Annotated in this window: 57 protein-coding genes, 1 pseudogene and 1 riboswitch (2 of these 59 cut by a window edge); of the genes and pseudogenes, 43 read left to right on the top strand and 15 right to left on the bottom strand. The window is 58.8% G+C overall.

Features of this window, described 5'->3' with window-relative positions:
- Both F8B91_RS07265 and F8B91_RS07260 read left to right on the top strand, forming a co-directional pair.
- A protein-coding gene (locus F8B91_RS07265; RefSeq protein WP_196503013.1) for an SRPBCC family protein crosses the window boundary here: on the top strand, positions 1-92 show its 3' portion. It extends 457 nt beyond the left edge of the window; the window shows 92 of its 549 coding nt (coding positions 458-549); the start codon falls outside the window, past its left edge; its stop codon occupies positions 90-92.
- Between the two features lie 11 nt (positions 93-103).
- Entirely contained in the window at positions 104-556 is a 453-nt protein-coding gene (locus tag F8B91_RS07260; RefSeq protein ID WP_196503011.1) for an SRPBCC family protein, read from the top strand.
- Positions 557-564: 8 nt separating this feature from the next.
- Here the strand turns inward: F8B91_RS07260 and F8B91_RS07255 are convergent, their stop codons facing one another.
- From F8B91_RS07255 to F8B91_RS07235, 5 genes are all read right to left on the bottom strand, one after another.
- Complete coding sequence (locus F8B91_RS07255) at positions 565-1491, bottom strand: lysophospholipid acyltransferase family protein (protein ID WP_196503009.1); 927 nt, start codon at positions 1489-1491, stop codon at positions 565-567.
- Between the two features lie 66 nt (positions 1492-1557).
- Positions 1558-2328, bottom strand: a complete 771-nt coding sequence (locus F8B91_RS07250) for an SDR family NAD(P)-dependent oxidoreductase (RefSeq protein ID WP_196503007.1) — start codon at positions 2326-2328, stop codon at positions 1558-1560.
- A 14-nt stretch (positions 2329-2342) separates the two neighbouring features.
- Positions 2343-2798, bottom strand: coding sequence for a cupin domain-containing protein (locus F8B91_RS07245; RefSeq protein ID WP_196503005.1), 456 nt, complete (start codon positions 2796-2798; stop codon positions 2343-2345).
- The gene (locus F8B91_RS07240; protein WP_196503003.1) at positions 2788-3177 is read right to left on the bottom strand and encodes a GFA family protein; all 390 of its coding nucleotides are present in this window, start codon (positions 3175-3177) and stop codon (positions 2788-2790) included. The genes F8B91_RS07245 and F8B91_RS07240 overlap by 11 nt, the downstream gene beginning before the upstream one ends.
- Before the next feature lie 134 nt (positions 3178-3311).
- The gene (locus F8B91_RS07235; protein ID WP_196503001.1) at positions 3312-3506 is read right to left on the bottom strand and encodes a DUF2934 domain-containing protein; all 195 of its coding nucleotides are present in this window, start codon (positions 3504-3506) and stop codon (positions 3312-3314) included.
- Between the two features lie 318 nt (positions 3507-3824).
- Between F8B91_RS07235 and rpsF the strand changes: the two genes are divergently transcribed.
- The 3 genes from rpsF to rplI are packed head-to-tail and all read left to right on the top strand — an operon-like array spanning position 3825 to position 5090.
- The gene (rpsF, locus tag F8B91_RS07230) at positions 3825-4202 is read left to right on the top strand and encodes a 30S ribosomal protein S6 (RefSeq protein ID WP_196502999.1); all 378 of its coding nucleotides are present in this window, start codon (positions 3825-3827) and stop codon (positions 4200-4202) included.
- Positions 4202-4444, top strand: coding sequence for a 30S ribosomal protein S18 (gene rpsR, locus F8B91_RS07225; RefSeq protein ID WP_196502997.1), 243 nt, complete (start codon positions 4202-4204; stop codon positions 4442-4444). The genes rpsF and rpsR overlap by 1 nt, the downstream gene beginning before the upstream one ends.
- Before the next feature lie 13 nt (positions 4445-4457).
- Positions 4458-5090, top strand: coding sequence for a 50S ribosomal protein L9 (gene rplI, locus F8B91_RS07220; protein ID WP_196502996.1), 633 nt, complete (start codon positions 4458-4460; stop codon positions 5088-5090).
- Between the two features lie 66 nt (positions 5091-5156).
- On the opposite strand, the gene F8B91_RS07215 is transcribed toward rplI, so the two are convergent.
- Together F8B91_RS07215 and F8B91_RS07210 are read right to left on the bottom strand one after the other, a co-directional pair.
- The gene (locus F8B91_RS07215) at positions 5157-5621 is read right to left on the bottom strand and encodes a host attachment protein (protein WP_196502995.1); all 465 of its coding nucleotides are present in this window, start codon (positions 5619-5621) and stop codon (positions 5157-5159) included.
- Between the two features lie 110 nt (positions 5622-5731).
- Entirely contained in the window at positions 5732-5935 is a 204-nt protein-coding gene (locus F8B91_RS07210) for a hypothetical protein (protein ID WP_196503983.1), read from the bottom strand.
- Between the two features lie 191 nt (positions 5936-6126).
- Between F8B91_RS07210 and F8B91_RS07205 the strand changes: the two genes are divergently transcribed.
- From F8B91_RS07205 to F8B91_RS07190, 4 genes are all read left to right on the top strand, one after another.
- The gene (locus F8B91_RS07205) at positions 6127-7620 is read left to right on the top strand and encodes a replicative DNA helicase (protein ID WP_196502994.1); all 1494 of its coding nucleotides are present in this window, start codon (positions 6127-6129) and stop codon (positions 7618-7620) included.
- A gap of 62 nt (positions 7621-7682) precedes the next feature.
- A complete protein-coding gene (locus F8B91_RS07200) occupies positions 7683-8549 on the top strand; it encodes an alpha/beta hydrolase (RefSeq protein WP_196502993.1) in 867 nt (288 codons plus the stop codon).
- Positions 8550-8632: 83 nt separating this feature from the next.
- Complete coding sequence (locus tag F8B91_RS07195) at positions 8633-9520, top strand: alpha/beta hydrolase (RefSeq protein WP_196502992.1); 888 nt, start codon at positions 8633-8635, stop codon at positions 9518-9520.
- Positions 9521-9662: 142 nt separating this feature from the next.
- Positions 9663-10289: an OmpW/AlkL family protein gene (locus F8B91_RS07190; RefSeq protein ID WP_196502991.1), complete on the top strand. Its 627-nt coding sequence runs from the start codon at positions 9663-9665 to the stop codon at positions 10287-10289.
- A 12-nt stretch (positions 10290-10301) separates the two neighbouring features.
- Here the strand turns inward: F8B91_RS07190 and F8B91_RS07185 are convergent, their stop codons facing one another.
- Both F8B91_RS07185 and gph read right to left on the bottom strand, forming a co-directional pair.
- Positions 10302-11333 (bottom strand): lysine-2,3-aminomutase-like protein, encoded by a 1032-nt coding sequence (locus F8B91_RS07185; RefSeq protein ID WP_196502990.1) that lies wholly within the window; start codon positions 11331-11333, stop codon positions 10302-10304.
- The gene (gph, locus tag F8B91_RS07180; RefSeq protein WP_196502989.1) at positions 11326-11991 is read right to left on the bottom strand and encodes a phosphoglycolate phosphatase; all 666 of its coding nucleotides are present in this window, start codon (positions 11989-11991) and stop codon (positions 11326-11328) included. The genes F8B91_RS07185 and gph overlap by 8 nt, the downstream gene beginning before the upstream one ends.
- 81 nt (positions 11992-12072) lie before the next feature.
- On the opposite strand from gph, the gene F8B91_RS07175 reads away from it, so the two are divergent.
- Genes F8B91_RS07175 through gor form a run of 3 tightly spaced genes read left to right on the top strand, consistent with a single transcriptional unit; the run spans position 12073 to position 15610 of the window.
- Entirely contained in the window at positions 12073-13548 is a 1476-nt protein-coding gene (locus tag F8B91_RS07175) for an NAD-dependent succinate-semialdehyde dehydrogenase (RefSeq protein ID WP_196502988.1), read from the top strand.
- Positions 13545-14249 (top strand): ribose-5-phosphate isomerase RpiA, encoded by a 705-nt coding sequence (rpiA, locus tag F8B91_RS07170; protein WP_196502987.1) that lies wholly within the window; start codon positions 13545-13547, stop codon positions 14247-14249. Before F8B91_RS07175 ends, rpiA begins: the two co-directional genes overlap by 4 nt.
- A complete protein-coding gene (gor, locus tag F8B91_RS07165) occupies positions 14246-15610 on the top strand; it encodes a glutathione-disulfide reductase (protein WP_196502986.1) in 1365 nt (454 codons plus the stop codon). Before rpiA ends, gor begins: the two co-directional genes overlap by 4 nt.
- Here gor and sthA read toward each other — a convergent pair.
- Positions 15607-17013: a Si-specific NAD(P)(+) transhydrogenase gene (gene sthA, locus F8B91_RS07160; RefSeq protein ID WP_196502985.1), complete on the bottom strand. Its 1407-nt coding sequence runs from the start codon at positions 17011-17013 to the stop codon at positions 15607-15609. The genes gor and sthA overlap by 4 nt on opposite strands.
- A gap of 103 nt (positions 17014-17116) precedes the next feature.
- Between sthA and F8B91_RS07155 the strand changes: the two genes are divergently transcribed.
- The 6 genes from F8B91_RS07155 to mutL are packed head-to-tail and all read left to right on the top strand — an operon-like array spanning position 17117 to position 24103.
- Complete coding sequence (locus F8B91_RS07155; RefSeq protein WP_196502984.1) at positions 17117-17635, top strand: sigma-70 family RNA polymerase sigma factor; 519 nt, start codon at positions 17117-17119, stop codon at positions 17633-17635.
- The gene (locus F8B91_RS07150) at positions 17632-18399 is read left to right on the top strand and encodes an anti-sigma factor family protein (protein ID WP_196502983.1); all 768 of its coding nucleotides are present in this window, start codon (positions 17632-17634) and stop codon (positions 18397-18399) included. Before F8B91_RS07155 ends, F8B91_RS07150 begins: the two co-directional genes overlap by 4 nt.
- A 41-nt stretch (positions 18400-18440) precedes the next feature.
- A complete protein-coding gene (gene ileS / locus F8B91_RS07145; RefSeq protein WP_196502982.1) occupies positions 18441-21317 on the top strand; it encodes an isoleucine--tRNA ligase in 2877 nt (958 codons plus the stop codon).
- On the top strand, positions 21287-21811 hold the full coding sequence (lspA, locus tag F8B91_RS07140) for a signal peptidase II (RefSeq protein WP_196502981.1): 525 nt from the start codon (positions 21287-21289) through the stop codon (positions 21809-21811). The genes ileS and lspA overlap by 31 nt, the downstream gene beginning before the upstream one ends.
- Positions 21812-21865: 54 nt before the next feature.
- Positions 21866-22357, top strand: a complete 492-nt coding sequence (locus F8B91_RS07135) for a hypothetical protein (RefSeq protein ID WP_196502980.1) — start codon at positions 21866-21868, stop codon at positions 22355-22357.
- Between the two features lie 33 nt (positions 22358-22390).
- Entirely contained in the window at positions 22391-24103 is a 1713-nt protein-coding gene (gene mutL, locus F8B91_RS07130) for a DNA mismatch repair endonuclease MutL (RefSeq protein WP_196502979.1), read from the top strand.
- On the opposite strand, the gene rsmD is transcribed toward mutL, so the two are convergent.
- The gene (gene rsmD / locus F8B91_RS07125) at positions 24100-24693 is read right to left on the bottom strand and encodes a 16S rRNA (guanine(966)-N(2))-methyltransferase RsmD (protein WP_432432026.1); all 594 of its coding nucleotides are present in this window, start codon (positions 24691-24693) and stop codon (positions 24100-24102) included. The two genes, mutL and rsmD, sit on opposite strands and share 4 nt — an antisense overlap.
- Here rsmD and F8B91_RS07120 point away from each other — a divergent pair.
- Positions 24692-25150: a nucleoside deaminase gene (locus F8B91_RS07120; RefSeq protein ID WP_432432025.1), complete on the top strand. Its 459-nt coding sequence runs from the start codon at positions 24692-24694 to the stop codon at positions 25148-25150. The genes rsmD and F8B91_RS07120 overlap by 2 nt on opposite strands.
- Here F8B91_RS07120 and F8B91_RS07115 read toward each other — a convergent pair.
- Positions 25125-25979: a patatin-like phospholipase family protein gene (locus F8B91_RS07115; RefSeq protein WP_196502978.1), complete on the bottom strand. Its 855-nt coding sequence runs from the start codon at positions 25977-25979 to the stop codon at positions 25125-25127. The genes F8B91_RS07120 and F8B91_RS07115 overlap by 26 nt on opposite strands.
- Positions 25976-27235 (bottom strand): phosphoribosylamine--glycine ligase, encoded by a 1260-nt coding sequence (gene purD / locus F8B91_RS07110; RefSeq protein ID WP_196503922.1) that lies wholly within the window; start codon positions 27233-27235, stop codon positions 25976-25978. The genes F8B91_RS07115 and purD overlap by 4 nt, the downstream gene beginning before the upstream one ends.
- 63 nt (positions 27236-27298) lie before the next feature.
- On the opposite strand from purD, the gene xseA reads away from it, so the two are divergent.
- The 12 genes and pseudogenes from xseA to rarD all read left to right on the top strand — a co-directional run bounded on the left by xseA (position 27299) and on the right by rarD (position 40511).
- Positions 27299-28693, top strand: a complete 1395-nt coding sequence (xseA, locus tag F8B91_RS07105) for an exodeoxyribonuclease VII large subunit (protein ID WP_348641725.1) — start codon at positions 27299-27301, stop codon at positions 28691-28693.
- 32 nt (positions 28694-28725) lie between these two features.
- Positions 28726-28926: pseudogene (locus F8B91_RS16910) on the top strand (DUF2093 domain-containing protein); the annotation flags it as partial.
- 127 nt (positions 28927-29053) lie between these two features.
- A complete protein-coding gene (locus F8B91_RS07095; protein WP_196502975.1) occupies positions 29054-30454 on the top strand; it encodes a class II 3-deoxy-7-phosphoheptulonate synthase in 1401 nt (466 codons plus the stop codon).
- Between the two features lie 74 nt (positions 30455-30528).
- Positions 30529-30674, top strand: a riboswitch (FMN riboswitch).
- 83 nt (positions 30675-30757) lie between these two features.
- Positions 30758-31726 carry a bifunctional diaminohydroxyphosphoribosylaminopyrimidine deaminase/5-amino-6-(5-phosphoribosylamino)uracil reductase RibD gene (gene ribD, locus F8B91_RS07090; RefSeq protein WP_348641724.1) on the top strand — a complete coding sequence of 323 codons (969 nt, stop codon included), beginning with the start codon at positions 30758-30760 and terminating at the stop codon, positions 31724-31726.
- The gene (locus F8B91_RS07085) at positions 31707-32318 is read left to right on the top strand and encodes a riboflavin synthase (protein ID WP_196502974.1); all 612 of its coding nucleotides are present in this window, start codon (positions 31707-31709) and stop codon (positions 32316-32318) included. The genes ribD and F8B91_RS07085 overlap by 20 nt, the downstream gene beginning before the upstream one ends.
- A complete protein-coding gene (ribB, locus tag F8B91_RS07080) occupies positions 32294-33523 on the top strand; it encodes a 3,4-dihydroxy-2-butanone-4-phosphate synthase (RefSeq protein ID WP_196502973.1) in 1230 nt (409 codons plus the stop codon). The genes F8B91_RS07085 and ribB overlap by 25 nt, the downstream gene beginning before the upstream one ends.
- Positions 33514-33990, top strand: a complete 477-nt coding sequence (gene ribH / locus F8B91_RS07075) for a 6,7-dimethyl-8-ribityllumazine synthase (RefSeq protein ID WP_246714988.1) — start codon at positions 33514-33516, stop codon at positions 33988-33990. Before ribB ends, ribH begins: the two co-directional genes overlap by 10 nt.
- 51 nt (positions 33991-34041) lie before the next feature.
- Positions 34042-34752, top strand: coding sequence for a glutathione S-transferase N-terminal domain-containing protein (locus F8B91_RS07070; RefSeq protein ID WP_196502972.1), 711 nt, complete (start codon positions 34042-34044; stop codon positions 34750-34752).
- 110 nt (positions 34753-34862) lie between these two features.
- Positions 34863-36323, top strand: a complete 1461-nt coding sequence (locus F8B91_RS07065; RefSeq protein WP_196502971.1) for a DUF6600 domain-containing protein — start codon at positions 34863-34865, stop codon at positions 36321-36323.
- 206 nt (positions 36324-36529) lie between these two features.
- Entirely contained in the window at positions 36530-37897 is a 1368-nt protein-coding gene (gene cysS / locus F8B91_RS07060) for a cysteine--tRNA ligase (protein ID WP_196502970.1), read from the top strand.
- Positions 37894-39465, top strand: coding sequence for a citramalate synthase (cimA, locus tag F8B91_RS07055; RefSeq protein ID WP_196502969.1), 1572 nt, complete (start codon positions 37894-37896; stop codon positions 39463-39465). The genes cysS and cimA overlap by 4 nt, the downstream gene beginning before the upstream one ends.
- Positions 39466-39578: 113 nt before the next feature.
- Entirely contained in the window at positions 39579-40511 is a 933-nt protein-coding gene (rarD, locus tag F8B91_RS07050) for an EamA family transporter RarD (RefSeq protein WP_196502968.1), read from the top strand.
- Here rarD and F8B91_RS07045 read toward each other — a convergent pair.
- Complete coding sequence (locus tag F8B91_RS07045) at positions 40495-41109, bottom strand: TIGR00730 family Rossman fold protein (protein WP_196502967.1); 615 nt, start codon at positions 41107-41109, stop codon at positions 40495-40497. The two genes, rarD and F8B91_RS07045, sit on opposite strands and share 17 nt — an antisense overlap.
- 94 nt (positions 41110-41203) lie before the next feature.
- Here F8B91_RS07045 and F8B91_RS07040 point away from each other — a divergent pair, with 94 nt between their 5' ends.
- The 12 genes from F8B91_RS07040 (at position 41204) to F8B91_RS06985 (ending at position 55464) form a co-directional block, all read left to right on the top strand.
- Complete coding sequence (locus F8B91_RS07040; RefSeq protein WP_196502966.1) at positions 41204-41395, top strand: hypothetical protein; 192 nt, start codon at positions 41204-41206, stop codon at positions 41393-41395.
- A gap of 6 nt (positions 41396-41401) precedes the next feature.
- Positions 41402-43240 carry an ABCB family ABC transporter ATP-binding protein/permease gene (locus tag F8B91_RS07035; RefSeq protein WP_196502965.1) on the top strand — a complete coding sequence of 613 codons (1839 nt, stop codon included), beginning with the start codon at positions 41402-41404 and terminating at the stop codon, positions 43238-43240.
- Positions 43241-43568: 328 nt separating this feature from the next.
- Positions 43569-44273 (top strand): phosphatidylserine decarboxylase, encoded by a 705-nt coding sequence (locus F8B91_RS07030; RefSeq protein WP_196502964.1) that lies wholly within the window; start codon positions 43569-43571, stop codon positions 44271-44273.
- 3 nt (positions 44274-44276) lie between these two features.
- Positions 44277-45101, top strand: a complete 825-nt coding sequence (locus F8B91_RS07025) for a CDP-alcohol phosphatidyltransferase family protein (protein WP_196502963.1) — start codon at positions 44277-44279, stop codon at positions 45099-45101.
- 12 nt (positions 45102-45113) lie between these two features.
- The gene (locus F8B91_RS07020; RefSeq protein ID WP_196502962.1) at positions 45114-47651 is read left to right on the top strand and encodes a hypothetical protein; all 2538 of its coding nucleotides are present in this window, start codon (positions 45114-45116) and stop codon (positions 47649-47651) included.
- A gap of 185 nt (positions 47652-47836) precedes the next feature.
- Positions 47837-49222, top strand: coding sequence for an aspartate aminotransferase family protein (locus tag F8B91_RS07015; protein ID WP_196502961.1), 1386 nt, complete (start codon positions 47837-47839; stop codon positions 49220-49222).
- 105 nt (positions 49223-49327) lie between these two features.
- The gene (locus F8B91_RS07010) at positions 49328-50413 is read left to right on the top strand and encodes an ABC transporter substrate-binding protein (RefSeq protein ID WP_196502960.1); all 1086 of its coding nucleotides are present in this window, start codon (positions 49328-49330) and stop codon (positions 50411-50413) included.
- A gap of 100 nt (positions 50414-50513) precedes the next feature.
- Positions 50514-51386 carry an ABC transporter permease gene (locus F8B91_RS07005; RefSeq protein ID WP_246714986.1) on the top strand — a complete coding sequence of 291 codons (873 nt, stop codon included), beginning with the start codon at positions 50514-50516 and terminating at the stop codon, positions 51384-51386.
- Positions 51386-52234, top strand: coding sequence for an ABC transporter permease (locus tag F8B91_RS07000; RefSeq protein WP_196502959.1), 849 nt, complete (start codon positions 51386-51388; stop codon positions 52232-52234). The genes F8B91_RS07005 and F8B91_RS07000 overlap by 1 nt, the downstream gene beginning before the upstream one ends.
- A gap of 7 nt (positions 52235-52241) precedes the next feature.
- Complete coding sequence (locus F8B91_RS06995; protein ID WP_196502958.1) at positions 52242-53327, top strand: ABC transporter ATP-binding protein; 1086 nt, start codon at positions 52242-52244, stop codon at positions 53325-53327.
- A complete protein-coding gene (speB, locus tag F8B91_RS06990) occupies positions 53327-54322 on the top strand; it encodes an agmatinase (RefSeq protein ID WP_196502957.1) in 996 nt (331 codons plus the stop codon). The genes F8B91_RS06995 and speB overlap by 1 nt, the downstream gene beginning before the upstream one ends.
- Before the next feature lie 212 nt (positions 54323-54534).
- Positions 54535-55464 carry a DMT family transporter gene (locus F8B91_RS06985; protein WP_196502956.1) on the top strand — a complete coding sequence of 310 codons (930 nt, stop codon included), beginning with the start codon at positions 54535-54537 and terminating at the stop codon, positions 55462-55464.
- On the opposite strand, the gene ggt is transcribed toward F8B91_RS06985, so the two are convergent.
- Positions 55461-56756, bottom strand: partial view of a gamma-glutamyltransferase gene (gene ggt / locus F8B91_RS06980; protein WP_196502955.1) — the 3' portion only. The gene runs 459 nt beyond the window's last position; 1296 of the gene's 1755 nt are visible here — the last part of the coding sequence; its start codon lies off the right edge, out of view; the stop codon is at positions 55461-55463. The two genes, F8B91_RS06985 and ggt, sit on opposite strands and share 4 nt — an antisense overlap.

Raw genomic sequence — 56756 nt, 5'->3', positions numbered from 1 at the left:
CGGTGGCCAATGGCACCAAGGGCAGCCCATTCTGGGACCGCATGAACGAAATCCGGCCAGTCTACGACAGTGCCTTTCCGGCAGACGCGTAAGGGAGGCCGCCATGACAGATAAGAGCTACACCAAAACCTTCAGGCTTGCCCAATCAGCGGAGATGGTCTTTGCAGCCATCACTAATCCGCGCGGCTGGTGGGGCGAAGGCATCACTGGAGAAACCGCGAAGCTGGGCGGAGAATTCAATTATCGCCACATGCCCTTCCACGACACGACCCAAAAAATCACGGCATTGGAGCCCAACACCCGTGTGGTCTGGGCCATCGTGAAAAGTGCCATTCATTTCGTCGAGAACAAGAATGAATGGCTGGGCACTGAGATGATTTTCGATATCTCGCCTTCCAAGGGCAAGACCGAACTGAAAGTCACGCACCGCGGTCTTGATCGCAAACTGGAATGCTTTGACGCGTGCTCCGGCGGCTGGGATCTCTATCTGGAAAGCTTGAAAGATTTCATTGAAACCGGAACAGGCCAACCCGACCCCGTGTCAAAAGCGGCCTAAGTTTTCCTTCAGTCAAACTTCACGTGAGCGGGCCAGATGAATTCCAATTCGGGATCTGGTCCGTTTTCGCCAGCCAGCGCATAGGTGGCGCGGCGCAAGGTTTTCATCACCGCTTTGCGGCCTTCATCATGGGGCAGGGAGGCGCCTGAAATCGCAGTGCCGATGCTTGCTTTGATCGAACCGCCCATGCGCCGCGCGGATTCGCGGAACAGCAGCGCGATGCGCAGCGGATAATTCATATGGCTGGCCATCTGGAAGGCGCGTGAATTCTGCCCATGAAAGAAGATCGGCAAAACGTTCAGGCCATGCACTTTTGTCAGCCGCGCTACGAAATCATGCCACACACTGTCGGTGGCCGGGCCGGTAAAGGGTTTCGGCGCAGTGGAAACGCCACCCGCAGGGAAGATCACCACGCAATGCCCGCGCTCCAGCCAATCCACCGTGCGGCGGCGCGTCATTGCGGATGTGGCGCGCGCTTCTGGCGTTCCGCCAAAATCCACCGGCAGCAGATAATCCCGCGTTTCCGGCGGCTGGCACAGTAGGCTGTGCACCATGATTTTCACATCGGGCCGCAGCTTCGTGGCCAGCGCCATGATGGCCAAACCGTCGATCACACCGAAAGGATGATTGGCAATGATCAACAGCGGGCCTTGCTTCGGCGCCGCCATCAGCTGCGCCTCATCATGCGCGACGCGCACATCCATCAGGCGCAGGGCCGCGTGGAAAATGTTTTCGCCAACCTTTGGAGCGCGGCTCCACTCCTGGTACATTCGCTCAAGTCTCGGCTGGCCGGTGAGGCGTTCAATGCCGCGGATCACCATGCGCTTCAAAAGCGAGTCATCCGGGCGCGAATAGGAAAAGCGAACCTCACCCGGCGTGGGGCTGAAAATATCGAGGCTTTGCGGAAGGTCCAGCTGCCCGGCGAAATCTGTCATGGTGAATCGTTGCCCTTCCGTGATCAAACGGAATTGCAATGTTCATATGACGATTGGTTGAAGGCGTTACACCGAGGTGTAGCCGCCATCTATGGCAAGATCCTGACCATTGATCATGTCGGAGGCTGAGGAAGCGAGGAAAAGGATCAGATCCGCCACCTCGGTGGTGCGCGCGAAGCGCCCGGCCGGAATCTTGGCCTTCATCGGATCACCCTTGGCCGGATCCCCCCAGGCCATCTCGCCCATCGGTGTCATGGTCACGATCGGGCAAACGGTATTGGCCTGGATGTTATGCCCAGCCCATTCCACCATCATCACCTTGGTCAGCATGTTGAGCCCGCCTTTCGAGGCGCCATAGGACCCATGGTCGACCAAAGCCGTCAGGCCGGACTGCGAAGAGATGTTGATGATCTTGCCCATCTTCTGCTTGATCATCTGCGGTGCCAGCGCGCGGGCCAACATGAAGGGCGCCCGCAAATTGACGTCATTCACCCATGCCCAATCCTTATCCTCGGTGTCGATGATCGATTTGATCGCGGTGACACCGGCATTGTTGACCAGAATGTCGATGGTGCCGAACGCCGCCAGCGCCTCGGCGGCAGCCTTCTTCGGCCCTTCCAGCGTGGAAAGATCGGCTTCAATGGCCACGCATTTGCGGCCCAGTTTCTCCACCTCCGCCTTGATCGTGGCGAGGCCTTCCTTGTCACGCCCCACCGCAGCAATGTCCGCACCGCCATCCGCCAGCACCTTGGCGGCTTCGAAGCCGATGCCCTTTGTAGCGCCGGTCACCATTGCGCGCCGGCCTTCCAGTGAGAAGCGTTTCGTCCATTCAGGCATAGTGTTTCCTTTGGTTATTCTCTGTGGATCGGATCGATCCATTTAACATTTTCGGGCCGCTCGACGGGTTCGATATCGAGATTGACCACGACAGCCTCGCCATCCGAGCGCACCAGCACGCATTCCAGTGTTTCATCAGCGCTGGCATTGATCTCCTGATGCGGCACAAAAGGTGGAATGTAGATGAAATCACCGGGCGAGGCCTCGGCGGTGAATTCCAGCTTCTCGCCCCAGCGCATCCGCGCTTTGCCCTTGACCACATAGATCACGCTTTCCAGTGGCCCATGATGATGCGCGCCGGTCTTGGCATTGGCATGAATATGCACGGTGCCGGCCCACAGCTTCTGCGCACCGACACGGGCAAAGTTGATCGCCGCGCGCCTGTCCATGCCGGGCGTTTGTGCGGTATTGATGTCGGTGGAATCCGCAGGCACCACACGCACGCCATCATGTTTCCAGTCAGTCGGCATCGTGCAATTCTCCAGGCATGCCCACGTGAAGCTCCAGTCCGGCTGGCAGCGCCGACCAGGGCGCGCGGTCCTTCGTCATGATGGCATGATTGGGCTTGAAGAAGTTCGGATCATCGAGAGAACCTGCATAGACTGTATGCTGGCTGCTCTTGCCGTACTCACCGCCGAAAATCAGGCTGCCGCAGACCTGGCAAAAATTGCGCGTCGCGGTACGGCCATTTTTCAACTGCGTATGAATGGCTTTGGTTGGTCCTGCCGGTTTGAACGCTGCAGCGTCATAACCCATAAACGGAATGGCACCCGCGCCGGAAGCTTTGCGGCAATCTGCACAACAGCAAAACCCCGCATAGAGGGGAGCACCCTGCAGTTGGTAACGCACCGCACCACACAGGCATCCGCCAAATTGTATTTTCTGATCACCAGTCACAGTGCAGCACGCTAGCGCAAGTCACCAGAAAAGCAAAAACCCCGGCATTGCGGCCGGGGTTGCACATTGCGAAAAGTGCGTAAGCTTTACTTCTTCGCAGACTTCTTCGGGGCAGCCTTTGCCTTTGGCGTGGCGGCCTTGGCAGAGGTTGCAGGAATGGTCAGGGATTCAACAGCGCGCAGCCAGTGGCTTTCGGCGCGGCCATCGGGGCGGCCCTCATCTTCCCAGAACTTGTGGGCAAGGGCGGCGATTTGTTCGGTGGAAATGGCTTGCATGGACATGATTTCTCTCATCTAGACCTTATTTATGTCGTGCATTTAACATAAATTTGTGCAATGCACAATAATGTTGCAATGCACAATCTGCATGGCCTGGTTGCATCCCACGCCGGGGCTTGCCTTTAGATCTGCTTTCCGCCATACGCCGCTCATTCGAAACCATGAAGCTGGTGGCTGAACGGAAGCGGCAGGCAACTGCCGAGGGGGTTACATCCCGTCTTCCCGTGTCTCTGCTCATTCGAAACTTGCTTCGAACCTTTCTCAGGTTCGCATGAGGCTCGGCGTTTCACGGTTTTGTCACCGCCATAGGAAAGGAACTCAATGGCTTTTTATGAACACACATTCCTGGTGCGCCAGGATGCTGCCCAGACCCAGGTTGACGCGTTGATCGAGCAGTACAAGGGCGTGCTCACTGCCGGCAGCGCCAATGTTGCCAAGGTTGAACAATGGGGCCTCAAGTCCCTCACGTTCCGCGTGAAGAAGAACCGCAAGGCTTACTTCGTCATGTTCAACATTGATGGCCCCCATCAGGCGATTGCCGAAATGGAACGCCAGATGTCGATCTCGGAAGACGTTCTGCGTTACATGACCATCAAGGTTGAAGCCCTCGAAGAAGGCCCTTCCGCCCAGATGCGCCGCCGCGATGACCGTCGTGAGCGCGATGACAATGTTGGCTTCGGTCAAGAGGAGAGCAACTAATGGCTATGGAGCAAGGCGCACGCCGCCCATTTTTCCGCCGCCGCAAGTCCTGCCCGTTTTCGGGCATGAACGCGCCGAAGATCGATTACAAGGATACCCGCCTTCTGCAGCGTTACCTGTCTGAGCGCGGCAAGATCATTCCAGCCCGCATTTCGGCAGTCTCGACCTTGAAGCAACGTGAACTGGCGCAAGCCATCAAGCGCGCCCGCTTCCTCGGTCTCCTGCCTTATGTGATCAGCTAAGGGAGCAAGCACAATGCAAGTTATTCTTCTCGAACGCGTTGGCCGCTTGGGCCACATGGGCGAAGTGGTCAAGGTGAAGGATGGTTACGCTCGTAACTTCCTGCTGCCGAACCACAAGGCCCTGCGCGCCACTGAAGCCAACAAGGCCAAGTTCGAGCGCGACCGCGCTGTGCTTGAAGCCAAGAACGCTGATGCCCGCAAGGCCGCAGAAACCGAAGCCAAGAGCCTTGATGGCAAGATCTTCGTGATCATCCGCCAGGCCGGCGAAGGTGGTCATCTCTATGGTTCCGTCAGCCCGCGCGACATCGCCGAAGCTGCTGCAGCCCAGGGTGCAACCATCAACAAGAACCATGTTCACCTCGGTGCCCCGATCAAGTCGATCGGCCTGCACACGGTGGAAGTGGCTCCGCATCCGGAAGTGACCATCAAGGTTCAGGTCAACGTCGCCCGCTCGCCGGATGAAGCTGCAGCCCAGGCCCGTGGCGAAGATCTGTCTGACGGTGCCGCTGAAAAGGCCGAAACCCGCGCCGCTGCTGAAGCGCTCTTCGCTGAAGCCCAGGCTGACGAACGCGCAGAAGAAGATGCCGAACCCGGTATCGAAACCGCCGCCGAACGCAAGGCCAAGCGCAGCAAGAAGGCTGAATAAGCTTTCAGCTCATCAAAAGAAAAGGCCGCCCATTGGGCGGCCTTTTTTATTGATGCATAGCGATGATCAGTGCAGCACGGCGGCCGAAAGATTGTCTTCCACCAGCTTCGCCACATCGCCTTCCGGCATGCGAAGCACATCCTTGTTCAATTCCAGAACCACACGCTCGCGTTCTGCACGCGGCAGGCGTTCGCGCAACACGGCAAGTGCGCGCGGTGGCGCAATGATGATGAGCTGGTCATAGCCAACAGCTTCCTTGACGATCTGTGCAATCACATCATGCAGGAATTTCGTTTCTTCCGCCTCGTGCGGGCTGACGCGCGGTTCGATCGCATGGGTGCCGCCGCCATTGCTGCCTTGCCCATGGCCGGGCCTGTCGCTCACCAGGTCTTTACTCTGGAGAGCAGGGTGGTTCATGACCCTGACTTGCCGCGCAGCACCACCTTTCGCATCACGCGAATAGTCAAAGAATCGCGCATGCGCACCATCCGCGGCAGCAACAAGAATCTTGGGTTGTTTGTTCAGCATCATCAAACTCCTTCTGGTCCTGTGGGAGAGTAACGCTCGCCCGCGCACTCAGTTTCATACTGTGTGCATTAAGGTCCAGAGCAGGGCGCGCCTGAGCCGAATAAAATCTGGAATCAGGAGGCCTTCGCGACACGCGCGCGCTTTGCCGGTTTCGCAACAACAGCAACGGGCGGCGCATTGGCAGCCATTTCCAGCCGCGCCTGTTTCAGCTTTTCCATCTTCTTGGCGATCTGAATGCGTTCGCTCTCGATAATGAACTTCGCAGCAGAATCAGTCATGGCGGCTTTGGTGGCCTGTGGGATTTTCGGTTCTTTCACGGTACTTCTCCTTCAGCCTCAGACAACCCATATGGGGATGAAGTGCTGAAAAACAAGATGTAGTGTCCTGTGCCGCCAGACGCACAAGAAGCCTCACTCACGTCCCATTTTGTTGGCAACGCACCTGTGAATAACGCGTACAACAGATTCCTCTGCCAGACTCAGCAACCCCCTCACCATAAGACCATCCCATGTCCATGCCTTCCCTTCGCGCCGTTGATGCGCCCGCCGATGAAACCAGCCGCATTCCGCCACAGAACCTTGAGGCGGAGCAGGCGCTGCTCGGCGCCATCCTGTCGAACAATGAAGCGGCAGACCGTGTCACTTCATTCCTCGGGCCAGAGCATTTCTCGGAAGCCGTGCATGCTCGTATCTATGAAGCCGCCACCACGCTCATCCGCATGGGCAAGCTGGCTTCGCCTGTTACGTTGAAAACCCATTTCGAGAATGACCAGTCGCTGAAGGAAATCGGCGGTGCTGTTTATCTCGCGCGCCTTGCTGCCAATGCAACCACCATCATCAATGCTGATGAATATGGCCGCGCCATTTTTGAGCTCGCCCAACGCCGCAAGCTGATCTCGCTCGGCACAGATGTGGTGAATGAGAGCTTCCAGCCCGATATTGAAACATCGGTACGGGACATCATTGAGAAGACCGAACAGGCCCTGTATGGGCTCGCAGAAAAAGAGCAATTCGGCAAAGGCTTCGAGCGTTTCGGTGCGTCCCTCGCCAAGGCCATCGACATGGCCTCCGCCGCCTATCAGCGCGATGGGCATCTGTCGGGCATTTCCTGCGGCCTGTCCGACATGGATGAAAAGATGGGCGGCTTGCAGAAATCAGATCTGATCATTCTCGCTGCCCGCCCCGCCATGGGCAAATCGGCACTCGCCTCCAACATCGCCTATCACGTGGCCAAGGCGTACAAATCCGAATACCAGCCTGATGGCTCGCAGAAGGTTTTGGACGGCGGCGTGGTCGCCTTCTTCTCGCTCGAAATGAGCACCGAGCAATTGGCCACGCGTATCATTTCCGAGCAAGCGGGCATTCCGTCCGAAGACATTCGCCGTGGCAAGATCACTGAAGACCAGTTCCAGCGGCTAGTCGATATCAGCCGTGAATTGCAGGCGCTGCCGCTTTATCTCGATGATACCGGCGGTCTCTCGATTGCGCAGGTGGCTGCCCGCGCGCGCCGCCTGAAACGCCAGCGTGGCCTTGGGCTTGTGGTGGTGGACTATTTGCAGCTCCTCGCCGGCTCCGCCAAAAAGGCTGCCGAAGGCCGTGTGCAGGAAGTCACCGAAATCACTGTGGGCCTCAAGGCGCTGGCCAAGGAACTCAACGTGCCGATCATCGCGCTCTCGCAGCTGTCGCGCCAGGTGGAAAACCGCGAAGACAAACGCCCGCAGCTGGCCGACTTGCGTGAATCAGGTTCAATCGAACAGGACGCCGACGTGGTGCTGTTCATCTACCGCGAGGATTATTACCTGCAGCGGCTCGAGCCGCATGTCGGTACGCCAGAGCATCAGGACTGGCAGGAAAAGATGGACCGCGCCCATGGCAAGGCCGAAGTGATCATCGGTAAGCAGCGCCACGGCCCCACCGGCACGATTGAGCTGCAGTTCGAAGGTAAGTTCACCCGCTTCAGCAATCTGGCGCGTGAGGACCATTTGCCAGAACGGTTCGGGTGATCCAATTCTGGTTTGCCAGCGTAATTTGGATATCCGCGTCGGCGATGGGTTTGGACATTTTGTTGCTATTTAAAATCGTAATGTATGCGATTGCTGCCCTCTTGATCGTGGGCGGTCTTCTATACACCTACCTTCCGCTTGAAACTTTCAATCTGTTCATTCCAAAGGACGCGGGCTCGCGTCTTCTGATTGGCGATGTGGCCTACGGCCCCGATCCGCGCCACCGCCTTGATATTTACGCGCCCACCGAAGGCAAGGGCCCGTGGCCTGTTGTCGTATTCGTCCATGGCGGCTCATGGAGTTCGGGCAACAAGAACCCTTACGAGTTTGTCGGCCGTGCGCTCGCTGCTCAAGGGTACCTCGTGCTGGTCCCAAACTACCGGCTGCATCCCGAACATCCCTATCCGGCCTTCGTGGAAGACGCTGCCCTCACAATCGATTGGGCCACCCGCCATGCGAGCGAATATGGCGGCGATCAAAGCCACGTCTTCGTCTCTGGCCATTCCGCAGGCGCCTACAATGTGGCCATGGCGGTTCTCGACAAGCATTATCTGGCAGCGCTGGGCACCGATGCCTTTGCCATCAAGGGCGTGGCGCTACTGGCCGGGCCGCTCGATTTCCTGCCACTCGACAGCAAGATTTCCATTGATGTTTTTGGCCGCGTGGCTGATCTGCCCTCCACCCAGCCAGTGAATTTCGTGCGCGCCGACGCGCCACCCTTTCTCATCCTGCACGGGACTGAAGATCAAACCTGCTATCCGCGCAATTCGGTTTCGCTTGATGCCAAGCTGCGCGCCGCCGGGGCCTCCAGCACGCTGAAGCTTTATGACGGTGTCTCTCATGTCGGCATCATGATCGCGCTCGCAAAACCCTTGCGGAGCAGGACGCCCACCCTGGCGGACATGGTGGTCTTCTTCACCTCCCATTAACTGGACTCACAGATTCCTGGGCTGGTGGAGGAACTTTCTTGACAATTTTCGGCTTATCCTAAACATGCAAAGGACGCGCGAAAATGCAAGAAGCGCTCTTCATTATGGGTTTTCTGGCGGGTGCCGGCCTTCTGGCCTATCACCATATGCCATTGGAAGTTCTGAACTCCATCATCCCCAAGGATGACGGAGCAAAGCGCAAGGCCTTTGATCTCCCTTACGGCCCGCATTACCGCCACAAGCTGGATATCTATACCCCCACAGAAGGCACCGGGCCCTGGCCGGTCGTGGTCTTCGTCCATGGCGGCGCCTGGAGCTATGGGTCCAAGAATTCCTATGAATTTGTCGGCCGAGCTTTTGCGGCGAAGGGCTATGTGGCAGTGCTGCCCAGCTACCGCCTCGCCACCAGCGATCCCTATCCGTCTTTTGTCAAAGATACAGCGCGGGCCATCAATTGGATCATCCGCAATATAGACATGTATGGCGGCAACGCGCAGCAGATGTTCCTTTCAGGGCATTCCGCAGGCGCTTACAACGTGGCGCTCGCTTTGCTGGATCAGCGCTACTTCGCCAAGTTCAATACGGACCTCTCAGGCATCAAGGGCGTCGCACTCCTGTCCACCCCGGCCGATTTCAAATTGTGCCAAAGCCGAATTGCCCAGGACGTATTCGGCCATGTGCAGGATTTTGATGCCACCCAGCCCGTGAATTATGTGCGCCCCGATGTGCCGCCGTTCCTGCTTTTGCACACGAAAGTGGACCATATGTGCCGCGCCTATAATTCCGTCTCGCTGCACAAAAGATTGCGTGCGGCAGGTGCCACAAGCAAGCTTCGGCTGTATAAAGATTGCTCACATGTGGGAATACTGCTGGCGCTGGCAAAACCCTTCCGCCACTACGCCCCGGCCTTAAATGACATGCTGGAATTCTTCGCGTCAACTAGTTCACGCAAGGCCAAATTCCTGAATTGACTATGCAATTTATAGGTGTGGCGTTTGTGACACACACTTGATTGCTGTGCATTGCTGCCTTGCCAAGATATTAATCAGCCGTTAAAAAGTTGACACAATCTTAAGGGTCGGGTTTCAGCGGCTCAGGGAAAAGGGGACGGATATGAAGAAGATTTTGGGAGCAATGGCTCTTTTCACGGCACTTTCCAGCCAGGCCCATGCAGCGGATGATTGGTTTGTGCATCTTGGTGTCACCGGTGTGCTCTTCAATTCCAGCCTTAAAAGCACGAACACCCCTTACACTGGCGCTTACGTGACAAACAATATCACCGGCACGGTTGAAGTTGGCCGTTACTTGACAGACGGCTTTGCCTTTGCGCTGTCGGCCGGCATTCCACCCACCAATGAGCTTCACGGCACTGCTGGCGGCGGCGCGGTTGACCGGCGTACTGGTAACGCGACTTACGGCTCAGTCATGGCGCTCGCCCAATACCACTTCAATCGCGACGGCCAGTTCAGCCCTTATATTGGTGCTGGTCTCGCCTACAACATAACCTTCTCGACTGCGCCGAACCCGGCGGCTGGTGTCACCGCTCTCTCAATTGACAATGGTTTTGCTCCTGTCGTGCAAGCGGGCGTGGATTACAAAGTGTCTAACAACATCAGCGTTTTTGCGGACGTAAAAAAGGAATTCTATTCCACCACCGCTCATTTTAACAACGGCCCGGGCTATGCCACTGTCCAACTTGATCCGTGGATTGTCTCGGCAGGTATCGGCTTCACGTTCTAAGTCAAACCCAATTCATTCCTGATAGCGATGTCGCCGGCCCTCTGGGTCGGCGATTTCGTATTGGCCTGGTGCCTTCTGGTTCAGTGAGACCGGCCCAATCGGCACCTTGCCAAAGCCGCCAGGAATATCGAGTACATAGGTTGGCTGGGCAAGGCCCGAAAGCTTGCCACGCAACTGGCGCATCAGGGCTTGGCCCTCAGCAATTGAAACCCGGAAATGGCTGGTGCCCTCCGCCTTGTCGAGATGGTGCAGGTAGTAAGGCTTCACCCGGTTGGCGATCAGCGCGCGGAATAGCGTGGCCAAAACCTCGGCGTCATTGTTCACGCCCTTGAGCAGCACGCTTTGCGAGAGCAGGGGAATGCCCGCCTTGTTCAGCCGCGCCAGGCCGGCGCAAACCGGCTTTGACAGCTCAGCCGCGTGGTTCACATGGATCAACATGAACAGCGCGCAGCGGGTTTTCAGGGCCTTGAGCAAGTCGCGAGTGATCCGTGCCGGTTCTACCAGTGGCACGCGGCTGTGAATGCGGATCACACTTACATGCGGGATCGCGGAAATCCGCCCGATGATCTCGGCAAGCCTGCGGTCCGAAAGCACCAGCGGATCGCCGCCGGTCAGAATCACTTCGTTCACTTCACTATGCACGGCGATATAGGCGTAGGCCGCCTCAAGCTCTGCCTTGCTCAAATTAGCTGCACTGCCAACCTTCTCGCGGCGGAAGCAGAAGCGGCAATAGACTTGGCAGGTGTGCGTCGGCGTCAACAGTAGCCGGTCGCGGTAGCGGTGGATGATGCCCTTCACCTTCTGGTGCGGCACGTCGCCAATGGGATCCGCCAGCTCATCTTCCCGCACGTCCAGCTCTTCGCGCGAAGGCACATATTGCCGGAAGATGGGATCATCGAGGCTGGCTGTCTTGATCTGCCGCAATACCTCCGGCGAAAGCCGCGTGGAGAACTTGTCCTCGACCGCAGCCAGCCTTGCAGCTTCATCAGCCGTCACCAGCCCCAGCCCGGCCAGCGCGCGGGCCGATGTGGCGGCTTTAGACATAGGCCTCAACCAGGCTCCAGGCCTCGTCGTAATGATCAATCACGTGATCAGGATCAAACGCCGAGACATGCTGCGGCGTATAACCGAAGCTCACCGCGATCACCGGCACGCCGGCAGCTTGGGCTGTGCGGATATCCGTCTCGCTGTCACCGAACATGATGGTGCGTTTGGCATCCACACCCAAAAGCCGCGCCACTTCGAAATAAGGCGCTGGGTCAGGCTTCATCACCGGCAATGTGTCGCCGCCCACCACCGCATCGAAATAGGACGCCAGGCCAATATCCTTGAGCAGCCGGTGTGACAGGCCTTCCAGCTTGTTGGTGCACACGCCCAGCTTGATGCCGCGCTGCCGGGCGGCCTTGAGCACTGGCTCCAACCCATCAAACACCTTGCTGCCCACGGCGATATTATCATTGTAATAATCAATGAACTGGTCGCGCAGCCCCAAAACGGTAGTCTCATCCGGAACGCCACCGGTGGCGGCAAGCCCTTGCTTAATCAGGCTCAAAGCCCCATGTCCTACGAACGAACGCAGCTGCTCGTCCGAAATCGCATTCCGCCCCGCCTGTTTCAGGGCATAGTTTGCGGCATTGATCAGGTCTGGCGCTGTATCGACTAGAGTACCATCAAGATCAAAAATCAGGGCTTCAACTGGCATGGGTCTTACTGTGTTGTTGGTCCGTTTGTGTGCCTTTAGCCGCTATGCTATGGGCACGCCATTGTAATTGTGGAGGCCGGAATGGACGTCGCCAAATCCCAGAATTTGAAGAACATCTTGAAGGACAAGAGCCTTCTCAAGGAAGCCTGCTACATCAATGGCGAGTGGGTCACTTCCAAAGACATGATCGATGTCACCAACCCGGTGGATGATGGTGTGATTGGCCAGATTCCGCGTTTGGGCAAGGCCGAGACCAAGGCCGCCATTGAAGGTGCTGAAAAAGCCCAGAAGGCCTGGGCCAAGAAATCCGCCAAGGAGCGCAGCATCATCCTGCGCAAATGGTTCAGCCTGATGATGGAGAACCAGGAAGACCTGGCCCAGATCATGACGGCAGAGCAGGGCAAGCCGCTGGCGGAAAGCCGCGGCGAGATCGCTTATGGTGCCAGCTTCATTGAGTTCTTCGCAGAAGAAGCCAAGCGCGTTTACGGCGAAACCATTCCGGTGCCGATGGCCAACAGCCGCGCCGTGGTCATCAAGCAGCCGGTCGGTGTGGTTGCTGCAATCACCCCGTGGAACTTTCCGAATGCGATGATCACCCGCAAGGCTGGCCCCGCACTCGCGGCAGGTTGCGCCTTTGTCTGCAAGCCTGCAGCTGAAACGCCGTTCTCGGCGCTGGCGCTGGGGGAACTTGCGCACCGTGCTGGTATGCCCGCTGGCATTTTCTCGGTGATCACCGGCAAGGCCTCGGAAATCGGCGGCGAGATGACCTCGAACCCGATCGTCAAAGCGCTGACCTTTACCGGCTCCACCGAAATCGGTCGCATGCTGATGGCCCAGTGCGCCCCCACCATCAAGAAGGTGGGCCTGGAACTGGGTGGCAACGCGCCCTTCATCGTGTTCGATGATGCCGATCTCGATGCTGCCGTCGCTGGCGCCATTGTTTCGAAATACCGCAATAACGGCCAGACTTGTGTCTGCGCCAACCGCATCTATGTGCAGGAAGGCGTCTATGATGCCTTCGCCGAGAAGCTGGCTGTTGCCGTGAAGAAACTGAATGTGGGTGACGGCGTCAAGGACGGTGTCACCACCGGTCCGCTGATCAACAAGGCCGCTGTCAAAAAAGTCGAAGAGCACATTGCCGATGCCACCGCCAAGGGTGCCAAGGTGGTGCTGGGCGGGCATTCCTTGGGCGGCAATTTCTTCGAACCGACAATCCTGACCGGTGTGACCTCTGCCATGGCAGTCGCCCGCGAAGAAACCTTTGGCCCGGTGGCTCCGCTGTTCCGCTTCAAGACCGAGGAAGAAGTGATCGAGCTGGCCAACGCCACCGAATTCGGCCTCGCCTGCTATTTCTACACGCGCGATATCGGCCGTGTGTGGCGCGTGGGCGAAGCATTGGATTACGGCATGGTGGGCATTAACGAAGGCCTGATTTCAACCGCCGAAGTGCCCTTCGGTGGTGTTAAGGAAAGTGGCATTGGCCGTGAGGGTTCATCTCACGGCATGGAAGAATATCTGGAGTTGAAATACATGTTGATGGGTGGCCTGGGAAAATGAGTGCGGATACACAAAAGAAAGCAGCCGCACTTGAAGCGCTGAAAGTTGTTACAGCAGATGTGAAAATCGGTCTGGGCACCGGCACCACTGCCAATCACTTCATCATAGCCGCTGCGGAAAAGGTGAAACGCGAAAAACTTAATACAATTTTCGTGCCGACATCTGCTGCATCTTACGCGTTGGCACAGAAGCACGGCCTCAATCTGCAGAATATCGAGGACAATGCCTTCCTGGATTTCACCGTGGATGGCGCCGATGAAATCGATCCGCAATTCCGCATGATCAAGGGCGGTGGCGGGGCCTTGCACCGCGAGAAAATCGTGGCCTCGTCGTCGCGCTTTGTAATCTGCATCTGCGATGAATCGAAGAAGGTCGAAACGCTGGGCAAATTCCCGCTGCCAGTGGAAGTCTCGAAATACGGCGTGAACCCCACAGCCTGGAAGATCGAACGCCTGCTGCACAATCAGGGCTTCACCAATGCCAAGATGCGCCTGCGCGCGCAAGTGGATGGCAAGCCTTTCGTCACTGAAGGCGGCAATGCGATCATTGACCTGCAGCTGGGCGCGATCCCCGATCCGGACCGGCTGGAAGCGTCGCTCAAGCATCTGCCGGGCGTGATTGAATGCGGGCTGTTCATCGGCATCTGCGGCATCGTGATGATGGCCACTGAAAACGGCGTTGAGGAGATCACCCGTCCGTGAGCAGTTACGACTACGACCTTTTCGTCATTGGTGCAGGTTCGGGCGGCGTGCGCGCAGCCCGCATTGCGGCCAAACATGGCGCCAAGGTCGCAGTCGCAGAAGAATACCGCGTAGGTGGCACTTGCGTCATCCGTGGCTGCGTGCCCAAGAAGCTGCTGGTCTATGCATCCAAATTCGCCGAGGAATTTGAAGATGCGATTGGCTACGGCTGGACCTCGGAAAAAGTGTCCTTCGATTGGTCCGTCCTGATCGAAAACAAGGACAAGGAAATAGACCGCCTGAACAAGGCCTATATCCGCAATCTCGAAGCCGCCGGCGCTGAACTGATCATGGAGCGTGCGACCTTGGTGGATGCGCACACGGTGCAACTGGCCACATCCGGACGCAAGATCACCGCGAAATATATCCTCATCGCCACCGGTGCCGCGCCCTTCATTCCGCGCCATCTGCCCGGCCATGAGCTGGCGATGTCCTCGAACGAGGCTTTCCATCTGGACCATCTGCCCCGCCGCATCGTGATCGTCGGTGGCGGATATATTGCGGTTGAGTTTGCCGGGATTTTCAACGGCCTTGGCGTGGAAACCATCCTGGTGCTGCGCGGCGACCAGATCCTGCGTGGCTTTGATGATGATTTGCGCAACCACCTCGCCGCCGAAATGAAGAAAAAAGGGATCGAGATCCTCACCAAGGCCGACATTGCTGCGATTGAACGCAGCGGTGACGGCGTGCGCGTCACGCTGGAAGACGGCCGCCAGATCGGCGCAGGTCAGATCATGTTCGCCACCGGCCGCATGCCCAATACGGTGGGCCTGAACCTCGAAGAGGCAGGCGTGAAGCTCACACCGCATTACGCCGTTGAAGTCGATGAATTCTCCAAGAGCTCGGTGGACTCAATCTATGCCGTGGGCGATGTGACTAACCGCGTGAACCTCACGCCCGTGGCCATCCGCGAAGGCCACGCTTTTGCCGACACGATTTTCGGCAACATGCCGCGCTCAGTGGATCACACGCTGGTGCCCACCGCAGTATTTTCGCAGCCGGAACTCGGCACCGTAGGCCTCACCGAAGCCCAGGCGCGCGACAAGCACGCCAAGATCGATATCTACAAGACCAGCTTCCGCCCGATGAAGCACACGCTCTCAGGCCGTGACGAACGCATGCTGATGAAGCTGATTGTCGATGGCGAAACCGACAAGGTTCTCGGCTGCCACATTGCCGGCCCAGATGCCGGCGAAATGGCGCAGCTGCTCGGCATCGCCATCACCTGCGGCGCCACCAAAGCGCAGTTTGATGCCACGCTGGCCGTTCACCCGACGGCTTCGGAAGAACTGGTCACAATGCGCGAAAAGTGGAAACCCTAGCTCGCAATCGGGTCCGGAGCACCCATGCGGTTCCAGGCATCAAGCCCAGCAATCTTGTAGGCCTCAGCCAGTGTCGGGAAATTGAAGGTGTTGTTGACGAAGTAATCGACCGTGCCCTTCAGGTTGATCACCGCCTGGCCAATATGGATCAGCTCAGTCGCCCCTTCTCCCACAATATGCGCGCCCAGCAGACGGCGCGATTCCAGTGAGAAGATCAGTTTCAGGAACCCGTTATTCACACCCATAATATGCCCGCGCGAGGTTTCACGGAACCGCGCCACGCCGCATTCATAGGCCTGGCCGGTCTTGCGCACGTCTTCTTCCGAAAGCCCCACGGTGGAAATTTCCGGCACGGCATAGATGCCGTAAGGGAAGGTTTCGGGCGGGGCAGGCAGATGCACACCGAAAGCGTGGCAGGCTGCAATGCGCCCCTGTTCCATGCTGGTGGAGGCGAGGCTCGGAAAGCCGATCACATCACCCGCCGCATAGATATGCGGAACTGAAGTCTGGAAGGTAGAATGATCAACCTCGATACGCCCGCGCGCATCGGTGGCAATGCCAACTGTCTCAAGCCCCAGCGTCGGCACATTGCCGGAACGGCCAGCCGCGTAAAGCAGCGCATCAGCCTTGATCAGGCGCCCGTCACTCAGCGTCACTTCCACCCCCTTGTCGGAGGCGGTGACCGTGGCAACAGTGGCACCCAGGCGGATCGACATGCCGCGGTCGCGCATCTGGTGCATGAAATCTTCCACCAGTTCCTTGTCGACGAATTCAAGAATGGTGTTGCGGCCTTCAATCAGCGTCACCGGCACATCAAGGGCAGAGAAGATCGTGGCATATTCCACCCCGATCACGCCGCCACCGATCACGATCAAGGTGCGGGGCAGGGTTTCGATGTCGAGGATTTCATCGCTGTCAAAAACCCGCTTGTGGTCAAACGGAATGTTGTCGGGGCGGTATGGCCTTGTGCCCACTGATATGAGCGCCTTTTCAAATTGCACTTCTGACACGTCCCCAAGCTCAGTCGTCAGCCGCGCCGTGTTGGAGCTGGAGAAATGCGCAGTGGCTTGCGTGCTCTTCACGGCGTTGCGCATGAACTGGTGCTGCAGCACTTCCACTTCATGGTCCAGGGTTTTGCGCAGGCGCTCGACCAGGTCGGCCGCCGAGATCACCTGCTTCACGCGGTAGCCGCGGCCATAGAAGCCACGCTCGCGCCAGCCGGAAAGATTGAGCACTGTTTCGCGCAGCGTCTTGGAGGGGATGGTGCCCGTATGCACGGATACGCCGCCCAGCCTGCGCCCCTTGTCCACCACCAGCACCGACTTGCCCAGCTTGGCTGACTGCACCGCCGCGCGCCGCCCGGCAGGACCACTGCCAATGACCAGCATGTCATATGAGTTCATGAATTCACCCCTGAATCACCGCGAATTATGACGCTATGTGGCATTTGCAACAAGAGAATATGACGTGGTGGAATAGCAGGCACAGCCTGGCGTAAGAGAAGGCATGGTGCATCAGGACTTTGCAAGCGAATTGGTGAAGGAAATTCCCCGTCTCCGCCGCTTTGCGCGTGGTTTGGTGAGTGATGCTGCCTTGGCCGATGACCTGGTGCAGGATTGTGTCGAACGCGCCCTCGTCAAACAGCACCTCTACGATACGGCGCGACCCCTGCGGGCCTGGCTGTTCGCCATCCTGCGTAATATCCATGTCAGTCAGTGGCGGCGAAACCAGCATTTTGGCGTGATGGCAGATGTGGATGGCCTGGAGGCCGATGAGCCCGCCGTGGCCCCGGCCCAGGAGCAGAACCTTTCGGTGACGCTGATTACCGATGCTTTGGACCTGCTGCCCCAGCCGCAACGCGAAGTGCTGATCCTGATCAGCTTGGAAGAGATGAGCTATAAGGAAGCGGCGGAAATCATGGGCGTGCCCATTGGTACCGTGATGTCGCGCCTGTCGCGGGCCAGATCGAATTTACAAGACCTTTTGGAAAAGCGCGGAACGACCGTTTTGCGCGTGGTGAAATGATGTTTGAAACAATTGAAAACTGGGCCCTTCACGCTTTTGCCGATGGCGAACTTCAGGGCGAGGAAAAGGCCAAGATCGAAGCGCTTCTCGCGACGGACGCCGAGGCGCGCCGCCTGCTGGAGGTGATCCGCCAGCAGAAGGCCGCACTGCATAAAACCTTTGATGGCGTACTCAATGAGGATGTGCCGCAGGCTCTTCTGCGTTCGGCGCGGCATGCACCCTTGGCCCGCTCTTGGCGTGGCTGGGCGGTGGCGGCCAGTGTTGCCGCCATGCTGGTCGGCGGCGTTGCCGGCTGGACACTGCGTGATTTCGCCGGCACCAGCGCGGTGGCCGAAGCACTACCCCAGCGCGCGCTGGATGCCTTTACCGTCTATGGCGGCGAGCAGCGCCATCCGGTGGAGGTGAACGCCGATGAGAAGGATCATCTGCAGAAATGGCTATCGAAACGCATCGGCGTGGCTTTCACCGTGCCTGATCTTTCTGCCCAGGGCTATGCGCTGATCGGCGGCCGCCTGCTGCCCCAGGGGGCCAGCCCCGCCGGGCTGCTGATGTATGAAGACGCCTCGAAAAAGCGCCTGGTGGTCTATGTGGCGGCCAATGCAGCTCAAAAGGATGCGCCCTTCAAGGTTGAACAGCACGGGCCGCTGGTTACCTGCTCATGGGTGGAGCCCAGCATGATCTATGCCATGGCTGGTCCCCAGTCCGAGGCGGAAATGCTCCCCTTGGCGCAGGCCGCCCATCAGGGATTTGACCAGAAAGGCTAAAGCCTTCCAAGAATGCGGAGGCTCTGATAAGAGCCCCGCTCATGACTGCCGAACCGAAAAAGACCGACCGTTACCGCGAAACCGTTTTCCTGCCCAAGACCGACTTTCCGATGAAAGCCGGCCTGCCGCAGAAGGAGCCCGAGCTCTTGAAGCGCTGGGCGGATATGGACCTTTACAAGATCCTGCGTGACAGCTCGAAGGGCCGCGAAAAGTTCGTGCTGCATGACGGCCCGCCCTATGCCAACGGCAACATCCACATCGGTCACGCGCTGAACAAAGTGCTGAAAGACCTCGTTGTGCGCTCGGCCCAGATGGCCGGCAAGGATGCCAATTATGTGCCCGGCTGGGATTGCCACGGCTTGCCGATTGAATGGAAGATCGAAGAGCAATACCGCGCCAAGGGCCAGAACAAGGACGCGATCCCGATCAACGAATTCCGCAAGGAATGCCGCGAATTTGCCACTCATTGGGTCAACGTGCAGCGCGAAGAATTCAAGCGCCTCGGCGTGGAAGGCGATTGGGACAATCCCTATCTGACGATGAACTTCAAGGCCGAAGCCATCATCTCGCGCGAGCTGCAAAAGTTCGCCGGTGACGGCCAGCTCTACCGCGGCTCCAAGCCTGTGATGTGGAGCGTGGTCGAGAAGACGGCACTGGCTGAAGCGGAAGTCGAATACGCGGACGTTGAAGTCGATACGATCTTCGTAAAATTCCCCGTCAGGAACGGCGATGGCGCTAAGGTTGTCATCTGGACGACAACGCCTTGGACGATCCCCGGCAACCGTGCCATCAGCTTCTCCTCGCGCATCAACTACGGCCTTTATGAAGTGACCGATGCGCCGGAAGGCAATTGGACGCTCAAGGGCGAAAAGCTTGTCGTTGCCGACAAGCTGGCCGACGACGTGTTCAAGGCGGGCCGCATCATTGCGAACCGTGTTTCCGATTTCAAACTGGCTGGCGTTTCCTGCGATCATCCGCTGAAGTCGCTTGGATATGACTTCACAGTCCCATTGCTCGATGGTGACCACGTCACCGACGACGCAGGTACCGGTTTCGTGCACACCGCACCTTCGCATGGTGCTGACGACTACAATGTCTGGGTCGCCAACCAGAAAGCCTTGCGCGATCGCGGCATCGAAACTGATGTGCCAACTCCCGTTGACGAGAATGGTTTCTACACCAAGGATGCGCCAGGCTTCGATGGCGGCCGCGTTATCGACCATCATGGCCGCTGGGGCGATGCCAACAAGCGCGTGATCGAATCGCTCAAAACTGCTGGCATGTTGCTCGGCCACAACCGCCGCACCATTTCCTATCCACATTCCTGGCGCTCGAAGAAGCCGATCATCTTCCGCAACACGCCGCAATGGTTCATCTCGATGGACAAGCAAGGCCTGCGCGACAAGGCGCTGGCCGCCATTGAGCAGACCGAATTTTTCCCGCCCGCCGGCAAGAACCGTTTGCGCGGCATGATCGAGTCCCGCCCCGATTGGGTGATCTCGCGCCAGCGCGCCTGGGGCGTACCGATCACTGTTTTCGTCAACAAGAAGAGCGGCGAAATCCTCAACGACATCAAAGTGAACGCCCGCATCTTTGAAGCGTTCTGTGAACATGGTGCAGACGCATGGTATGAAGAAGGCGCCGCCCAGAAACTCCTCGGCAACGAATACAAGGCCGATGACTTCGAGCAGGTGAAAGACATTCTCGACGTCTGGTTTGATTCAGGCTCAACCCATGCCTTCGTGCTCGAAGAACGCCCCGACCTGAAATGGCCGGCGGATGTTTATCTCGAAGGCTCCGACCAGCATCGCGGCTGGTTCCATTCCTCGCTGCTCGAAAGCTGCGGCACGAGAGGGCGTGCTCCTTACGATGCGCTCATCACCCATGGCTTCACCATGGCCGAAGACGGTCGCAAGATGTCGAAGTCGCTCGGCAACACGGTGGTGCCGCAGGAAGTGATCAAGAATTCCGGCGCTGATATCTTGCGCCTCTGGGTCGCCACGGTGGACTACAGCGATGACCAGCGCATCGGCAACGAGATCCTCAAGACCACGACCGAAACCTACCGCAAGCTGCGCAACACCTTCCGCTACATGCTGGGCGCACTCGAAGGCTATCAGAAATACGAGCATCTGAATTATGCCAAGATGCCGGAGCTTGAGCGTTATATCCTGCACAAGCTGGCCGAAGTGGGTGCAGAAGTGCAGGCCGCCTACAAGGTCTATGACTACAAGCGCGCCGTGGCCACGCTCACCAACTTCATGAATGTCGAGCTCTCGGCCTTCTATTTCGACATCCGCAAGGACACGCTCTATTGCGACCCGTTCTCATCCGACAAGCGCCGCGCCACCCGCACGCTGATGCACGAACTGTTCCATTGCCTCACCACCTGGTGGGCACCGGTTCTGGTTTTCACCATGGAAGAAGTCTGGCTCAGCCGTTATGCGGGCGAGGGCTCGTCAGTGCATCTGATGCAATTTGCTCAAGCCCCGTCAGATTGGCGTGATGAAGCCTTGGCCGAGAAATGGGCACTGATCCGCAAGGTGCGCGCCAGCGTCACCGGTGCGCTTGAGATCGAGCGGGCCAACAAGGTGATCGGCTCAGCGCTGGAAGCAGCCCCGGAAGTTTTCGTCTCGAGTGAAGACAACGCACTGGCAGCTGTGCAATCCATCGACTTTGCTGAAGTCTGCATCACCTCTGCCATTGCGGTGAAAGCAGGCGAGGGGCCGCAAGCCGCCTTCCGCTTGTCCGAAGCTAAAAACATCGCGGTGGTGCCGCACAAGGCCGAAGGCCAGAAATGTGCCCGCTCGTGGAAAATCTCCAAGGACATCGGTTCCGACAAGGATTTCCCCGACATCACGGCGCGCGATGCCGAAGCCGTGCGCGAATGGCAGACCCGCACCGGAAAAACAGTGTGATCAAGGCGCGTCTCTGGGGCCCGCTGACGCCTTTGGGGCTGGGCGTGGCCGCACTTTCATTCGGTCTGGACCAGAGCGTCAAATACTGGGTGATCTCGGTGCTCAATTTGCCGGAGCGCCGCGTGATCAATGTTACGCCCTTCTTCGACCTGGCCATGGCCTGGAACAAGGGCGTGTCTTACGGCCTGCTCACCACCCATCTGCAGGGTGCCCTGATCACCATCAGCCTATTGGTCAGCCTGCTTCTGTGGATATGGCTGGCCCGCAGCACCAGCGTGCTGAATGCCGCCAGCCTGGGCCTGATCGTCGGCGGCGCGCTCTCCAATGCGCTGGACCGGGCGGTGCGTGGGGCGGTGGCCGATTTCTTCTATTTCCATATCGACGGCCTGCGCCTGGCGCTGCTCGATTTCATTTTTAACCCTGCTGACATGGCCATCGTTGTCGGCGTGGCCCTCTTGCTGTATGACAGCCTGCTGGAACGGCAGAAATCCTAGCCATGGATTTGCCGCATTGCTGGGCAAATGCAGCCCCTGCAAAGAGTTGTGGGAATGTTGGGAATCTTCGGTAAGTCATTGATTGTGTGTGTGATCGGATCGGCCCTCGCGGGCTGCGCCGCCGGTTCTTCCTTGCTCAACGGCAAGGGCGCCGTGCCATCCGCCTCCAATGTGCCGGTGGGCAACAGCCTGACCATGCCGCCCGATCTGCAGCTGCAGGCCCCGCAGGCCACCTCGGACGCCTATCAGCCCAATGGCTATGTGGCGCCCCCGGTCAAAACCCAGCCCGGCCAGATGGCCAGCATGGCCCCGGCAGCACCGGCCTCGAACAATATCTACGGTGGTTCCGCCGCTCCTGCACCAGCCGCACCCACTGGCGATGCCTATGAGCAGGCTGGCATTTCGAAAATCGGTCCGGACGGAAAGCCCAAATCCATTGCCACGCTGAATAAGGAACTGTCGGCCTACTACATGGCAAAGAAGCGACAGCAAAATCCTGGCTATGGCAGCATCGGCAATATCGGTGCCATCTTCAGAGACGAATAGAACTTACGTCTCCGTGCGGCTATCTTGCCGTCCATGCGAATCCGCAAACTTTCTGAAGGGACCATCAACCGCATCGCCGCAGGCGAAGTGCTGGAGCGGCCTGCCAGTGCGGTCAAGGAACTGGTGGAGAATGCGATCGATGCGGGCGCAACCCAGATTGATGTGGTCTTCCGCGGCGGTGGCAAAAGCCTGATCCGCGTCACCGACAATGGCATCGGCATGGTGCCGGAAGACATGCTGCTGGCGCTGGAACGCCACGCCACGTCGAAACTCAGCGATGATGAACTGATCAACATTTCCACTTTGGGTTTTCGCGGCGAGGCCTTGCCGTCCATCGCATCTGTCTCGCGCTTCGCCTTGACCTCGCATGCTGAAGGAAGCGACGAGGCACATGCACTGGAAGGTGCGGCAGGTGTGTTTTCGCAACCCGCACCGGCGCGTCTCGCGAAAGGCACAGAGATCGAAGTGCGTGATCTTTTCTATGCCACGCCGGCGCGCCTGAAATTCCTCAAGTCAGATCGCAGCGAAACCACCGAAGCGGTTGATGTGATTCGCAGATTGGCGCTCGCGCATCCTGGGATCGGATTCACATTTGCCAGTGAGGACAGGCAGTGGCTCAACGCGCCGCAAGGCGAAAAGCAGCATGCGCGCATCGCCCGCATCCTAGGCCAGGAGTTCATCACCAACGCCCATCTCGTTTCGCATGCCGGTGAAGACATCCGCATCGAAGGCTATGCCTCGCTGCCCACTTATGCGCGCGGCAATGCCATGCAACAATTTGCTTTTGTGAACGGCAGGCCGGTGCGCGACAAGCTGGTCAGCGGTGCCATCCGCGGCGCCTATGCCGATGTGCTGCCGCCGGGGCGCTATCCTTCGGTCGTGCTGTTCATCGACTGCGCGCCCACGCGCGTCGATGTGAATGTGCATCCCGCCAAAACCGAAGTGCGCTTCCGCGATCCAAGCCTGGTGCGCAGCCTCATCGTCTCCGCCATCAAGCGGGTGCTGACGGGGATGGAAATCAAACCGGACACTGCCAAGACTTTCGCTGCCGCGTCTGCCTTCAGCCAGAACTGGTCGCCGTCTCCTGCCGCCACGCAAGCCGCCTTCGCCATGCAAATGCCGCTGGAGGGATTGAGTGAAGAGGCAGCCCAAACCCCACTGACAGATTACCCGCTGGGCATCGCCCGCGCGCAAATTCACGACACTTACATCGTGGCGCAAACATCAGCTGGCTTCATCCTGGTGGACCAGCACGCCGCGCATGAACGTATCGTTTACGAGCGCCTGAAGGCAGAGAGAGCCGGGCAGGGTATCGTCACCCAGCCTCTGTTGGTGCCGCAGGTGGTGGAGCTTGATCCCGCAGCGCTCGCAGGCGTGTTGGCCATCGAAACTGATCTCGCTGCCTTGGGCCTGAAGATCGAAAGCTTCGGCGAAAACGCGATCTTGCTGCGCGAAGTGCCCGCCGCATTGGCACAGGCCAACATCGCAGCATTGCTTAAGGCCGTGGCGGACGACGCGCTCGAGTCAGACCAGTCCGAAGGCGTGCAGGCCCGCATCAACCACCTGCTGGCCACCATGGCCTGCCACTATTCCGTGCGTGCCGGCCGCAAACTCCGCGTCGATGAAATGAACGCGCTCCTGCGTGAAATGGAACACACCCCCAATGCCGGCCAATGCAACCACGGCAGGCCAACCTTCATCGCGCTGGAAATGAAGGACATCGAGCGGCTGTTCGGGAGGGCTTAGGCCTTCTGGTAAATCAAAACCTGCGTGTCGCCATATTCGCGCTTGTCCAGCAACGCAAGGCCCGGCACGTCACCCACAATGCTTTTGGCGGCTTCTTCCAGAACCACAACGCCGCCAGCACTCAACCACCCGCCCGCCAGCACCGAAGCCAGAGCCTTCTCGCCCAATCCCTTACCATAAGGCGGATCAGCGAAAATCAGCTCATAGGGCGACTGCGGTGCCGCAGGCCCCAGATCAGTCGCATCGCGCCGCCAGATGCGGGTCTGGCCGATCACCCCGCAATTATCCGCATTGGTGCGGATCACGCCGCGCGCGCCCGCGTCTTCTTCTACAAAGCAGCAATATTTGGCGCCGCGCGAAATCGCTTCCAGCCCCAGCGCGCCGGTGCCGGCGAACAGGTCCATCACCCGCGCATCTTCCAGCTCAAAACCTTCCACGCCATGCGCCAGAATGTTGAAAATGGATTCGCGCACCCGGTCCGAGGTGGGCCTTGTGGCGCCACTTGTTGGCCCCTTGATTTCGCGGCCTTTGAATTTTCCGGCGACAATGCGCATGGTGTGATCCGTTGGAATGGAATATGCATCTGCCATGCTCAAACAAAAACTGCCAGAGGCGATGATGCTGGCTATCGAAGAAGCCAAGGCCGCCGCTTTCCTCGGTGAAGTGCCGGTGGGTGCCGTCATCCTGTCGAAAGACGGCGATCTCCTGGCCAGCGCCGCCAACCGCACGCTGGCAGACAAAGACCCCACCGCCCATGCCGAACTGCTGGCCATCCGCAAGGCCGCCCAGGTGCTGGGCAGCGAGCGGCTAATTGATTGCGATCTCTATGTCACGCTGGAGCCCTGCGCCATGTGTGCAGCGGCGATTTCATTCGCCCGCATCAGGCGCGTCTATTTCGGCGCATCGGATGAAAAGATGGGTGCGGTGGAAAACGGCCCGCGCTTTTTCGGGCAACCCACCTGTCATCACCGGCCGGAGGTTTACAGCGGCATCGGCGAGGCCGAGGCCAAGGCGCTGCTGCTCAATTTCTTTCAAACGCGTCGCTGAGTTCGCGGTTGATCAGCGCGTTGACGCGCGCATCCAGTTCGCGCTTCAGCTGTTCCTTGGCGGGCTTGGCCCATTCCAGAATCTGGTTCACCCGGAAAAAATCTGCGGCACCCACCCGGTCCACGTCCGGCGTGATATAGATTTCCGGCGCATGCTGCGCGCGGCGCAATTGCGCCAGCTCATTGAAAGTGATCAGCAGCGAACCGACTGCCAGTTCCAAGCTGCTCGGCGTCTTGCCACCCAGCGGGCGGGGCCTGCCGGTCACATCGATGGCCACGGTGAAATCGGCCTTGGCATGGTTGAACGGCACGGGGTTCTTCACCCCGCCATCCACATGCAATCGGCCATTGATGTAAGGCCCGTTGATCACGCCTGGAATGGCGATCGAAGCACCCACCGCCGCGGTGACGCTACCCTTGGTGAACACCACTTCTTCCATCGATTCATAATCGGTGGCGATGATTTTCAGCGGAATTTTCTGGTCCTCGATCAGCTGCGGCAAATCATTGGGCAAGGCAATGTCGGCCAGCTTCTGCCCGTCCAGCCGCACCGAAAGCAAACTGCTCACCGAGAACAATTGCGAGAACCGCGTCTGCTTGGTGCCAAAAACATGCTTGGCAAAGATCCGCCGGTGCGAAAGCAGACGCACAGCGTGCTCGCGGATTTCGATGCCGCTCATGCCGCCCGCATAAAGTGCGCCGACCAGCGCACCCATCGAACAGCCGGCAATCACCGAAGGCTTGAGGCCCAGTTCATCGAACGCCTCAAGCATGGGAATATGCGCCAGTCCGCGCGCCGATCCACCGCCGAGGGCCAATCCGATTTTCATTTCTCCAGCGCTCTCCAACCGATGTCTCTGCGGCAGAAGCCATCCGTCCAGTTGATCGCATCAACCACGCGGTAGGCTTTGGCCTGCGCCGATCGTATATCATCGCCCGTTGCGGTCACATTAAGGACGCGCCCGCCATTGGAAACCAGCGCCTCGCCATCCAGCGCCGTGCCCGCATGAAACACTTCAACGCCTTTCTCAAAGTCCTGATTCAAACCGTTGATCGGACTCCCTTTTTGCACATCACCGGGATAACCGTTTGCGGCGACAACAACTGTTAACGCTGGTTGCTTTTTCCAGGCCGCAACCTTGCCCTTCAGCGTGCTATTGGTAGTGGCCAACAGCAGATCGATGAGATCGCTTTCCAGCCGTATCATCAGCACCTGCGTTTCGGGATCGCCAAATCGCGCATTGTATTCGATCAGCTTCGGCCCCTGCGCCGTGAGGATCAGGCCCGCATACAAAACGCCAGTATAGGGATGCCCCATCTCGGCCAGCCCCTTGACCGTAGGCTTCACGATTTTTTCCAGCGCCTCATCGCACAGCGCATTGGTCATGCAAGGGGCAGGGGAATAGGCCCCCATGCCACCGGTATTCGGCCCGGTGTCGCCTTCGCCCACGCGCTTGTGATCCTGCGCGGTAGTGAGCGGCAAAACATCCACACCATCGGTCAACACAAAGAAGCTCGCTTCCTCGCCTTCAAGAAATTCTTCGATCACACATTCGCCCTCGCCAAAGCGCCCGGCGAAAATCTCTTTCACAGCAGCTTCCGATTCAGCCAGTGTCATCGCGACAGTCACGCCTTTGCCCGCTGCCAGCCCATCAGCCTTCACCACAATGGGCGCGCCCATCTTCTTGAGATAAGCAAGGGCAGGGGCTTCCGCCTTGAAGCGCTCATAGGCAGCAGTGGGAATATTGTACTTCGCGCAAAGGTCCTTGGTGAAACCCTTTGAGCCTTCCAACTGTGCGGCAAATTTCGTAGGCCCGAATGCGGGAATGCCTGCAGCCTTCAAATCATCCACCAAACCCGCAACCAGCGGCGCTTCCGGCCCCACCACCACGAAGCCGATCTGCTGGTCGCGGCAGAACGCGATCACCGCCGCATGATCGGAAATCTTGAGATTGGCGATTTCCGCCAATTGCCCGATGCCCGGATTGCCCGGGGCCGCAAACAGCTTGTTCAGCCGCTTGGATTTCACCAGCGCATAAGCCAGAGCATGCTCGCGCCCGCCTGAGCCGATTAGCAGGACATTCATGTTTTCGTTTTGCATGAGCCAACCCTATCTGGCATCAACAGGATGGAATCAAGGAAAACTCGTTTGGTCGAATACGATCCTGAAACCGGTGAAATTCTGGATGCCGCACCTGTCTCCAATCAGGGCGAGGTGTCAGTCAGTGAATTGTCGCAAGCGCTGAAGCGCACGCTGGAAGACCGCTTCGGCCATGTGCGCGTGCGTGGCGAGATTTCCGGCTATCGCGGCCCGCATTCCTCCGGCCATTGCTATTTCTCGATCAAGGACGAGGGCGCCAAAATCGACGCCATCATCTGGCGCGGCAGCTTCTCCCGCCTGCGCAGCAAGATGCAGGACGGGCTGGAGGTCATCGCCACCGGCAAGATCAGCTCTTACCCCAACAAATCCAGCTACCAGATCATCGTCGAAAATATCGAGCCCGCCGGTGCCGGCGCACTCATGGCGCTGCTGGAAGAACGCAAGCGCATGTTGCAGGCCGAAGGCCTGTTCGAGCAATCGCGCAAGAAGCCGCTGCCCTATCTGCCGCGCGTGATCGGCATCGTCACTTCGCCCACGGGTGCTGTGATCCGCGATATTCTGCACCGGCTGAATGACCGCTTCCCGCGCCAGGTTCTGGTCTGGCCGGTGCGCGTGCAGGGCGAAACCGCCGCCGCCGAAGTGGCTGCGGCCATCAAGGGCTTCAATGAAATGGCCGACAAGCCCGATCTGCTGATCGTGGCGCGCGGCGGCGGCTCGCTCGAAGATCTCTGGCCTTTCAACGAAGAAATCGTCGCCCGCGCCGTGGTCGCCAGTGCCATTCCGCTGATCTCCGCCGTGGGCCATGAGACCGATACAACGCTGATCGATTTCGTGTCCGATTGGCGCGCCCCCACGCCCACCGCTGCCGCTGAACGCGCGGTTCCCGTGCGCGCCGATCTGGTGGCAGAACTCGCAAGTCTCGAAGCCCGCCAGAAGCGCGGCCTGTCGCGCGTCTTCTCGGAAGTGAAACTGCGCCTGCAATCCGCCGCCCGCGCGCTGCCCAAACCGGACGATATTCTCGCCCAGGCCCGCCAGCGATTGGATAGCTCTGCGGCGGCCCTGCCGCGCGGCCTGAGGGCCAATCTGCAAAGCCATGCGCTCACACTCACCCGCCAGTCCGGCCGCCTGAGCCTCGGTCCCTTGGCAAATCGCGTCACCGAAGCCCGCCGCCGCCTCACCGAAAGCCAAGGCAGGGCCACACGCGGCCTCACGCAACTTCTCGCCCGCAAGCGCGACATGCTCTCATCCGAAACCAAACTGCTCGGCGCGCTGGGCTATAAATCCGTGCTGGCGCGCGGCTTTGCGGTGCTGCGCGATGCTTCCGGCACGCCCTTGCGCGGCATCACCGGCATCAAGCCCAACGCGCAATTGCAGGTCGAAATGGCTGACGGAAAACTCGACGTCACCGCCACGCCGCCCAAGGCGCAAAAGTCACTCTTCTAATTTGGGCGGCCAAGCGCTATATGTCCCACGTCATGAATTTTCACGGCCACCCCATCCCGCCTCAGCGTGAGGCCCGGATCAAATATCTCGACGGAGACTTCCAGGTCCTCCGTGAGGGTGAATTCGTGCGCTGCGCCGTGACCGGCGACCCGATCCGCCTTGAAAACCTGCGCTATTGGTCGGTAGACCGCCAGGAAGCCTATAAGTCGGCGGCCGAATCCTATCTGGCCGAAAAGCGCTTTTCAGGTCGATTTACCACAAGTCCTGAACTTTCCCGCCACTGCCCAAAGCCTCAGCTGGGCTGGCGTTCAGGCCCTGAACCCCCTATATGAGGCTCTCTTTTTTGGTGGAGTAACTGAAATGACTGCGAATTGGACACCTGACTCATGGCGGAATTTCCCCGTGATGCAGATGCCGGATTATCCGGATGCCGAAAAGCTGAAGGCCACGGAAGGCCGTCTCGCTGGCTTTCCGCCGCTGGTTTTTGCAGGTGAAGCCCGCAAGCTGAAGCGTAAACTGGCCCGCGTGGCCGAAGGCAAGGGTTTCCTGCTGCAAGGCGGCGATTGCGCCGAAAGCTTCGCTGAACATTCAGCCGACAACATCCGCGATTTTTTCCGCGTGTTCCTGCAAATGGCTGTGGTTCTCACATTCGCTGGCCGTCAGCCAGTGGTGAAAGTCGGCCGCATTGCCGGCCAGTTCGCCAAGCCGCGTTCCTCGCCCACCGAAACCATTGGCGGCGTGGAATATCCGATCTATCGCGGCGACATCGTGAATGACTCAGAAGCCACCATCGCGGGCCGCCTGCCGGACCCGGAACGCCAGATCATGGCTTACCGCCAGTCTGCCGCCACGCTGAACCTGCTGCGCGCCTTTGCCCAGGGTGGCTATGCCAACCTTGAGCATGTGCACCAGTGGACTCTGGGCTTCCTGAAGGACAGCCCCGCTTCAGAGCAATATTCGGCCATGTCCGACCGGATCGGCGAGGCGCTGAGCTTCATGCGCGCTTGCGGCATCACGGCGGAAACGGCACCGCAGCTGCGTTCGACCGATTTCTTCACCAGCCATGAAGCGCTGCTTCTTGGTTATGAGCAGGCGCTGACGCGTGTGGATTCGACCAGTGGCGACTATTATGCCACCTCTGGCCACATGCTGTGGATTGGTGACCGCACGCGCCAGCCGGATCATGCCCATGTGGAATTCGCGCGCGGCGTGAAGAACCCGATTGGCCTGAAATGCGGCCCGTCGTTAAAGCCGGATGAATTGATCAAGCTGATTGATCTGCTCAACCCGGAGAACGAACCCGGCCGTCTCACCCTCATCGCCCGCTTCGGCGCTGACAAGGTGGACAAGCACCTCCCGGATCTCATTCGCGCCGTGAAGCGTGAAGGCCGCGTCGTCGTCTGGTCGTGTGACCCGATGCATGGCAACACGGTGAAATCAACCACCGGCTACAAGACGCGCCCCTTCGACTCGATCCTGAAGGAAGTGCGCGGCTTCATGGCCATCCATCAGGCAGAAGGCACCCATGCCGGCGGCATCCATGTCGAAATGACCGGCAAGGACGTCACCGAATGCACCGGCGGCCTGCGTGCTCTGCGCGATGAAGACCTCAACGACCGCTACCACACCTTCTGCGACCCCCGCCTCAACGCGGCCCAGGCGCTGGAGTTGTCATTCCTGGTGGCCGAAGAGCTGAAAAAGGAACAGGCCCTCAATCCCAAAAAGTGGGACGAGGATGAGGCCTTCGAAGCGGCCGAATAACGAACTCTCGATTTCAATTTGAAAGGGCGGCTTTGGCCGCCCTTGTTTTTTTCTGAAACCCATCCTATTACAGATACAGTTCTCAGGGCGGGGTGTGACTCCCCACCGGCGGTAATCGGTCTTCGGACCGGGAGCCCGCGAGCGGCCTTTGAAAGAAGGTGTCAGCAGACTTGGTGAGATTCCAAGGCCGACGGTATAGTCCGGATGAAAGAGAACACATGATAGGGACAAACCGCACCCGTATTGGGTGTGGATTTCGTTTCTTTCATTGCCCTGTTGAACGCTGAAAGGCGGAAGAAACAGGTGTCACACACCACAGTGATTGAACGGATTTCGCAGGCTGACATCAGGGCCGGCATGCGCGCGGCCTTGTCCGCAGCGCGCGAATGCGAAGGAGCGACAGCGCCCAATCCGCCAGTGGGTTGCGCGTTGCTGGATGCTTCGGGCAAGATCATCACCACGGCCGCCCATCATGGCGCAGGCCAGCTTCATGCCGAAGCCTTGGCGATCAAACAGGCGCGCGAACTGGGGCGTGTGAACGACATCCACACTGTTGTGGTCACGCTAGAACCTTGCAACCACCACGGCCGCACACCGCCTTGCACCGAAGCCATTCTGGCCACGCCCGCAAAATCCGTGATCATCGGCGCGCGCGATCCCAACCCAAAGGTGACCGGCGGCGGAGCAGCACTTCTGCATGCCAAAGGAATCGAAGTCGTATTTGCCGAAAGCACCGAATTGCAGCGTCTCATCGCGCCGTTCCGCAAGGTGGCAAAGCTGGGCCTGCCTTGGCTCACAGTGAAGCAGGCGATCAATCTTCAAGGCACCATGATCCCGCCGCAGGGTGAAAAGACATTCACCTCGCCTGCATCACTGAACCTAGCGCATCAATTGCGCCGCCGGGCCGATGCCATCATCACTGGCTCCGGCACCATCCTTGCGGATGATCCGCATTTCACCGTGCGCAATGTCGAGGATTTCCCCAACAAGCGCCGCAAGCTGATCCTATTTGATCGCCGCCGCCGGGTGCCGCAAGCCTATGTCGATGCCGCCACTGCGCGCGGCTTCACCATCGAATTTCATCACCATCTGGGTGAAGCCCTGCATTCTGTCGTGGCCGGGGGCGGTCTCGAAGTGTTGGTGGAGGCGGGCCCATTGCTCACAGCGCATGTGCTCGCCTCTCCCTTCTGGGATGAGCATGTGCGCATCAGCCAAACTGCCGGAACCGAATATGACGGAGACAAGATAGACCATGTTCTCAGGAATCATTGACAGGCTGGGCCAGGTGGCCGACGCCACCTTTGAGGACGGTGCACTCACCTGCCGCGTCCTCACCGGCTACGGAGATCTGGAATTGGGTGAGAGCATCGCTGTCAACGGCGTGTGCCTCACCGTCGCCGATATTTTCCTCGGCGGGGATGCAGAATTCTTCGCCAGCAGCGAGACATTGGCGCGCACCAATCTCGGCCAGGTCGCGGCAGATACCAAAGTGAATCTCGAACGCTCCGTCAGTCTCAACACCAGACTTTCTGGCCACATGGTGCAAGGCCATGTGGATGGCATGGGCAAGCTGGTTGCAGTGGAAGCCATCAGCGGTGCGTGGAAACTGGCGGTGGATATCCCGGCCTCTGTCGCGCGCTATTGCGTTGAGAAGGGCTCAATCGCCATTGATGGCATCAGCCTCACCATCAATTCCTTGCAAGATCAGCCAGGCGGCGGCGCACGCATCGGCCTGATGATCATTCCTCACACCTGGGAGCACACCACGCTGCACGCAACTGCCGTGGGCGATGCGCTCAATATCGAAGTCGACGTCATTGCCAAATATGTGGAGCGCCTATGTCAGCCCTATCCGAAGCCCTGAAACAATTGCGCAATGGCGGCATGATCATCCTGACCGACGATGAAAGCCGCGAGAATGAAGGCGATCTGGTCATGGCAGCAGAATTTGCCACGCCCGAAGCCATCGCCTTCATGGCTCAGAAGGCTTGCGGCCTCATCTGCCTGCCGATGGCGGCAGAGCAGATTGACCGATTGGGCCTCGGGCCCATGGTGGCCGCTAATAAGGCGCGCCGCAGCACCGCCTTCACCGCATCCATCGAAGCGCGCGAAGGCATCACAACAGGCATTTCAGCCTTTGACCGTGCCCACACCATCAAGGTAGCCGCAGACCCGAATGTAAAAGCCGGAGACATCGTGTCACCCGGCCACATCTTTCCGCTGCGCGCGACTGAAGGCGGCGTGCTGAAACGCGACGGCCATACCGAGGGCTCGGTGGATCTAATGATTCTCGCGGGCCTGAACAGGGCGGCCGTGATTGTCGAGATCATGGGCGCTGATGGCCACATGGCCAAGGGCGAGGAACTTGCCGCTTTCGCCCGCACGCACAATCTGCCCATGTTGGCGATCAGCGAAATCGTGCAGCACCGCCTGGCCACCGAAAACTGGCTGCCGCAGGTCTCCGCCGCTGCCTTGCCCACCAGCTATGCCGAAACGCCGCTGCGCATTCATGCCTTCCGCTCGGAAATTGACGGCGTTGAGCATTTGGCCCTCGTCAAGCATCCGCTGCCCGCCGTGCCGCTGGTGCGCGTGCATTCCGAATGTCTCACGGGCGAAGCCTTCGGCTCCCTGCGCTGTGATTGCGGCCCGCAATTGCAGGACTCGATCCGCCAAGTGGCCGAAAGCGATGGCGGCATGGTGATCTATCTGCGCGGCCATGAGGGCCGGGGCATCGGCCTTGCCAACAAGATCGCCGCCTATGCGCTGCAGGACAAAGGCTATGACACGCTGGACGCCAACACGGCGCTGGGCTTTGCCGCCGATGGCAGGGACTATGCTGCCGCAACCAAGATCCTGCATCACTTCGGCGTGAAGCAAGTGCAGCTGCTCACCAACAATCCCGCCAAGGAAGCTGCCCTCAAGGATGGTGGCGTTGCAGTGGTGGGCGTGACGCTGGGTGTGGAGCCCAACCCCTTCAACGCTCTCTATCTCGAAACCAAGCGCGCCCGCTTCGGCCACACGCTGCCCCCGGCTGCGAAACCCAAGCTCGAACTGACGAAATGGAACTGAAAATTATGCGCACCATCCCCGAAACAAAGTCCACCTGGCGCATTGCCGTCATCACCAGCCGCTTCAATGAAGAAGTCACAGGTGGATTGAAGAAAGGCGCCATCGCTGCCTTGGCGGAGCATGGCATCACTGTAAAGCCGGAAGACGTTTTTCCGGCTCCCGGCGCTTTCGAGCTTCCCTTGCTCGCCCAAAGCCTGGCCCGCTCTGGCCGCTATCAGGGCGTGATCTGCTTGGGCTGCGTGATCAAGGGCGAGACGGCGCATTTTGAGTTCATCAGCCTCGGCGGCACGATCGGCACCATGCTGGCCATGCTGGCCACCGAAACGCCGATCGCCTTTGGTATCATCACCACTTACAATGATGACCAGGCCATTTCCCGCAGCCGTGAAGACCACCACAACAAGGGCAGGGAGGCGGCTCTGGCCTGCGTGGAAACCTTGGAGACCCTGCAGAAAATGCGCTTGTAATCGGCAGGTTGCCGCCTATCTGTATCAAACTCGAATACAGAAAGAAGCAACATGATTGACCTTCACTATTGGCCCACGCCCAATGGCCACAAGATCACGATTTTCCTCGAAGAAGCGGGCCTTCCCTTCACTATTCACAAGGTCGATATCGGCAAGGGCGACCAGTTCAAGCCGGAATTCCTGGCCATTGCCCCCAACAACCGCATGCCTGCGATTGTCGATCACGCGCCGAAAGACGGCGGCAAGCCGATCAGCATTTTTGAATCAGGCGCCATCCTGCAATATCTCGCCGAAAAGACCGGCAAGTTCCTTCCCGCCGACATTCGCGGCCGCACCGAAGTGATGGAATGGCTGTTCTGGCAAATGGCGGGCCTCGGTCCCATGGCCGGGCAGAACGGGCATTTCAACGTCTATGCGCCTGAGAAAATCCCCTACGCGATGGACCGCTACACCAAGGAAACCGCGCGGCTTTACGGCGTGCTGAACAAGCGCCTGGCCGACCGTGAATTTGTCGCCGGTGAATACTCGATTGCCGACATGGCCAGTTATCCCTGGATCGTGCCGCATGAAAACCACAAGCAGAAGCTTGAGGATTTTCCGAACCTCAAGCGCTGGTTTGAAGCGATCAAGGCCCGCCCCGCCGTGGTCAAAGCCTATGCGAACGTCGCAGCCTCCTATTCCAAGCCGATGACCGACGATGAGCGCAAAGTTCTCTTCGGCCAAGGGGCTAACCCTGGCGTCCGAGCAAATCCAGCGCGCTGAAAACCTGCTTGTCCTCGTTCATTTTCGGTTCACCTAGGTTACATTTCCGAGGCGTTCGGAACTCACCCCCTCTCGCTTCATTGACAGTGATAACCAGGAGGACTGAATCTGTGCGTATCAAGTCATTATTGCTAAGCGGTGCCGTTGCGGTGATGTGTGTCGGGATGTTCCCCGATGCGCCCAGCGCAATCCGTTCAATCTCTGCTGCCCAGGCGCAGAATGTATCTCTGAGTTTTTCCGTCTTCTATGACGGGCTGAAAAACGATGGCGAATGGGTGAGGTACAAAGACCGTTACGTATTTGTGCCAAGCAGGGTTGACGACAATTGGCGCCCTTACACGCAGGGCCACTGGTCTCATACCCGTCAATACGGTTGGGTCTGGGTGTCCGACGAGCGGTTTGGATGGGCGACCTACCACTATGGACGTTGGGGCTATGCACGCGATATCGGCTGGTATTGGGTACCAGGCAAGCGCTGGGCTCCGGCTTGGGTGAGCTGGCGCCGCACCGACCGTGACGTCTCATGGGCACCTCTGTCACCTGATTATGACGACGATTACTATGATCGTAATCCGGGCGGAAGCGTGGACATTTCGGCCTCGATCGGTGCGCTGCCGTTTTATTTTTGGGTGAACGTTCCTGCGAGGAATTTCCAGGACCGGGATTTGAATGCACGCATCGTGCGCGACCAGAACGAAAATCGCCGCATCTACGATAGGTCGCAATTCGCTGGTCCGGTGGTGGTGGAAAACAACATCATCATCAACAATGTGATCAACGTGAATTTCATCCAGCAGCAAAGTGGCAAGCCTGTGGAGAGCGTGGAGGTGAAGACGGTAAATGATCCTGTTGCGGCCAAAGGCCAGCAGTCGGGCCAGCAAGCTGCTGTCACCGTGTTCCAGGGCACACTGAAAGCTGATGCAGAGGCCAAGCCGGCTGATGTGAAGCCGTTGGAGCAGGTGACGAAGCAACAAGCTGGCAAACCAAAGTTGCCAGCTGCCACGCCATCTGTTGATCTGCCCGCCAATGGCGAGCAGCCGGCGGCGCCGGCAGAGCCAACGAAGCAGCCTGATGCCACCAAACAGGGAGAAACACCCAAGACCGCGCCACCAAAGGCTGAGGCACCAAAGGCAGAGCCTCCCAAGGCTGAAACTCCACCCACACAACCGCCTCAGGCAGAACAACCAAAGACTGAGGCTCCGAAAACCGAGCCCCCGAAAACTGAGCCCCCAAAGGCACAGTTACCAAAGGTAGAGCCTCCGAAGGCGAAGACCCCGAAGGCAGAACCTCCAAAGGCTCAGGCACCCAAGGCTGAACCCCCGAAGGCAGAACCTCCAAAGGCTCAGGCACCCGAGGCTGAACCGCCGAAGGTAGAACCTCCAAAGGCTCAGGCACCCAAGGCTGACCCCCCGAAGGTAGAACCTCCAAAGGTTGAGGCACCCAAGGCGGAACCCCCAAAGATGGAGCCTCCCAAGGCGCCAGCACCCAAGGCTGAACCGCCCAAGGCCGGAAAACCCAAGGCCTCGGAGCCCTGCAAGCCGGACGACAAAAGCTGCGCACCGGCCAATTGAGGCGCTAGCATTCGGAAACCCTATGGGGCGGCAAGGCTTGACCTTTGCCGCCCTTTCGCGCATTTTGCGCCCGCAATGAACACCGCCCGCCCCATCGCTGCGATTTGCAGCATTATTATTTGCATCTAGCGAACATATCGCTGGCTGGGCGCCGCTTACTCTAATCTCATTCAAGCGTTACCCGGGCAGCCAACCCAGGAAAATCCATGACTTTGCGCATCCACAATACGCTGACGAGGAAGAAGGAAGAGTTCAAGCCGCTCGATCCTTCCAACGTGCGCATGTATGTCTGCGGCCCCACCGTCTATGATTTTGCCCATATCGGCAATGCGCGGCCCGCCATCGTGTTTGACGTGCTCTACCGCCTGCTGCGCCATACTTATGGGGCGGATCACGTCAAATATGTGCGCAATATCACCGACGTGGATGACAAGATCAACGCCCGCGCGCTGCGCGACTATCCCGGCACGCCGCTGAACGAAGCGATCCGCAAGGTCACCGAAAAAACCTACGATCAATACCAGAAGGATGTGAGCGCCCTCGGCTGCTTGCCGCCCAATGCGCAGCCTCGCGCCACCGAGCATATCGAAGGCATGGTCGAAATGATCAGCACACTGATCAACCGCGGCCACGCCTATGAGGCCGCAGGCGAAGTGCTGTTCGATACCGGCTCGATGAAGGACTATGGCGCGCTCTCCGGGCGCAAGATGGAAGACCAACTGGCTGGCGCGCGCGTGGCCGTTGATGCGCACAAGAAAAACCCCGGCGATTTCGTGCTTTGGAAGCAATCCGAAGCCAGTGAACCCGGCTGGGAGTCTCCCTGGGGCCGCGGCCGCCCCGGCTGGCACATCGAATGCTCGGTCATGAGCAAGGCGCATCTGGGCGAAGTCTTCGACATTCACGGCGGCGGCCTCGATCTGATCTTCCCGCATCACGAAAACGAAATCGCCCAAAGCCGCTGCGCCCATGGCAGCAAGGTGATGGCGAACTACTGGATGCACAATGGCTTCCTGCAGGTCGAAGGCGAGAAGATGTCGAAGAGCTTGGGCAATTTCATCACAATTGCTGATGTGTTGCAGAACTGGGGTGGCGAAATCGCGCGCTTCAACATGCTGAAAACGCACTATCGCCAGCCGATTGATTGGACGCAGGCCAGCATGGAAGACAGCTACAAAACCTTGCGTGGCTGGCAGACAGATACAGCAGCCGTCACCGCATCTGCTCCTGACGCCGAAGTTATCGAAGCGTTGAGCGATGATCTGAATTCACATGCTGCATTCACTCGATTGCATCAGCTTGCAAAACAGGGCGAATTTGGGAAACTAAAAGCATCTCTCGATCTATTGGGCTTCACGCTTTCGAACGAGGCGCTGCGGCAAACTTTCAGTGAATCTATCATCGAAACTGGAAAAATCGATGAACTTGTCACCGCCCGCATCGAAGCCCGCAAAGCCAAGAACTTCGCGGAAAGCGACCGCATCCGCGATGAGCTCGTCGCCATGGGCATTGAAATCCAGGACGCCAAAGACCCCGCCACCGGCGAACTCAAGACCGAATGGAAAGTGAAGAGATGACCCGCCGCAAGATCACTCTCTTTGACACCACCTTGCGCGATGGGCAGCAGACGCCGGGCGTGAGCTTCTCGCTGGAAGACAAGCTGGCCGTCATGGCACTGCTCGACCGTCTCGGCGTCGATTACATCGAAGGCGGCTATCCCGGTGGCAACCCCACCGACACCGCGCTGTTCGCAGAAGAGCGCAAATGCAAAGCCACTTTCACCGCCTTCGGCATGACCAAGCGGGCCGGTCGCTCCGTCTCCAATGATGCGGGCCTGCAAACCCTTCTGCAAGCCAAGGCCAAGGCAATCTGCTTTGTCGGCAAAAGCTGGGACTACCAGGTGCGCGTCGCACTCGGCTGCACCAATGAAGAGAATCTCGAATCCATCACCGACAGCGTGAAGGCTGCCAAGGATGCAGGCAAGGAAGTGCTGGTCGATTGCGAGCATTTCTTCGATGGCTACAAGGCCAATCCGGAATACGCATTGGCCTGTGCCAAGGCCGCTTATGATGCCGGCGCGCGCTGGGTCGTGCTGTGCGAAACCAATGGTGGCAGCATGCCGCATGAAGTGCGCGAGATTGTCACCGCCGTGGCGAAAGTCATCCCCGGCAGCCATCTCGGCGTGCATGCCCATAATGATACCGAACAGGCCGTGGCCAATTCGCTCGCAGCGGTGGAGGCTGGCGTGTGCCAGATCCAGGGCACGCTGAACGGCATCGGTGAACGTTGCGGCAATGCCAATCTGATCTCGATCATCGGCACGCTGGGCCTCAAGCCGCATTACGCCAAGCAGTTTGAAATCAGCGCCAAAGTGAGCGAACTCACCACCATCTCGCGCGCCTTCGATGAGCTGCTCAACCGCGCGCCCAATGCGCAGGCGCCCTATGTCGGCAAATCGGCCTTCGCCACCAAGGCCGGCATCCATGCCTCGGCGCTGGCGAAGGACCCGGAAACTTACGAGCATGTGAAGCCCGAAAGCGTGGGCAATCGCCGCGCTATTCTGGTCTCGGACCAAGCCGGTAAATCCAATCTCATCGCAGAGCTCGAACGCATCGGCCTCGCGGTGAAAAAGGATGACACGCGCCTCGATCACCTGCTGCGCGAAGTGAAGGAACGAGAAGCCATCGGCTATGCCTATGACGGTGCGGATGCCTCATTCGAGCTTCTCGCCCGCCGCACGCTGGGCAGCCTGCCGCATTATTTCGACGTGCTCAGCTTCCAGGTGAATGTAGGCCTGCGCGATGGCAACATGTACTCAGAAGCCTCGGTCAAGGTCAAAGTCGGCGATGAAGTGATGATCAGCGCGGGCGAGGGCAATGGCCCGGTCTCGGCACTGGACGTGGCGCTCCGCAAGGACCTCGGCAAATACCAGAAGCATATCGAAGACATGGGGCTGGTTGATTTCAAGGTGCGTATCCTCAATGGCTCCACCAGCGCCATCACCCGCGTCATGATCGAAAGCAAGGACAGCACGGGCCGCCGCTGGTTCACCGTCGGCGTGTCGCCCAATATCGTCGAAGCCTCGTTCCAGGCGCTGCTCGATGCGATGGTGTTCAAGCTGCTGCAGGAGGGCGTTGCCGCCTGATCCATCACGCAAACTGATGGAATGCATCACGGCCGCCGATGAATGGCGGCTGCATTCCAGCCATGTGCGCTTCGGTCTGGCGTGAAGCCCGCCGGATCAGATAAAGCTCCAGCATGATTTCCCGCGTTGAAGGCCTGTCTGACGAACACAAGGGCGTGCTCTATGCCGTCATCGCCCATCTGTTCTGGGGCGCGATGGCCTTCTATTTCGGCCTGATACGCTATGTGAATCCGCTGGAAATCGCCGCCAACCGCGCAATCTGGAGCATCCCGATCGGCCTGTTCATGGTCTGGCGCCTGGGCCTGCTGGACGCCGTCTGGCGCGTGCTCACCAATCCGAAACTGATGGCCATTTTCTGCCTCACCAGTTTCCTCGTCGTCTTCAACTGGACGCTTTATATCTGGTGCATCACCAACGGCCGCACGCTGGATGCCAGCCTCGGCTATTTCATCAACCCGCTGCTCAATGTGGCAGTCGGATATATTTTTCTGGGTGAGCGTTTCACCAAACCGCAGATGATCGCCATTGCGATGGCTGTCGTGGCGGTAATCGTCGTCACCGTCGGCACCGGCGTGTTCCCGGTGATCGGCCTGTCGCTCGGCGGTACTTTCTGCCTCTACGGCCTGGTGCGCAAAACCATGCCCGTGGGTGCTGTCGAAGGCTTCACCATCGAAGTGATCCTCACTTCGATCCCGCTCTTCTTCATTGAGCTCTATTTGTGGAATCACGGCCAGGCCTATTTCGGCACCAGCACTTACAACACCCTGATGCTGCTGGGTTGCGGTGCCTTCACCGCCGGAGCGCTGCTGTTCTACTCAACTTCGTTGCGCCTGATCCGCTATTCCACCGTGGGCATTCTGCAATACCTGTCGCCATCCATCGTGTTCCTCACGGCGGTCTTCGTGTTCGGCGAGCATCTGGACAAGTGGAAGCTCATCGCCTTCAGCATTATCTGGCTGGCTTGTGCGATCTATTCCGTGTCGGCAATTCTGGATGAGCGGGCGAAAAGCGCCAGCCTTGATGTAACGGCTAAAGCTGCTGCCTGATCGCGGCCAGCGGCACTTTCTGCCGTGCCTGTCCTAAGCGGGCGTGATAGAGCGGCACCACTTCATCGACAGTCTTGGCCACATCAAGAAACACTTCCGTCTCGGCGCGGATGAATTGCTCGGCGCGCATATGGTCCAGCAGCTTCAGCAGATGTTCCCAATAGCCTTCAAAATCCGCCACGATGATCGGTTTGGCGTGCTGGTTCAGTTGCGCCCAGGTGGTGATTTCAGCGAGTTCCTCCAGCGTGCCAATGCCGCCGGGCAAAGCCACAAAGCCGGTGGAGCGTTCAAACATCAGAGTCTTGCGCTCATGCATGGAGCGGGTGACGACAAGTTCATTCACCCCGTCCAGCATGCGCTCTTTGGCCACCAGAAATTCCGGGATGATGCCGGTCACATGCCCACCGGCATCGAGAACCGCCTGGGCCGTGGCCCCCATCAGGCCGATGGAGCCACCACCATAAACCAGTCCAATGCCCGCCCGCGCCATCGCGGTGCCAAGGGCGATGGCCGACTTCATGTGGCTGGGATTCCGCCCCGGACTGGACCCGCAATAAACGCAGAGGCGGTGTTCAATCGGGCGGGGGTTCTGCGTCATCGTCAACTTTGCTTTTTGGGGTTCAGGGCCTTATGCAGCAGGCTCTTCACTCCCATATGGGGCCAAAGCATGACAAGATCAATTGCATTGCACCATGACTAAAGCCATCCGCTTTTTCTTCGCACTTCCGGCCCTGATTTCGGGTCTCGCGGTCGCTTGGATTGTCGCTGCGGAACACCAATTGCTGCCCGGCCCGCAAGTGATCCTGGCAAAGTTTCAACAAATCCCGAACCCACGCCAGCTACCTGTTCCGGCATCTCATCTACCACAGAATACAAGGCTTTGAACCGATATGCGCAACAGGACCACGGGACAGAATTTCGAAGGCAGCCAATGGGAGACGATGCGCGCCCTGCTGCCTTATCTCTGGCCGAAAGGCAGGGCAGATCTCAAAAGCCGCGTGGTCATCGCCATGCTGCTGCTCCTGTTCTCCAAGGTGGTGACGATCCTCACGCCTTATGCCTTCAAGGGTGCAACTGATTCTCTGGTAGCCAACAAGGGCATTGAGGCCGCGCTGCTCTCCGTGCCGATTTTCATGGTGATGAATTACGGCCTGGGCCGCATCTTTTCGGTGGTCTTTGCCCAACTGCGTGATGCGGTCTTCGCCAAGGTCGGGCAGCGCGCCGTGCGTGAGCTTTCCTATTCCACCTTCAAGCACCTGCACAGATTATCTCTGAAATTCCATCTGGAGCGCAAGACGGGTGCACTCTCGCGCGTCATCTCACGCGGCATCAATGGCGTGGATTCGGTGCTGCGCTTTGCGCTGTTCAACACGTTCCCGACCGGCATTGAAATCGCCTTCCTTTGCGGCGCCATCGCCTGGTCACTGGGCTGGCTCTATTCAGTGGTCATCATCATCACCATCGTCGCCTATATCGGCTTCACCTATTGGGCCACCGAGCGCCGCATCGGCATCCGCAAGATCATGAACGAGGCCGACAATGATGCCGGCTCGAAAGCCATCGACAGCCTGCTGAATTTTGAAACCGTCAAATATTTCGGCAACGAGAAACACGAGGCCGACCGTTATGACGTCGCCATGGGCCGCTATGAAGGTGCGGCGGTAGATACCTGGGTTTCACTCGCAGGCCTCAATGCCGGGCAAGCGATCATCTTCTCTGTCGGCCTCACCATCGTCATGGTCATGTCCACAATGCAGATTCTCAATGGCACCGGCACGATTGGTGATCTGGTCCTGGTCAATAGCCTGATGATCCAGCTGGCCATGCCGCTGAATTTCATTGGCTCGTCATACCGTGAAATCAAGCAGGGCCTGATTGACGTGGAAGGCATGTTCTCCATCCTCAACGAAAACACCGAAATCGCCGACAAGCCGGGCGCTCCCGCTTTCATCGCCGGCAAGGGTGACATCACCTTCGATCATGTGTCCTTCGCCTATGATCGTGAGCGGCCAATTCTGAAAGGCGTGTCCTTCACCGTGCCCGCCGGAAAAACCGTCGCCATTGTCGGCCCATCGGGTGCTGGCAAATCGACGATCTCGCGCCTGCTATTCCGTTTCTATGACGTTACCGCCGGTCGCATCCTGATTGACGGGCAGAACATCGCCGATGTGCAGCAGGAAAGCCTGCGCCGCGCCATTGGCATGGTCCCGCAGGACACAGTGCTGTTCAATGACACGGTGCGCTACAACATCCGTTATGGCCGCCCCGATGCAACTGACTTCGAAATCGAACAGGCCGCCCGCATGTCGCAGATTCATGATTTCGTGATGGACCTCACTCATGGCTATGACACAGTGGTGGGTGAGCGCGGCCTCAAACTCTCCGGCGGCGAGAAGCAGCGCGTCTCCATCGCCCGCACCATCCTGAAATCGCCGCCCATCCTGATCCTTGATGAGGCAACCTCCGCACTGGACAGTTTGACCGAGCGTGAAATCCAGTCCGCACTGAAAGACGTATCGCGCAACCGCACCACTTTGGTCATCGCGCATCGCCTCTCCACCATTGTTGATGCTGATGAGATCCTCGTGCTGGAAAAAGGCCGCATCGTGGAGCGCGGCCACCACAACACGCTTCTTAAGAAAAAGGGCCTCTACGCCACCATGTGGTCGAAACAGCAGCAGGCCGACGAAGCCCGCCGCAAGCTCGCGGAAGTGGCCGGCGAGGCCTGAATCAATCTTTCGGTAAGGATGCGTGGGAATCTGCCGTTAATCCTGCGGCTCAAATCCACCGGGTTTCCCACCGTTTACCCTGTCCATTCACAAAAGTTTATTGTGGCACGGGCATAGTGGCTTGGTGACTGCAGCAAATGCAGCACGCCAAGAGCGTGAAGATAGCGGGGCCAAGCTACAGCGCTCTACCAATTCAGGGACTGTCACACAGAAAAACGGAAAAGGCAGCCGGGCCTCAGCGACAAGCTGAGCGCCTGGCGCGCGCCGTTTCAGGCTTTTGATTTGCCCTAGGAACACCTATACCCGTTTGCAACGCGGGAATCGTTGTGTGACCATTATTGACAGTATCAAATCGGGCCTGGCCCCGGTGCATAAGGAAGGCTGGCGCTTTGTCGCCATTTTTGCCGTTGTTACGGCCTTGTTTCAATGGCTTGGCTGGTGGCCGCTCACGCTGGTGGGCTGCATCCTCACCCTTTGGTGCGCCTATTTCTTCCGCGACCCGACACGTACGACACCGCTGGGCGAAAACCTGGTGATTTCCCCCGCCGATGGCCAGGTCAGCAGCATCGCCACCGTCATTCCGCCGCCAGAGCTGGACATGCCGCGCGAGCCCACCTTGCGCATTTCGGTTTTCATGAATGTCTTTGACGTTCACATCAACCGCGCCCCCGTGGCGGGCCGCATTGCCCGGCTGGCCTATGTGCCGGGCGCGTTTGTGAATGCCAATCTCGACAAGGCCTCCGAAGACAATGAGCGCCAGGCCTTCACCCTGAACGGCCCGCATGGCCTGACCATCGGCGTTGTGCAGATCGCCGGGCTCGTTGCACGCCGTATCGTTAAGTTTGTGAGCGAGGGCGACAGCCTGCAGGCCGGCCAGCGCTTCGGCCTCATTCGCTTTGGCAGCCGCGTGGATGTCTATCTGCCAGCCAATGTCAAACCGCTGGTGGGCATCGGCCAGCGCGCCGTGGCCGGAGAAACCATTCTGGCTGATTTGTCTGTGACGGGTGCCGCCACCGGCTATCGTGCCGGCTGACCCATGGCCCGTAAACCCGCCAAACAGCCCGTAGCACAAGTTGCTGCACCAGAGCCGTCCGCAATGCCCAAGCGCCGGAGCAGGGCGATAGGTGGCATCCCGATCCGTTTCCTCCTGCCCAATCTGTTGACGCTGCTGGCGTTGTGCAGCGGCGTCACTGCCATTCGTTTCGCGGTGGAAGGCAGGTTTGAGCTCGCAGTAGGCGGCATCATTTTCGCTGTGGTGCTTGATGGTTTTGATGGCCGCCTGGCGCGCTACCTCAAAGGCACTTCGCGATTTGGCGCAGAGCTGGACTCGCTGGCCGACTTTGTGAATTTCGGCGTAGCTCCCGCCATCCTGGTTTATTTCTGGTCGCTGAATTGGCTCAGCACCTTTGGCTGGGTCGTCTGCCTCATGTTGTCGATTGCCTGTGCCCTGCGCCTGGCGCGCTTTAACGTAGCTCTGGATGATCCGGACAAACCCGCCTGGGCGGCCAGCTTCTTCACCGGCATGCCCGCACCGGCTGGCGCTGTATTGTCATTGGCGCCGCTTTATCTGGGCTTCCTTGGCATTCTCACCGAAGGCCATTCCTTCATGCGGGCGATTGCAGCCTATGAAATCCTTGTTGCCGTGCTGATGGTCAGCCGCGTGCCGACATTCTCCGGCAAAACCTTTACCCGCGTGCCGCGTGAATTCGTGCTGCCGTTCCTGGCCCTCATGGTGTTGTTCGTGGTTTTCCTGATTTCCTATCCATGGGAAACGCTGGCGGCACTCTCCGCGCTCTATCTGCTGATGATCCCTGTCAGCGTGGCGTCCTACCGGCGCCACAAACGGGCGAAGGCCGGATGAGGGCGCACTGACATGGTGCGTTCGCTGTTCGAAGAATTGCGGGCCCGCTTCGAACCACCACCACTTTCCCAACCCAGGATCACGCCCAATCTTTTTGCCCGTGTGACGCGCTTTGCTTGGCGCAACGCCGTTGCAGTCATCCTCGCTTGGGCGTCGCTGGCCTGCCTCTGCGTGCTGGCCTCTGTCCTGCTGTGGAAGGCACCTACACTTGATCCGGCGCAATTCCCGATGGGCAATGCAGGCACATCCAGCGGTGGGCTTGCCTCCTGGGAAGACTTGCAGACGGTGCGCCTGGTGGCGCGCGATCCCGCCAAGCTGCGCGACGAACAACGCGAACTGGTCAGCGCCCTAAAAATCCGCGGTGATGTTTTTGCCTTCGTCTATTCCCCCGGCGTGGGCGACTATTACGACGACCGCGACATGCTCTACCGCCCGCTGGACGAGGTGAAGGCCCGCGTCGCCTATGCCTTGTCCCTGCAGCCGCTGTTCACTGCGGTGGCGGCGGCGCCCGCAGCGCAAAGCATGGCCACGCTGGTCACCGAAATTGCAGGCTCTGTGCAAGCGGGCCGTGACCCGGAAGGCCTCGATGATCTTCTCGCCGAGGCAGCCGATTCCGTGCAGAATCTTACGCGCGGCGAAGAAAAGCCGGTGAATTGGGCGCGGATTGCCGATCTGGAAGTGGACCCGGAAGGCAGCACCGCCACAATCCTGGCACTGCCAAAGCCGGGGCAGGATGCGGCAGCGCGAGATGTCACGCTGCGCACGCTGAATGATTTCCGCCACACCACCGATACCGACGCCATTTTCGCCGCCGCCAGCCATGGCGTGCCGGCCAAGGCAGGCCCGCCCTTCGATCCCATGCGCTTTGCCAGCGGCTTGGGCATCGGCCTGGTCTTCGCCGGTTTCCTTCTGGCCTTGGGCTTTGGCCGCCTGTCGCTGGTGCTGGCCTTCCTCGCGCCCATACTGGCGCTGGCGCCGGTCTTTGCCGCCTTGCAGCTTTGGGCCTTCGGTGTCGACTGGTTGGCCTATTGGCCGCTCTGGCTGGGCGGACTTCTGGTTTGTGGCCAGGTCAGCCTGCATCTGGTCATGGCGCTGGTCACTCGCAGTCCAACCCGCTGGGCGCGCGAGACCAGCCTGATGTTGTCCGCTCAATATGAAGGCCGCAATGCCTTGCTGCTGAGCGGTGCCTGCGTGGCCCCGTGGTTGGCTCTGGCTGTGCTGGCCTCCACCAGCACGAGCATCTGCGCAGCGCTAGCCCTGACCTTTGCCGTCCTCAGCTTTGCCTGCGCTCTCACTCTGCCGCCTGCGATTTTTCGCCTGATGCCCGGCGGCGTGCAATGGCGCGCCGCGCAATGGTTCGTGCCTGCGCACCGTGTTCTGTTTGAAACCGGCAGGTGGCAAGTCCTGTCGCGCGTTCTGGCGGTGGTGCTGGTGGTGATTTCATGTGCTGTCATCATGGCGCTCCCCAATGACAAGGCGGAGGTGCAGCTTGACGTGCCGGTCAGCATCATGGCGCAGAACAAGTCCGCAGTGGATGTCGCCATCACCCGCCTGCAGTCTTTCTCGCGTGCCAAGGGCGTGCGCTGGCTGGGCACATTCTTGCCGGAGGAGGGTGCCGCGAAAGCCGTCTATCTCAAGCAGCTGAAGGGCCAGTTCCCCCGCATCGAGCCGCTGCTGCGCCCATCGCCTGATGATATCATTGACCTGAAATATCAAATCGACTCCTTGCAGCAGAGCCTGCAGAAAATCGCCACAGCGGCCACGGCCAAGCCCGATCTCAAAGACGCCGCCGATGCCTTCCGCCGCAGCCTCGCCATTCTCGCCGCCACCGGCAATGACGATCAATTGGCCCATCTGGAAAACCGCCTGTTCGGCGGTTTCAACCGCCTGGCTGACCGGGCCGATGCGCTGGCCAGTGCCGAGGTGCCGGATCTCGATCATCTGCCTGATGAGCTTCACGCCGTGTTCGGCAATGCCGGGGGCCCATACCGCCTGCAGGTCACTCCGGCGGAAAATGTCTCCAATGCCGAACTGGCAATTGATCTTGAACGCGAGGGCTTTGACGTGCGCCATCCTGCCGCCGCTGCAGAGGAGCAGGCCCGCGCGCAAGTCAGATCCGTTCTCTGGGTGCTGGGCGGCGGCACGCTGCTGGTGTTGCTGGTTGTCGGCTACGCCTTCCGCGACATGCAGAGCGTGATGATCGCACTGGCGATCATTGTGGCCGCCGGGCTATCCATGGCCGCTCTTGATCGTTTCTGGGGCCATAGCTGGAGCCTCACTTGGCTACTGGTTTTCGTGGGCGTGCTCTCGCAACTCGCAGCCAGTGTCTATCTCACCCCAGCAGGCCGTGGCAGCACGGCACGCATGGCGATGGAGGCCTTCCTCGCACCCGTGCTGGTGGTGGCGCTTGCCTTGCCGCTGGAACTTCTCAATGCTGGCGGCATAGCGCCGGATATTGCATTCTTCGCGGCAGGTCTTGTCCTGGTGGCCATCGTGGTCGGCTTGCTTCACCAACACCGCCCGCCGGTGCACCGCGAATACGAGCTCTGATTGCACCCCCTTTGGCCCTGTGCCATAGTGCTGCGATGGAACGCTACAAGCCCAATATCAAGCGTAACGCCAAGCGCGATTTGCTCGTGGCCTGCGCCCGCATCGGCTTCAGCCCCTGTTCTTCAGCCCTCTGACCTAAGCGGCACTTTGTGCCGCTTCGTTTCTCATCAGCAGGAGTTTGAACCATGAATGTGCACAAGAAGAATCTCGATCTCGACGCCATCGTAAAGGCGGACATCACCCATCACTTCCATCCCTTTACCGATCACAAGGCCTTCCGCGCCGCCGGTGGCCCGCGCGTCATCACCCATGGTGACGGCGTTTGGATCTGGGATGCCAAGGGCAACAAGATTCTCGACGGCATGTCTGGCCTGTGGTGCGTGAATATCGGCTATGGCCGCAAGGAACTGGCCGAAGTGGCCTACCAGCAGATGCTTGATCTGCCCTACTACAACACCTTCTTCAAGACGACGACGGCACCTGCCACCGAGCTTGCCGCCAAGATTTCATCGGTCCTGCCCAAGCAGTTTCAGACCATTTTCTTCACCAATTCCGGCTCCGAAGGCAACGACACCATCGTGCGCTTCGTGCGCCATTACTGGAAGCTGATGGGCAAGCCCTACAGGCAGCACATTATCGGCCGCAAGCGCGGTTACCATGGCTCGACCTGGGTGGCCGCCAATCTGGGTGGCATGATCGGCATGCACGAGCAGGGCGGCGACCAGCTTCCCGGCTTCCACCACATTCAACAACCCTATTGGTATGATTTCGGCGGCGACAAGACGCCGGAAGAATTCGGCCTCGAAGCCGCCCAGGAACTGGAAAAGAAAATTCTCGAACTGGGGCCCGACAATGTGGCTGCCTTCATCGGTGAGCCGATCCAGGGTGCCGCCGGCGTGCTCATCCCGCCCTCTACCTACTGGCCGGAAATCAGCCGCATCTGCAAGAAATATGGCGTGCTGCTGATTTCGGATGAGGTGATCTGCGGATTTGGCCGCACCGGTAACTGGTTCGGGTTTGAAACCTTCGGCTACGAGCCCGACATTGTGAACATGGCCAAGGGCCTGTCGTCGGGCTATTTGCCCATCGGCGCCATCGCCTTCTCCGACAAGCTGATCGAGCCTTTCTTCGACAAGGGTGGCGAATTCTATCACGGCATGACCTATGCGGGCCATCCGGTAGCTGCAGCCGTCGCACTCAAAAACGTCGAGATCATGCAGTCCGAAAAGATGATCGAACGGGTGGCCGAACTTGGTCCTTATTTCAACCAGGCGCTAGCCAGCCTGAATGATCACCCCATTGTGGGCGAAACCCGCTCGGTGGGCCTGATCGGCGCCATTGAGCTGTCCAGCAACAAGGCCAAGCGCTCGCGTTTCAATGACTCAGGCCGCGTCGGCACCATGTGCCGCAACCATTGTTTCGACGTCAATCTGGTCATGCGCGCCTGCTGGGATACGATGGTGCTGGCGCCGCCCTTCTGCATCACCAGGGAGGAAATCGACGAGTTGGTGAAGCGGGCCCGCGTTGCGCTGGACAAAACCTATGCCGATGTGAAGGCCGAGATGGAGTAAGGCAATCTGCCTAATTTTTAACGTGGAAATTCCTCGCCGGAATGGCTTAATCTCTTGCGTCAAAGCTGATCCGGATTGTTTCAAACTCACCTGAAGGAGACGACGATGCCCAAACTTTCCCCCACCATGCGGATGAGCCGCCGCAACGCCCTGAAGGGCGGCCTCGGCTTTGCCGTTGGCGTGACCCTGCTGCCCTACAAGTCGATGGCGGCGGAAGAAAAGGCGCTGAACTTCTACAATTGGGATACCTATATTGGCGCAACCACGCTGGCCGATTTCAACAAGGCCACCGGCGTTGAGGTGAAGATGGATCTCTTCGCCGACAACGACGAACTCTTCGCCAAGCTCAAGGCCGGCAATCCCGGATATGACGTGATCGTGCCTTCGGGCAACTACATCCAGCGCATGGTGGCCGCCAAGATGCTGATGCCTCTCGACCACGCCAAGATCCCCAACTTCAAGAATTTCGCCAAGGAATTCCAGGATGCGGAATTCGATCCGGGCCGCAAATATTCGCTGGCTTACATGTGGGGCACGATGGGCATCGGCTACCGCAAGTCGAAGATGAAGGATGGCAAGACGCCGGATTCCTGGGGCTACGTGCTCGATCTGCCGGATTATGCCGGCCGCATCTCGGTGCAGGGCGACAGCGAACACGCCATCGGCATCGCCCTAAAGAAGCTCGGCTACAACTGGAACTCGACCAATGCCACCGAACTCGGCAAAGCCAAGGACCTGTTGATCGCGTCGAAGAAAAACATCAAGACCTTTGCCAAGGACAATGGCCAGGACTTGCTGGCTTCACAGGAAGTCGATCTCGCCGTCGAATATTCGGGCGACATTGCCCAGGTGAAATCCGAAGACGATGATCTCGACTTCTCGATCCCGAAGGAAGGCTCGAACCGTTGGCAGGACACTATGGCCATTGCGTCGGGTGCCCCTCATCCGGAAAACGCCCACGCCTTCCTCAACTTCATCTGCGACCCCGCAGTGAATGCTGAAATCGTCAAGACCATCCATTACGGCACGCCAAATGAAGCGGCCCGCGCCTTGATGGACGACGATTATAAGAACAACCCGATCACCTTCCCGCCGGCTGACGTACTGGCGAAATGCGATCCGAGCCTCTATCTCGGCGAAGATGGCCAGAAGGCCCGTGACGATATCTGGACAGCCGTTCAGGCCGCCTAAAATACGTAAAGCGGGGAGGGGGCAAATCTCCTCCCCGTGTTGCCCCCCTGATAAAAGTATGTAATCTTTCACCAGCACTAAGGCTGGGAGCCCCTCTATCTTGGATAATTGGAAAGACTACCGGAAAGTCTTTTTCACACTGGTCTCACCGGGCTCTTTGTGGCTGGTGGTTTTCTTTCTGATCCCGATGGCATTTCTGTTCGTGCTTTCCTTCTCGGAAAAGGCAACGATTGATGGCGTCATCTCCGCCACCGAATACAATTACGTCTCCACTTTCTCGAATTACATGGACGCTGCCGGCTGGAATTATCTGGTCCTGCTTTGGCGCGCTGTGTTGTGGAGCGCCATTGCCACCTTCATTTGCTTGATCCTGGCCTATCCGCTGGCCTTCGGCATTTCCTTCGCACCACAAAAATGGCGGCCTTTATTGTTGCTGCTGCTCATTCTGCCCTTCTGGATCAACCTGCTGATCCGCACTTATGCGCTGATGCAGGTTTTGCGCACCCAAGGCCTGCTCAATCAGTTTCTCGGCATCTTCGGCATCGGGCCTTTTGAGATGCTCTACAACAGTGGCGCGGTGATTTTGGGCCTCATCTATTGCTATCTGCCCTTCATGGTGCTGCCGCTTTATTCGACGGTTGAGCGCCTCGACAAATCCTATCTCGAAGCCAGCCTTGATCTCGGCGCCACGCAAGCCACCACTTTCTGGCGCGTCACCCTGCCGCTCACCATGCCCGGCGTGATCACCGGAATCATTCTCGTCTTCATCCCATGCCTCGGCTCGTTCCTGACCTCTGATCTGTTGGGCGGCCCCAACAGTTGGACCATCGGCAACGCCATCCAGAACCAGTTCGGCAGCGCCAACAACTGGCCCTTCGGTGCGGCTCTGTCCTTCATCCTGATGTTCGCCACCTTCCTCGCCATGTATGCGCGCCATCTCTTCGCGCTGCGCTCGAAAGGGGTTGACGCCTGATGGCCAAGCAATTGAAACCGGGACAGGGCCCCCTCGATTACAGCTCGCGCTGGTGGATGAAGGCCACTTTCATCCTTGTATCCGCTTTCCTCTACATACCCATTGCCACGCTGATCGCCTTCTCTTTCAACAGCAGCAAATACAGTGTGTGGAAAAGCTTCACGCTGGAGAACTATGTCAACGCCTGGCACAATGACGTGATCTTCTTCGCGCTCTCCAATTCGCTGGCAATCGCGTTTATTTCAACTTTGTTCTCCACGATCTTCGGCGTCACCACCGCCATTGCACTCTGGCGTTTCCGCTTCCCGGCCCGCGTGGGCTTTGAAATTTTCCTCGGCATGCCCATCGTGGTGCCGGAAATCTGCATGGGCGTGGCCATGGCGCTCTTCTTCAGCCAGACCGGCCTGATGCTGGCGGTGCGCGATCTGGTCTGGCCGCTCAATCTGTCCAACATCATCATCGCCCATATCGCCTTCTCTTTCCCCTTCGTCGCCGTGGTGGTGCGCGCCCGGCTGGTGGGCTTCAACCGCCAATTGGAAGAGGCGTCAAAAGATCTCGGTGCCACCGAATGGCAAACCTTCTGGAATGTCATCATCCCCTTCCTCATGCCCAGCATCGTGGCTGGTGGCTTGCTCGCCTTCACGCTCTCGCTGGATGATTTCGTGATCACCTTCTTCTCCTCTGGCCCGGGCTCCACCACCTTCCCGGTGAAGATCTATTCGATGGTGAAGAACCCTGATCCGCGCCAGATCAATGCGGCCTCTACCGTGCTGATCATCATCACCGTTCTCGCCACCGTGCTTGCAACCAAATTCCAGTCTCCCGGAAAATCCGGCACAGGCCATTGAGGAAACCATGACCGAACCGATCATCTCCATCCGTAATGTCACCAAGGAATTTGCCGGCGGGGTCAAGGCCGTCGACAATGTGTCAATCGACATTCAGCAGAATGAATTCTTCGCACTCTTGGGCCCCTCGGGCTGCGGCAAGACCACGCTGCTGCGCATGATCTCCGGGCTTGAAACGCCAACCGAAGGCCAGATCATGATCGGCGGCACCGACATGGCCTTCACACCACCGAACTTGCGCCCCACCAACATGGTGTTCCAATCCTACGCGGTCTTCCCGCATATGACGGTGGAACAGAATGTGGGTTATGGCCTGAAGGTTACTGGCGTGGAACCGAACGAGATCAAGCGCCGCGTGGCCGAAGGCCTGGAAATGGTGAAGCTATCGCATCTCGCCGCGCGCAAACCTGACCAGATGTCCGGTGGCCAGCGCCAGCGCGTGGCGCTTGCCCGCGCATTGGTAAAACGCCCCAAAGTGCTGCTGCTCGACGAGCCGCTCTCGGCCCTCGATGCCAAGCTGCGTGACGACATGCGCATGGAATTGACACGCCTGCAGGAAACCGTGGGCATCACCTTCATCATCGTCACCCACGATCAGGATGAAGCCCTCTCGATGGCCAGCCGCATCGCGGTGATGAACAAGGGCGGCGTGGCGCAAATCGCAACGCCAGCCGAACTCTACGAACACCCGCAAAACCGCTTCGTCGCAGACTTCATCGGCAAGGTGAATTTACTCGATGCAAAAGTGCTCAAGCAAAAGGGCAAGATCATTACCTGTGATACCGAGACGCTCGGTAAATTCGACATGGGCACCGACAAGGCCGCCGGCATGTCAGCCACGATAGCCATCCGTCCGGAAAAACTGAAGCTCGTCACCAAGGAAGCGAAGGGTGGCAAATTCGTCACCGCCAAGGCCATTGTGCGCGACGTTGCCTATTACGGCGACACCAGCCACATCATTCTCGATGTCGGCAAGAAGGAGCTGGAAGTGAACGTCCAGAACGACAGCCGCACAGGTGGTGCCGGTGTCGAACGCGGCCAGAAGCTCTGGGTGCAATTCAATCCTGACGATGCATTGGTACTGACTGAATAATGGCCCTCGAACTCGACAAGCTGGGCTACGTGCCCGGCGATGAAGCCTTCCGCCGCGAAAATTTGAAAGGCACCCGCTGGGAAGCCACCTATGCTGGCGCGCTCTCTTATATGCGCCGCAAATATACGCGCGACTTGAAGGGCGTGGATTTCGCCATCACCGGCATTCCTTTCGACCAGGCGGTGTCGCACCGCTCCGGCACGCGCATGGGCCCGGAAGGCATCCGCCGCGCCAGCGCCGAAAATGCCTGGGGTCCATACTGGCCGTGGAATTTCGATCCCTTCGACACGCTGGCCGTGGTCGATTACGGCGATTGCTTCTTTGATTGGGGCAACAAGGAAGCCTTCCCAACAACGCTGGAAAACCACGCCGCTGAAATCATCAACCAGAATGTCGAACTGATCTCGCTGGGCGGCGATCACTATGTGTCCTACCCGCTGCTGAAAGCCCACGCCAAGAAACACGGGCCTTTGGCACTGGTGCATTTCGATGCGCATCGTGATGTAGAGATCGACACCGGCGGTCGCATCGATCATGGCACCATGTTCGGCTACGCAGTGAAAGAGGGTCTGATTGATCCCGAGCATTCCGTGCAGATCGGCATCCGCACCACCTTCGTGGGTGAAACCACGATGGGCTTCCGCATCATCTATGCTGATGAAGTGCATGAAAGCACCAGCGCCCAACTCGCCAAGATCATTTGCGACAAGGTGGGCAAGAAGAAAGCCTATCTCACCTTTGATATTGATTGCCTCGATCCTTCGGTCGCCCCCGGCACCGGCACGCCCATTCCCGGCGGCCTCAGCTATCACCAGGCGGCCTCAATCATCCGCAAGCTTGGCCCGATCAATTTCATCGGCATGGACGTGGTCGAAGTCTCGCCACCCTATGACCACGCCGAACTCACCTCCATGGCTGCCTCAGCGCTGGTGCTGGAATATCTCTGCCTGAGAGCCGCGCAAAAGGGTGCCCGCGCCGTGGTGATGCCGAAGTAATCCACTCACTCCGTCATCCCGGCGAAGGCCGGGACCCCGCTTCTTTTCACGCGCTCAATGTAAGAAAGCGGGCCCCCGGCCTTCGCCGGGGTGACGATTGAAACTGAGGAAATGAGCGTGAGTCGCATTCACCTCTCCATCCGTCTTTAGGCCATGCCCGGCCCCGCCCACATCGGCTATGACTGAAATCCACTCACGCCGATTCATTCCCCATGCCCACCTCCACCGCCCGCCAAAATCTGATCGGCATTGTCTGCCTGTGCGCCGGTTCACTGGTTTTCTCGCTCCAGGATTCCGTCATCAAATCGATCAGCGGCACCGAAGCGGTTACGCTGGCCATCGTCTTCCGCGCCATTGTGTCGATGCCTATCCTGCTCGCCATGGTGGCCTGGGAAGGCAAGGGCAGTCTCAAGGCACTCTATGACCGGCAGATCCCGCTCATGCTCCTGCGTGGCCTCTTCCTGCTCATTTCCTACACCAGCTATTTCATGGCCTTCCCGGCGCTGCCGCTGGCCGAAGCGGTGGCGCTTTATTTCATGGTGCCGTTGGTGGTGATCGTGATTTCCGGCCCCATGCTGGGCGAATATGCTGGCTGGAAAAGCTGGTGCGCCGTGCTGCTGGGCCTGGTCGGTGTGTTCATCATCCTGCAGCCCGGCACGGCCCTGTTCAAACCGGCAGCACTGCTCTCGCTTGTCTCGGCCTTCGCCTATTCCTTCGGCCAGTTGCTGGCTCGCAAATTCGGCGCGCGCTCGCCCGTCACCGTGATGGTCTTCTACCAGAACTGGGTTTATCTGCTCGGCGCTTCGGCGATAGCCGGCGGCGTCCATATGCTTGGCCTCAAGCCCTTCGGCAATCCCAGTATAGATTTCCTGCTGCGCGAATGGAACTGGCCCACCTGGCATGTGGCCGGCCTGATGGCGATCTGCGGCGTGATCGCCGCCCTGGGCTCGACCTTCCTCGCCAACGCCTACCGTATTGGCCAAGCCAATGTCGTCGCCCCCTTCGAATATACTGGCATGTTCTGGGCCATCGTGTTCGGCTTCGCATTCTTCGGCGAAGTGCCCACCTCAACAACGGTGCTGGGCATGCTGCTCATCTCCGGAGCAGGGGTTCTGGCACTGCTGGCCGGGCGGAAGACTTAGTAACCCACCGCCGCGCCGGCGCTGCGCCGGTCATCATGCGCGCCATAATATTTACCGGGAATCGGCTTGCCGCCCGCCATCGCGTCATTGCCGGAGCTCTGCGTGGTTGACGCCTCCGGTTGCGGCCCGATCAGGATGGACTCTGCCGCACCCCAGGGCGTCTGCTCCACCAGCTTGTACCCCATGTCAGTCAGGATCTTCGCCGTATCGGCAGAGAAAGCAAACGGCTCAGCACTGATCTGGTCCGGCAGCCATTGGTGATGAATGCGCGGCGCATCCACGGCTTCCTGAATGGTCATGCCATGATCGACCACATTCAAAATCGCCTCCAGCACAATGGTGATAATGCGCGAGCCGCCGGGGCTGCCCAGCACCATGTAAACCTTGCCGTCCTTCTTCACGATGGTCGGGCTCATCGAACTCAGCGGCCGCTTGCCCGGTGCGATCACATTGGTAGAGCCTTGCACCAGCCCGAACAGATTGGGCACGCCGGGCTTCACGGTAAAATCATCCATCTCGTCATTGAGGAAAAAGCCGGTATCTCCCGCCATCACCCGCGCGCCGAAATAGCCATTGATCGTGTAGGTAATCGAAACCGCGTTGCCCGCCGCATCGACGATGGAAAAATGCGTAGTCTGCGTCCCTTCATGCGGCGGCGTGCCGGGCTTGAGATCAGCCGAAGCCGTGGCCTTCATGGGATCAATCGTGGTTCGAATAGCCGCCGCATAATCCTTCGATGTCAGCCTATCGACAGGGTTCTTCACAAAGTCCGGATCGCCCAGTGAGAAATTGCGGTCCACATAGGCATGGCGCATCGCCTCCGCCATCACATGCACGCTGGCAGCGGAGTGAAAGCCCATATCGTGGATCGGATAACCTTCCAGGATATTCAGGATTTCGCAGATCGTCGTTCCGCCGGAGGAGGGCGGTGGCGATGAAATCACTTCCAAACTGCGATAAGTGCATTTCACCGGGGCCAGTTCTTCAACCGTGTAATCCTCAAAATCCTTCTTGCTGAAAACCCCGCCACCCGCCTGCGAAGCGGCAACCACTGCATCGGCAATCGGCCCCTTGTAGAAGGCATCCGGCCCAGTATCAGAAATCTGCTGCAGCGAAGCGCCCAGTTTTTTCTGCACTAATGTGTCGCCGGCTTTCCAGGGATTACCTGCGTTCAGAAACACCTCTGCCACATTGGACTGGATCACAAAATCTTTTGAGCCGAGCGCCAGAATATCCACATCGCCCTGATCCAGCGTGAAGCCGTCATTGGCCAGCTTGATCGCCGGCGCCAT

This window comes from Aestuariivirga litoralis, assembly GCF_015714715.1.
GTDB lineage: Bacteria > Pseudomonadota > Alphaproteobacteria > Rhizobiales > Aestuariivirgaceae > Aestuariivirga > Aestuariivirga litoralis_A.
The sequence above is the reverse complement of the archived record's forward strand: the minus strand, read 5'-3'. Positions and strand labels throughout refer to the sequence as shown.

Coding starts and splice junctions, on each gene's coding strand:
- F8B91_RS07185 (WP_196502990.1), bottom strand. CDS start 11,333: ATGTCTAAAGCCGCCACATCGGCCCGCGCGCTGGCCGGGCTGGGGCTG.
- F8B91_RS07255 (WP_196503009.1), bottom strand. CDS start 1,491: ATGACAGATTTCGCCGGGCAGCTGGACCTTCCGCAAAGCCTCGATATT.
- F8B91_RS07010 (WP_196502960.1), top strand. CDS start 49,328: ATGCCCAAACTTTCCCCCACCATGCGGATGAGCCGCCGCAACGCCCTG.
- rpsF (WP_196502999.1), top strand. CDS start 3,825: ATGGCTTTTTATGAACACACATTCCTGGTGCGCCAGGATGCTGCCCAG.
- F8B91_RS06995 (WP_196502958.1), top strand. CDS start 52,242: ATGACCGAACCGATCATCTCCATCCGTAATGTCACCAAGGAATTTGCC.
- F8B91_RS07245 (WP_196503005.1), bottom strand. CDS start 2,798: ATGCCGACTGACTGGAAACATGATGGCGTGCGTGTGGTGCCTGCGGAT.
- rpiA (WP_196502987.1), top strand. CDS start 13,545: ATGAGTGCGGATACACAAAAGAAAGCAGCCGCACTTGAAGCGCTGAAA.
- F8B91_RS07260 (WP_196503011.1), top strand. CDS start 104: ATGACAGATAAGAGCTACACCAAAACCTTCAGGCTTGCCCAATCAGCG.
- F8B91_RS07015 (WP_196502961.1), top strand. CDS start 47,837: ATGAATGTGCACAAGAAGAATCTCGATCTCGACGCCATCGTAAAGGCG.
- lspA (WP_196502981.1), top strand. CDS start 21,287: ATGGCAGACCCGCACCGGAAAAACAGTGTGATCAAGGCGCGTCTCTGG.
- F8B91_RS07045 (WP_196502967.1), bottom strand. CDS start 41,109: ATGACGCAGAACCCCCGCCCGATTGAACACCGCCTCTGCGTTTATTGC.
- cysS (WP_196502970.1), top strand. CDS start 36,530: ATGACTTTGCGCATCCACAATACGCTGACGAGGAAGAAGGAAGAGTTC.
- cimA (WP_196502969.1), top strand. CDS start 37,894: ATGACCCGCCGCAAGATCACTCTCTTTGACACCACCTTGCGCGATGGG.
- F8B91_RS07085 (WP_196502974.1), top strand. CDS start 31,707: ATGTTCTCAGGAATCATTGACAGGCTGGGCCAGGTGGCCGACGCCACC.
- F8B91_RS07070 (WP_196502972.1), top strand. CDS start 34,042: ATGATTGACCTTCACTATTGGCCCACGCCCAATGGCCACAAGATCACG.
- F8B91_RS07155 (WP_196502984.1), top strand. CDS start 17,117: ATGGTGCATCAGGACTTTGCAAGCGAATTGGTGAAGGAAATTCCCCGT.
- F8B91_RS07020 (WP_196502962.1), top strand. CDS start 45,114: ATGGTGCGTTCGCTGTTCGAAGAATTGCGGGCCCGCTTCGAACCACCA.
- rarD (WP_196502968.1), top strand. CDS start 39,579: ATGATTTCCCGCGTTGAAGGCCTGTCTGACGAACACAAGGGCGTGCTC.
- F8B91_RS07120 (WP_432432025.1), top strand. CDS start 24,692: ATGCTCAAACAAAAACTGCCAGAGGCGATGATGCTGGCTATCGAAGAA.
- F8B91_RS07250 (WP_196503007.1), bottom strand. CDS start 2,328: ATGCCTGAATGGACGAAACGCTTCTCACTGGAAGGCCGGCGCGCAATG.
- speB (WP_196502957.1), top strand. CDS start 53,327: ATGGCCCTCGAACTCGACAAGCTGGGCTACGTGCCCGGCGATGAAGCC.
- ribH (WP_246714988.1), top strand. CDS start 33,514: ATGGAACTGAAAATTATGCGCACCATCCCCGAAACAAAGTCCACCTGG.
- purD (WP_196503922.1), bottom strand. CDS start 27,235: ATGAATGTCCTGCTAATCGGCTCAGGCGGGCGCGAGCATGCTCTGGCT.
- F8B91_RS07095 (WP_196502975.1), top strand. CDS start 29,054: ATGACTGCGAATTGGACACCTGACTCATGGCGGAATTTCCCCGTGATG.
- F8B91_RS07025 (WP_196502963.1), top strand. CDS start 44,277: ATGGCCCGTAAACCCGCCAAACAGCCCGTAGCACAAGTTGCTGCACCA.
- gph (WP_196502989.1), bottom strand. CDS start 11,991: ATGCCAGTTGAAGCCCTGATTTTTGATCTTGATGGTACTCTAGTCGAT.
- rpsR (WP_196502997.1), top strand. CDS start 4,202: ATGGCTATGGAGCAAGGCGCACGCCGCCCATTTTTCCGCCGCCGCAAG.
- F8B91_RS07195 (WP_196502992.1), top strand. CDS start 8,633: ATGCAAGAAGCGCTCTTCATTATGGGTTTTCTGGCGGGTGCCGGCCTT.
- ribB (WP_196502973.1), top strand. CDS start 32,294: ATGTCAGCCCTATCCGAAGCCCTGAAACAATTGCGCAATGGCGGCATG.
- F8B91_RS07235 (WP_196503001.1), bottom strand. CDS start 3,506: ATGTCCATGCAAGCCATTTCCACCGAACAAATCGCCGCCCTTGCCCAC.
- mutL (WP_196502979.1), top strand. CDS start 22,391: ATGCGAATCCGCAAACTTTCTGAAGGGACCATCAACCGCATCGCCGCA.
- ileS (WP_196502982.1), top strand. CDS start 18,441: ATGACTGCCGAACCGAAAAAGACCGACCGTTACCGCGAAACCGTTTTC.
- F8B91_RS07000 (WP_196502959.1), top strand. CDS start 51,386: ATGGCCAAGCAATTGAAACCGGGACAGGGCCCCCTCGATTACAGCTCG.
- F8B91_RS06985 (WP_196502956.1), top strand. CDS start 54,535: ATGCCCACCTCCACCGCCCGCCAAAATCTGATCGGCATTGTCTGCCTG.
- F8B91_RS07215 (WP_196502995.1), bottom strand. CDS start 5,621: ATGATGCTGAACAAACAACCCAAGATTCTTGTTGCTGCCGCGGATGGT.
- sthA (WP_196502985.1), bottom strand. CDS start 17,013: ATGAACTCATATGACATGCTGGTCATTGGCAGTGGTCCTGCCGGGCGG.
- F8B91_RS07190 (WP_196502991.1), top strand. CDS start 9,663: ATGAAGAAGATTTTGGGAGCAATGGCTCTTTTCACGGCACTTTCCAGC.
- F8B91_RS07135 (WP_196502980.1), top strand. CDS start 21,866: ATGTTGGGAATCTTCGGTAAGTCATTGATTGTGTGTGTGATCGGATCG.
- rplI (WP_196502996.1), top strand. CDS start 4,458: ATGCAAGTTATTCTTCTCGAACGCGTTGGCCGCTTGGGCCACATGGGC.
- F8B91_RS07115 (WP_196502978.1), bottom strand. CDS start 25,979: ATGAAAATCGGATTGGCCCTCGGCGGTGGATCGGCGCGCGGACTGGCG.
- rsmD (WP_432432026.1), bottom strand. CDS start 24,693: ATGGCAGATGCATATTCCATTCCAACGGATCACACCATGCGCATTGTC.
- F8B91_RS07150 (WP_196502983.1), top strand. CDS start 17,632: ATGATGTTTGAAACAATTGAAAACTGGGCCCTTCACGCTTTTGCCGAT.
- F8B91_RS07175 (WP_196502988.1), top strand. CDS start 12,073: ATGGACGTCGCCAAATCCCAGAATTTGAAGAACATCTTGAAGGACAAG.
- F8B91_RS07205 (WP_196502994.1), top strand. CDS start 6,127: ATGTCCATGCCTTCCCTTCGCGCCGTTGATGCGCCCGCCGATGAAACC.
- F8B91_RS07040 (WP_196502966.1), top strand. CDS start 41,204: ATGACTAAAGCCATCCGCTTTTTCTTCGCACTTCCGGCCCTGATTTCG.
- F8B91_RS07035 (WP_196502965.1), top strand. CDS start 41,402: ATGCGCAACAGGACCACGGGACAGAATTTCGAAGGCAGCCAATGGGAG.